This window comes from Paracoccus isoporae, assembly GCF_900101865.1.
GTDB classification, from domain to species: domain Bacteria; phylum Pseudomonadota; class Alphaproteobacteria; order Rhodobacterales; family Rhodobacteraceae; genus Paracoccus; species Paracoccus isoporae.
Genome location: NZ_FNAH01000002.1, coordinates 222,267 through 279,937, shown reverse-complemented (window position 1 = coordinate 279,937; position 57,671 = coordinate 222,267). Strand labels below are relative to the sequence as shown.

Here is a 57,671-nt window from a genome sequence, read left to right as displayed (position 1 = left end):
ACAGCCGCGCCTGGACAAGCGCGGTCAGCAGCGCCAGCACCGCCGTCATGGCCGACATGACCAGCAGGAGCGGCGCCGAAGACAGGATGATCTGGAGCGCCTCGGCGGTGAAGGACAGCCCGACGGTAGAGGCCACGACCGCCTGCCCGAAAGGCCGCGTGTGCACCGGCATCGGCGCCGAGAGCCGCCCGGAAAGCGCCATCCCCGCCGTTGCAAGGAGCGGCCCGATCATCCAGGGCAAGGGCAGGCCGAGCGCCGCGCAGCCCCAGCCCGCCGCCGCACAGACGAGATAGACCGGCGCGAATCTGCGGAGCGCGGCGAGAAGCTGGGCGGCATCCATCCGGGTCAGCCGCGCCTTGTCAATTCGGGATCATGTGGCATGGACCGCTTCTGCTGCAGCGCGCCGCCGAGGTAAAGCCCCCTGCGAGGCCACCCGCCCCGACCGGCCCGGCGCGGCGTCGCCGCGCCGGCCTTCACCTGCCGAACACGGAAGGGTCGAGGGCGCTCGCGGCGAACGCGGCGCTTGCCCGCGCCTCACCCCCGCGCCGTCGCGCCTTCGTCGATCAGCGATCGCAGACGCCCCACCTTGCGCGCCAGGAGCTTGCGGTCCCCGCGCGTTTCGACATTCAGCCGCAAGAGCGGCTCGGTGTTGGAGGCGCGCAGGTTGAACCGCCATTTGCCCATGTCCAGCGACAGCCCGTCGGTCTCGTCGCGCCCCTGCGCCTCGGCGGCAAATTCCGCCTCCACCCGCGCCCGCGCCGCATCGGGATCGATGACGACGAAATTGATCTCGCCCGATGACGGAAAGGCAGTGCGGCGTTCGGCCACCAGTTCGGACAGGCTCCGGCCGGAGCGTCCCATCAGCTCGGCCACCAGAAGCCAGGGGATCATGCCGCTGTCGCAATGGACGAAGTCGCGGAAATAGTGATGCGCCGACATCTCGCCGCCATAGACCGCCGCGTGGTCGCGCAGCGCCGCCTTCAGGAAGGCGTGGCCGGTGCGGGACTGGATCGCGGTGCCGCCCTGGGCTTCGACGATGTCGCGGGTGTTCCAGATCACCCGCGGATCATGGACAATGCGCGCGCCGGGTTCGCGGGTCAGGAACGCCGCCGCCAGCAGGCCGACCATATATTCGCCGTCGACGAAGCCGCCGGTCTCGTCGAAGAAGAAGCAGCGGTCGAAATCGCCGTCGAAGGCGATGCCCAGATCCGCCCCCGCACTGCGGACCGCATCGGCCGTGACCGGCTGGTTCTCGGGCAGAAGCGGGTTCGGAATGCCGTTGGGAAAACTGCCGTCCGGCGCGTGGTTGAGGCGGATGAACTCCAGCGGCGCGCCGGTCCCGCGCAGCACCTCCGCGATGGCGTCGAAGGTCGGACCCGCCGCACCGTTGCCGCAATTCACCACGATCTTCAGCGGGCGCAGCGCGGCAGGATCGACGAAGCTGACGATTTTGGCGACATAGGCCTGCCGCGCCTCGGCCGCCACGTCGCGCCGCAGCCCGGCCGATTGGGCGGGCGGGCCGAAATCATCCGCCTCTGCCAGTTCGCGGATCCCGGCCAGCCCGGTCTCGGCACCCAGCGGGGCAGAGCCGCGCCCGACCATCTTCATGCCGTTATAGGTGATCGGGTTGTGCGAGGCGGTCACCTCGATCCCGCCATCAGCGTCGAAATGGCTGGTGGCGAAATATATCTCCTCTGTGCCGCACAGCCCCAGATCCAGCACCTCTGCCCCTTCGGCGATCAGCGCCGCGGCAAGCGCATCGGCCAGTTCCGCGCTTGACGGGCGGTTGTCCCGGCCCAGCACGACGCGGCGCGCCCCCAGGGCGCGCGCAAATCCGCGCCCGATGCGATATGCGATCCCGGCATCCAGATCCTCGCCCAGCCTGCCGCGAATATCGTAGGCCTTGAAACAGCGCAGCGCCCCCATCAGCCCCGCGCCCCCTGCCCGCGCGCATAGATGTCGTCATGGCGCACGATGTCGTCCTCGCCCAGATATGACCCGGTCTGCACCTCGATCAGCACCATCGGCAGCTTGCCGGGATTTTCCAGCCGGTGCACCGCGCCGAGCGGGACATAGACGGACTGGTTTTCGGAGACCAAGCTGACATCGGAATTCACCGTAACCTTCGCCGTGCCCTCGACGACGATCCAGTGTTCTGCGCGGTGATGATGGCTTTGCAGGCTCAGCGCCGCGCCGGGATTGACGACGATGCGCTTGACCTGGAAGCGGGGGCCGAGCACGAGCGTTTCGTACCAGCCCCAGGGGCGGTAATCGCGGGGCAGCGTCTCGGCCTGCGGCTTCTCATGGGCCTTCAGCCGCGCCACCGCCAGCTTCACGTCCTGCGCCCGGTCCTTCGGCGCCACCAGCACCGCGTCGGGCATGGCCACGGCGATGATGTTGTCCAGCCCGATCCCGACCAGCACCTGCCCGTCGGTCTCGGCGCGAAGCAGGCTGTCGCGGCAATCAATCGCCTCGGCCGGGCCGGAGGTGGCGACCCCGTCCCCGTCCGGCCCCTGTTCGCGCCAGACCGCATCCCAGCCGCCCAGATCGGACCAGCCGGCGGAAAACGGCACCACGGCGAGGTTGCCGGCCTTTTCCATCACCGCGTAATCGACCGAGATCGAGGGCGCTTTGGCGTAATCACCGGGCGCGAGCCGCAGAAACCCCAGATCGGCGGTCGCATTCTTCAGCGCGGCCGAGACCGGCGCCATCACGTCGGGCGCGTGCTTGCGGAACGCCTCGACCATATCCGCCGCGCGGGCCAGGAAGATCCCCGCATTCCACAGGAACTTGCCCGATGCCAGCATGTCGCGCGCCGCCGCCGCGCCGGGCTTCTCGACAAAGCGCAAAAGGTCCGACGCCGCGCCGTCGGGCGAAGGCGCGGTCTCCAGTTCCAGATAGCCATAGCCGGTCTCGGGCCGGTCAGGGGTGATGCCGAAGGTCACGATGCGTCCGCGCGACACGGCCTCCATGCCGCGCGTGACGGCGTCGAGAAATGCGGCGCGATCCGGGATGGCATGATCGGACGGCGCGACCAGCATCACCGCATCGGGGTCGCGCGCCATCAGGTAGAAGGCGGCGACGAGCACCGCGGGCGCGGTGTTGCGCGGCTCGGGCTCGATCAGCACGGCGCCGGGATCGATCCCGACCGCCGCCAGTTGCTCGGTCACGACGAAGCGGAAATCCGCATTGGTCACGATGATCGGCGCGGCCATCCCGGCCTCCTCACCGGCAAAGCGCAGCGCGGCCTCCTGAAACAGGGTCCGGTCCCCGATCAGCGGCGCAAATTGCTTGGGATAGGATTTCCGCGACAGCGGCCAGAGCCGCGTGCCGGAGCCGCCGGAGAGGATGACGGGGAACAGTTTGGGCGTGTCGCGCGGCATGGGTCTTCCAGGTCATCCGGGTCTGTTGGCGGCCTGCCTGGCGCGCAACGGATCACGCGCCCGGCCACAGGCAGGAATACGCGGCAAGCGCGATGGTATCAATCGCGCAATCCGCCGCCTCAGGCGGGAACAGCGACCGGCGGGGCATCGTCGCGGGCGATCACCTGCATCTCGAGCCCATAGATCTGCTGCAACATGCCGGGCCGCATCAGATCGGCCGGGCCGCCCTGCATGATGAGACGGCCCTGCCGCAGCGCGACGATCTCGTCGCAGAACCGCGCCGCCATGTTCACGTCGTGCAGCACCACCACCGCGCTGCGCCCCTGGGCGTGGCACATCCGGCGCACCAGCGACAGCACCTCCACCGCATGGGCGATGTCCAGGGCCGAGATCGGCTCGTCCAGCAAAAGCGTCCCGGCCTGCTGCGCGACCATCATAGCCAGCCAGGCCCGCTGCCGCTCGCCGCCCGACAGCGTGTCCACCAGCCTGTCCGACAGCGCCTCGAGCCCGCATTCGGCAATCGCGTCGGCCACCGCCCTGTGATCGCGCGGCCCGAAGCGACCAAGCGCGCCATGCCACGGGTAACGGCCAAGCGCAGCGAGTTCGCGCACGCTCATCCCCTCTGCCGGTGGCGGTGACTGGGGCAGGAACGCCATGCGCCGCGCCAGGTCTCGCGCCGGCCATTGGGAAAGATGCCGCCCCTCGAACCGCACCTCGCCCCTCGACGGGATCTGGCGGGCCAGCGACCTGAGCAGGGTGGACTTGCCCGACCCGTTATGGCCGATCAGCCCGGTCACCCGCCCCGGCAAGAGCCGCAGCGTCACCCCGTGCAGCAGCCTGCGTCCCGGCACATCGACGCAAAGCGCATCTATCTCGAACAGGGGATCACTCATCTCACGCGCCTCATCATCAGCACCAGCAGCCGGGGCGCCCCGATCAGCGAGGCGAACAGCCCGAGCGGCAATTCATATGGAAACCCGGCCATGCGCGCCCCGAAATCTGCGGCCAGCATCAGCAGCGCCCCGATCAGCGCCGCGCCAACGATCTGGTCGGCGGGCCGCGCCAGCCCGGCCCGCCTTGCCAGATGCGGCGCCATCAGCCCGACGAAACTCAGCGGGCCGACCAGGACCGTCGCAGCCCCGGTGGCCAGCCCGGACAGCGCGATGAGCCCCAGCCGCGCGGGTCGCAGCGGCACGCCCAGGCTGCCCGCCACCCCATCGCCGAGCGGCAGCACCGCCAGCCAGCGCCGCAGCACCAGCGACATCGCCAGCAGCAGCGCGGCCGTCACGGCCAGGGCCCCCGCCCCCGCCATCCCCACCGCCGAGGAGGAGCCGCTGAGCCAGCCGAGGATCTGCCAGCTTCGCGCATCCCCCGCCGCCATGATCGCCGCCAGCACCGCCGATGCCAGCGCTGAGACCGCGATCCCCGCCAACAGCACCCGTTCCGGCGGCATGTCGCGCCGCCCGGTGAAGGCCGCGACGAGGGCGAGCGCCAGCGTCCCGCCCGCCATGCTGCCCGCGCCGAGCAGCAATGCGCCGGGGGCCGCCACCGCAAACACCACCGCAGCATAGCCAAGCGCCGCCCCGCCAGAGACGCCCAGCACCTCGGGCGAGGCCAGCGGGTTGGCGGTCAGCCGTTGCAGGATCGCCCCGGCCAGGGCCAGGGCCGCGCCCGCCGAGGCCGCCGCGATCAGCCGCGGCAGGCGCATGGGCAGGAACTGCGCCACGCTGTGCCGGTCCAGAACCGCCCACCCGCCGGGCACCCGCCCGATCCAGACCAGCACCAGCAGGGCCAGCATCAGCGCCACCGCCAGCCCAGCCAGCAGCCGCCCTGGCCGGGCGCGGCGCGGCGGCGGGCCCTCAGCCGCCTCGGTTCCCGGCGGGGTGGAGCCGCGCAGCCGCGGCAGCAGCCAGATCAGCAGCGGCCCGCCGATCAGCCCGGTCAGCGCGCCGGTCGGAAACATCTCGCCGCTCGCCCCGGCCACGGCCAGCACCACCCCGTCGCAAAGCGACAGGATCAGCGCCCCGATCAGCGGCGAGGCAATCAGCAGCGCCCCCACCCCGCGCAGGCCCAGCGTCCGGGCGAGCGCCGGTGCAGCCAGCCCGACAAAGCCGATCAGCCCCAGCTCGGCCGAAACCGCCGCCGCCAGCACCACCGCGACCGCCACCGCCGCGAGCCGGATCAGCGCCACGTTCATGCCCAGGGCGCGCGCCCCCTCCGCCCCCAGCGACAGCACGGTGAGCGGACGCGCCAGCAGCGAAGCCAGCGCCGCGCCGCAGATCAGCACCAGCGACAGCGCGCGCACGCCGGACCAGTCCTGCTGGACCAGGGCGCCACCATTCCAGATCACCAGCGACAGCAGATATTCGCCCTGCGCCAGCGTGACCGCGGTGGCTATGGCACTGGCCGTCATCCCCACCAGCATCCCCACGATCACCATCGTCACCGGCGCGAATCCGCGCCGCGCGCCGATCGCCAGCACCAGCCCCGCCGCCAGCATCGCGCCGGTCATCGCGACCGGCCAGCGGCCGATCTCCAGCAGCGACGGGGCCAGCACCGTGGCCAGCACAAGCGCCAATTGCGCCCCGGCCGAGATGCCCAGCGTGGTGGGATCGGCCACCGGGTTGCGCAGCACCGCCTGAAGGATCGCGCCCGACAGCCCGAGCGCCGCGCCCGCGACGAGCGCGATGACCCCGCGCGGCATCAGCCCGAAGCCCAGCCGGATCTGGTCGAGCCCCATCCGCGCCGGGTCCAGCGGAAAGCCGGGCCAGTTTCCCCATGGCAGCAATCGCAGCGCCGCATCCTGCCACAGCATCAGCGCTAGCAGCGCGGCGCACAGCCCCAGCAGCCAGACATGGACCGCCGGGCGCGGCTTTCGCGGCCCCGCCAGGCTCATGCGAGCGCCTCCACCGGCCCAGCCCGAAACGCGGCGGCCAGCTCGCGCGCAAAGCGCAGCGCGCTCGGCACCGCGCCAAAGGCGTTCATCCGCGGCAATTGCCAGACCCGGCCGCCCGAGACCTGCGGCAAGGCCCGCCACAACACGCTGCGCGACAGCGCCCGGCGGGCCTGCGGTGGCAGCGGACCGATGATGACCAGCCGTGCCTCAGGCATGTTGGCCAACTCCTCCAGCGGGACCGGGGCCAGAAAGCTGAACGCGGTGCGCTCTGCCCAGCCATTGCGCAGCCCCAGCCGCGCCGCGGTGCTGCCATAGAGGCTGTCATGGCCGAAGACCCGCATATGCCGCGCATCCCCGATCTCGATCAGGCAAAGCGGTTGATCCGCATGCGCCCGCAGCGACGCGGCCTGCGCGGACAGCGCGTCCTCCGCCCGGCGCTGCGCCGCCCTGCCGGCTGCGGGATCGCCCAACGCCTCGGCCAGATGTCCGAGCGCCGCCATCGCCAGCGTCAGCGGCGGTGCGTCGTCTGTGTAAATGGGCAGCGACAGGACCGGCGCGATCTGGCGCAGCCGGTCCTCGTAATGGCTGTAGAACGGCGAACTCAGGATCAGATCGGGGCGCGACAATTGCAGCAATTCGTAGTTCGGCGCGCCGCGCAGTCCCAGATCGACGATCCCCTCCGGCGTCAGCCCCGGCGGCGCGTCGTCCCGGAAGCGGATGAGCTCCGCCCCGGCCACCGGCACCGCGCCGAGTGCCAATGTCGTTTCCAGCATCGCCCAGTCGATCGCCGCCAGCCGCATCCCCGACCCGGCGGCCCCCGCCGCAGCCCGGCCGGACCCGGCAAGCGCCGCCGCCAGCACCGATCCGGCAACACGCAGGACATGGCGGCGGCCGGGCCGGGCGGGCGCTTCGCCGCCTGCTACCACGTGTAGGTCATCTTGGCCGACAGCGTCCGGCCCTCGCCGTAATAGCAGCCGAACCATCCGCAGGTGGACAGATAGACCTCATCGGTCAGGTTCGAGACATTCAGCGACCCTTCCAGATTTCCGCGCGTATAGCTCGCGCCCATGTCCAGCAGCGTGACCGAATCCAGCTCGCGCGTGTTGCTGATATCCATGCGGCTGCCGATGTGGCGGATGCCGCCGCCGCTGCGCAGCCCGTTGCCGAAATCATGGTCCAGCCAGATCCCGGCGCTGTGTTTCGGGGCATTCCACATCGGCTGGCCGGTATTCGTGCCGCCGCGCTGCTCGGTGTCGTTATAGGCATAGCTGGCGCGGATCTCCCAGGCGGCGCTGAGTGCCGCACTGGCTTCCAGTTCCAGCCCGCGCGAGCGGACCTCGCCGATCTGTCGATACAGGTTCACGCCGCTGGCGCTGCTACCTGCCCACTGGTTCACATTGGTCTGGGTGAGATCATAGATCGCCGCGGTGAACAGCCCGTCAAACGCGGTCGGCTGGTATTTCAGCCCCAGCTCCCACTGCTCGCCCTCGGTCGGCTTCAGCGGCTCCTCGTTCTCGTTGATGCCGGTCTGCGGATCGAAGGAGGTGGCGTAGCTGAGATAGGTCAGCACCCCGTTGCCGAACTGATAGCCGAGGCTCGCCTGCCCGGTCAGCTTGGTCTCGTCGAACTCGGCCGGGACGTTGTACTGCACGCCGCTCTGCTCGGCCCAGTCATAGCGCAGACCGCCGGTCATGCGCCAGTTGCCCAGCATCACCTCGTCCTGCGCATAGATTCCCACCTGCCGCAGCGTGACCGCGCCGCTGTTCGGCCCGCCCGCAAACACCGGCAGCGGGCCCTGATTGTCGGGATCGTTCCAGTCGAACCGGGTCCGGTCGCTTTCGATCAGGCTCGATTCCTCGGCCTCGTAGCGGCGCAGATCCATGCCGAACAGAAGCTGATGCGTGGCCTGCCCGGTCACCGCCTCGCCGGTCAGCCGGGTGTCGAGGCTGACGCTCTCGCTCTCCTCGCTCTGCCGGCTGGCGCCGCGGAAGAAACTGCCATCGGCGTCGATCACCGCGCCGGTCGAGACATAAGTGCCGGTATAGTCCCAATCGAGCTTCTCGTAGCGGAAGCCCTGGCTCAGCGTCCATCCGCTGTCGAGATCGTGGCTGACCTCGACGCCCAGATTCCACATCTTGCGGTCGCTGTCGTCCCAGTTGGTCTGGCCCACATAGAGCTCGCGCAGATCCTCGCCATCGGCCAGTTCGGTCAGCCCGAACGGGATCCCCACCGGAGAGATCGGGGCATCGGCGGTATAGGAGGCCAGCAGGTCGATGGTGGTCAGCGCATCCGGGCTCCACCTGACCGCCCCGGCCAGATAGCCGCGTTCATTGCCCAGCTCGTCGATCTGGGTCTGCATGTCCTTGCCGATGCCGGTCAGCCGCCAGGACAGGGCTTCGCTGGCCTCGCGGTTCACATCGAAGAACACCCGCTTGCCGTCATGGCTGTCGATGCCGACCCCGGCTTCGCCGAAATCGCCGGTCTGGGCGCGTTTCTGCACCTGGTTGATGATCCCCGCCGGCATGCCCGCGCCATAGAGCGACGAGGACGGGCCGCGCAGCACCTCGACCTGCTGCATGCCGTAAAGCTCGTAATCCACCGCGCCGAAGAACCGGCCCTGGCGCAGCCCGTTCACATATTGCGCCTTGTCGCTCTCGAAACCGCGCAGCGTGGGGGCGTTGAAGCGCGGATCGGCCCCGAAGGGCTGGCCATAGATCCCGGCCGTATAGCCGAGCGATTCGCCCAGATTGCTGGCACCCTGGTCGTCGATCTGCGCCTCGGTGACGACCGAGACGGATTTCTGCGACTCGGCCAGCGGGGTCAGCGATTTCGCCACCTGCGCGCCGCTGGCGACATAGCCGGCCACGTCCTCGGCATCGAGATAGATGGTGCCCAGCACGAAGACCGGGTTCTCCGCGCCTTGCCCGGCGGGGGTGACGGCAGGGTCCTGCGCCGCGGCGGCGGCGGCAAGTGCGGCGGTGCTGACACCGGCAAGCAGAAGGATCTGGCGGGGATGGGCGGGCATGAAACACTCTCTGACAAAGGAAATCAGCGCCCGCTTCCCATGCCTGCCGGATGATCGTCAATGAACGTCAAAGAAAAATAGTCGGGTATTTGCCACGGCTGTTGCACAGGCGCCATAGCGGTTGCCCCCGCCGCTTGCGCGATACCGCGGCACGCGGCACGAAAAGCCGTTACTTATTCGCGAGCTGCACCGGGTCGCTGCCGGTGGCGGCGCGATACCAGTCCACGATGGCCTGCCGCTCCTGCGGTTCCATGAAGCTGACATTGGCGGGAGGCATTGCATTCGTCAGCCCGGCCTGCAGATAGATCTGGCGCGCCGCGCGGGTGATGTCCTCGGGCGTTTCCAGCAGCAGATCCTTGGGCGCGCGGTGGATCCCCTCATAACCCGGATCGCGGGCATGGCACATGGCGCAGCGTCCCGGCACGACGGTCATCACCTCGTCGAACCCGTCGGCGGCGGCGAATTTCTGCTGCTGAGGCGTCAGCGCGCGGGCCTCGGACTCCTCGTAGCTCGACTGCCAGAGCGGCGCGGTGGACAGCCACATCACCCCGATGAACAGCACCGCCGTCGCCGCCCAGGTCCACCACTTCATGGAGCCGGTGGCATGCATGGTGTTGAAGAAATGCCGGATGGTCACGCCCATCAGGAAGATCAGCGCCGCGATCAGCCAGTTAAATTCCGTGGCAAAGGCCAGCGGGTAATGGTTCGACAGCATCAGGAACACGACCGGCAGGGTCAGGTAGTTGTTATGGGTCGACCGCAGCTTGGCGATCTTGCCGTATTTCGGATCGGGCTTGCGGCCTTCCTGCAGATCCTTCACCACGATGCGCTGATTGGGCATGATGATGAAGAACACATTCGCCGTCATGATGGTCGCGGTAAACGCGCCCAAATGCAGCATGGTCGCCCGCCCCGTGAAGATCTGGTTATAGCCGTAACCCATCGCCACCAGCAGCACGAACAGCAGCAGCATCAGCACTGTGGGGCGCTCGCCCAGGCCCGATTTGCACAGCCGGTCATAGACCAGCCAGCCGATGGTCAGCGAGGCGGCCGAGATCACGATCCCCTGCCACAGCGCCATGTCGGCCTTGGCCCGGTCGATCAGATACAGCTCGCCCCCGACCCAGTAGACAATCATCAAGAGCGCCGCGCCCGACAGCCAGGTCGAATAGCTCTCCCATTTGAACCAGATCAGGTGATCGGGCATGTTTTCCGGCGCGACGAGATATTTCTGGATATGGTAGAAGCCGCCGCCATGCACCTGCCATTCCTCGCCATGCGCGCCGACCGGCATGTTCGGCACCTTGCGCAGCCCCAGATCGAGCGCGACGAAATAGAAGCTCGACCCGATCCAGGCGATGGCGGTGATGACATGGGTCCACCGCACCGCGAATCCGATCCAGTCCCAGATGATGGCAAAATCCTGCATGGCGGTCTCCTCGCTGTCGTCTTTGCAGGCTATCCGATGGGCAGGTCGCCGGGTAAGCGCGAAAATCCCCGAACAGCTTCAAGAAATCCCGGAAAGTGGTGCTAAAGGCCGCGCGCAGTACAGGGCCAGCGGCCGACCGCGGGTGGCCGCTGCCTGCGGTCGTGCGATGCGCCTTTATGGCTCAGTCACATCGAACATCTGTCCGGCGCGGACCGGCGAAGAAGCGGCCGCCCATCCGGGCGGTCGGCCGCTGGCCCGGCGGGGCTGCGCCCCTTGTTCCGGGCCGGGTGTGCAGCAAAGCGCAAACCCGATCCGCCGGGCGCCTTTGGTATGGCGGGCAGCCCTAGCTGTAACTCGACACATTCGCCCCGGCGAGGGCAGCGATGTTGATGAGCCCACGCACGGTGATGCCCGGCGTGACGATATGGGCGCGGTTCTCCATCCCCATCAGGATCGGCCCGACCTCCAGCCCGCCCGCGACCGAGCGCAGCATGTTGCGCGCCGCATTGGCGATCTCGGCATTGGCATAGACCAGCCCGTTGGCCTTGCCGGTCAGCCGCCCATCCGGGTAGAGCCGCTCGCGCAGCTCGGGATCGAGCGCCACATCGGCCGGCATCTCACCCTCATACTCGAAATCCAGCTTCATCGAATCGAGGATCTCCATCGCCGCGCGCATCGACCGGCTGGTCGGGCTGTCGAGATTGCCGAATTGCGAGGCGGAGCACAGCGCGATGCGCGGCTCCACCCCGAAGCGGCGCATATGCCGGGCCGCGCCCACCACCGTCTCGGCGATCTGAGCCGGGTCAGGGTTCAGATGCACCTGGGTGTCGGCCAGGAACAGCGGCCCCTTCTCCATGATGATCAGCGACAGCGCACCGACCGGGCGCGCGGCCCCGCGGGCCAGGATCTCCGTCACATAGCGCAGATGCCAGCGATATTCGCCGAACGTGCCGCAGATCATGCTGTCGGCCTCGCCGCGATGGACCATCATCGCGGCGATCACCGTGGTGTTCGTGCGCAGGATCGCGCGGGCCAGATCCGGCGTCACCCCGCGCCGCCGCATGAGCTGGTGATAATCGGTCCAGTAGTCGCGGTAGCGCGCATCGCTTTCGGGGTTGATGACCTCGATCGCGTCGAGATCCAGCTTGATCCCGTCGCGCTCCAGCCGCTGGCTGATGACCTCGGGCCGGCCGATCAGGATCGGGGTGTCGTGGCCTTCCTCGATCAACTGCCGCGCGGCGTGCAGGATGCGCTCATCCTCGCCCTCGGCAAAGACGATGCGGCGTTGCGTGATCCGGTCCGCCTCGAAGACCGAGCGCATGATGTTGTAGCTGCGATAGACCCGGCCGCGCAGGCGGCGGTCATATTCCTCCAGGTCCAGCTCGCGGGTGGCCACGCCGGAGTCGATGGCCGCGCGGGCGACGGCGGTGGCGATGGTCGGCAGCAGCCGCGGATCGAAGGGCTTCGGGATCAGGTAATCCGGCCCGAAACTCAGCGTCTCGCCGCGATAAGCCTGCCCGACCTCGGCCGAGGTGGTCTCGCGGGCGAGCGCCGCGATGGCCTCGACACAGGCCACCTTCATCTCGTCATTGATCGAGGTCGCCCCGGCATCGAGTGCGCCGCGGAAGATGAACGGAAAGCACAGGACGTTATTGACCTGGTTGGGATAGTCGCTGCGCCCGGTGGCGATCAGCGCATCCGGCGCGGCGCGGCGCGCCTCTTCGGGCATGATCTCCGGTGTCGGGTTGGCGAGCGCGAAGATGATCGGCCGCTCCGCCATCTTCGCCACCATCTCGGCGGTCAGCAGGCCGGGGCCGGAGACGCCGAGGAACAGATCCGCCCCCTCCATCGCGTCCAGCGTCGAGCGCATCTCGGTGTCGCGGGCGAATTCCTGCTTTTCCGGGTTGAGATCGTCGCGCCCCGCATGAACCACGCCCTTGCTGTCCAGCATGGTGATGTTCTGCTTCTGCACCCCCATCACCATCAGCATCTTGAGACAGGCGATCCCGGCCGCCCCGGCCCCGAGCGCGACGACGCGCAGATCCTCGAAGCGCTTATCCGCGATCCGCAGCGCGTTCGTGGCCGCCGCCGCCGCCACGATGGCGGTGCCGTGCTGATCGTCGTGAAAGACCGGGATATTCATCCGCTCGCGGCAGATCCGCTCGACCAGGAAACAATCCGGCGCCTTGATGTCTTCCAGATTGACCGCGCCGAAGGTCGGCTCCAGCTTGCAAACGATTTCGGCGAGCTTCTCGGGGTCGGTCTCATCGACCTCGATATCGAAACAATCCACCCCGGCGAATTTCTTGAACAGAACCGCCTTGCCCTCCATCACCGGCTTGGACGCCTGCGCGCCGATATTGCCCAGACCCAGCACCGCCGTGCCGTTCGACATCACCGCGACGAGATTGCTCTTCGCCGTGTAGCGCATCGCGTCGAGCGGGTTTTTCTGGATATCCAGACAGGCCTCGGCCACGCCCGGCGAATAGGCGTTGGACAGGTCGCGCCCGGTATCCATCGGCTTCGTGGCCCGGATCTCCAGCTTGCCGGGCTTGGGAAACTCGTGATAATCCAGCGCCTCCTGGCGGCGGTCCCTGCTGATTTCTTCGTCCGACATGGCTCTCTCCCTTGGCAACCCGGTGACTTGACGCAGGGAGAAGTTGGGCATGGTCCGGCCGGGATTTGCAACACCGCTTTGCTTCCGGGCGGCCTGATGGTGTTTCAGCCGGGGACTGGAAATCCGCTCCCGCCCCGGCCCGTTTCGCATTCATTGGGAAAGCCCGCGCTATACCGTCCTCAAGCGATTGCGACTTGCCCTGCCGGGCGCACTCACCGACAGTGATCGCACCCCTCAGCCGCGTCCGAGCATGACCAGCACCGATTTCCGCCAGACCCGACACCGCCGCGCCGCGTTCGTCACGCTGCTGGTTCTGAGCATGGCGGCGTTCCGGCCGGACCCTGTCGCGGCACAGATGCCGGGCCGCGGCCCGCAGGGGCCGAGCGAGGTCGGCGTGATGGAGCTGAGCCGCGAAGACGTGCCGGTCACTGTGGAGCTGCCGGGACGCGCCGTGGCCTTTCAGCGCGCCACCATCCGCCCGAAAGTCGGCGGAGAGATCACCGCCATCCCCTATGAGGCGGGGGCCGAGGTCGAGGCGGGCACGGTGCTGTTCCAGCTCGAAGACGAAACCCTGGCCGCGGAACTGACCGCCGAGGAGGTGGGCGTGGCGTCGGCCGAGGCGGCGCTGTCAGGCGCGACCGCCACGGTCGAACGCTATCGCAAGCTGCGCGGATCGGGGGTCAGCCAGGCCGATCTGGAAGCCGCCGAGGTGGCGCTTGCCGCGGCCCAGGCCGCGCTTGGTGCCGCCGAGGCCCGGCGCGATCTGGCCCGGCTGGCGCTGCGGCGAACGGAAATCACCAGCCCGATCCGCGGCCTCGTCGCCGTCTCGCCCTTCAGCGTCGGCGATATCGTCAGCGCCGGGCAGTCCGACGCGCTGACCGAGGTGGCCCAGATCGACCCGATCTATGTCGATGTCTCTGAATCCCGCGCCCGCATCCTGCGCAATCAGCGCAATGTCGCCGCCGGGCTGTTGCAGCGGCCCGGCACGCCCAGCGATGCGCGGCTGACGCTGGAAACCGGAATGGATTACGACGCGCCCGGCCGCGTGCTCAGCCCCGGCGCGCAGGTCTCGGCCACCACCGGCACCATCCCGATCCGGGTGCAGTTTCCCAACCCCGACCGGCTGATCCTGCCCGGCCAGTTCGTGCGCGTGACGCTGACCATCGGCAGCATCAGCGCCGTGCTGGTGCCGCAGCGCGCCACCAGCCGCGCCGCCGGGGGCGAGCTGACCGCCTTTCTCGCCCGCGACGGGCGCGCGGTGGAGGTGGCGCTGATCGAACAGGGCGTGCATCGCAACGCCTGGATCGTGACCGAAGGGGTGGATGCGGGCGACGCGCTGATCCTCGACGGGCTCAACGATCTGCGCAACGGCGCCGAGGTGACGACCGTGCCCGTGACGATCGACGAAAACGGCGTGGTCCGCGATGCACCGCCCGCCGACGGCGGGGCGGATGCGGACAGCGCCGCATCGGCCACGGCGGATGATGCCACGGCGGACGCGGTGGCCGTCGGCACAACCCCGCAAGCCTCGCCGCCCCGGCGCGACGGCGGCTGAGAAATGGGTCAGTTCTTCATCCACCGTCCGGTCTTTGCCTGGGTGCTGGCCATCGTGACCATGCTGGCCGGGATCTACAGCCTGACGGGCCTGCCGGTCTCGCAATATCCCGACATCGCGCCGACCACGATCCGCATCTCGGCCAGCTACTCGGGTGCCACCGCCGAGGCGGTGCAGAACTCCGTCACCACGCCGATCGAGGACACGCTGACCGGCATTGACGGGATGATCTATTTCGAATCCAGCTCCTCTCAGGGCCGGTCCTCGCTGGAGCTGACCTTCGATGACAGCGTCGATCCGACCGATGCGCTCAATGACGTGCAATCCAAGGTCCGCAGCGTCGAGGGCCGCCTGCCCTCGCCCGTGCAGGCGGACGGGGTGAATGTCTCGCGCTCCACCTCCTCGATCCTGATGGTCGGCGCGCTCGTCTCGACCGACGGGCGCTATTCCACGGTCGAGCTGGGAAATATGCTCGAAGAAATCGTCGAAGGCCCGGTCAAGCGGGTCGAGGGCGTGGGCGGCGTCAATGTCTTCGGCTCGGGCTATGCGATGCGGATCTGGCTCGATCCGTTCCGGCTGGCGCAATACAGCCTGCTGCCGACCGACATCACCGCGGCGGTGGCGTCGCAGAACTCGACCGTCTCGGTCGGCTCGCTCGGCGATCAGCCGGTGACGCCGGGCCAGCAATTCACCTCCACCATCACCGCGCAGAGCCAGTTGACCGGGGAAGAGGATTTCCGCCGCATCCTGCTGAAAACCGGCGAGGACGGGGCGACGGTCTGGCTGGGCGATGTCGCCGATATCGAGATCGGCAAGGAACGCTACGGCTCCGACAGCCGGTTCAACGGGCTGAACGCGGCGGGCTTCGGCGTGAACCTGGAAACCGGCGCCAATGCGGTCGATACCGCCGAGGGCGTGCGCGCGGTGCTGGACGATCTGAACAATGCCCTGCCCGACGGGGTGGAGCTGCGCGTGGCCTATGACACCTCGCCCTTTGTCGAGCTGTCCATCGAGAAGGTCTATCACACGCTGATCGAGGCGATCTGCCTGGTCGTGGGGGTCATCCTGATCTTCCTGCAACGCTGGCGCGCGACCATCATTCCGGTCATCGTCGTGCCGGTGGTCCTGCTGGGGACGTTCACCGTGCTGGCGGCGCTTGGATATTCCATCAATACGCTGACCATGTTCGCCATGGTGCTGGCCATCGGTCTGCTGGTGGATGACGCCATCGTCGTGGTCGAGAATGTCGAGCGGGTCATGGCCGAGGACGGCGTTGGCCCGGTCGAGGCGACGGAGCGATCGATGCGCCAGATCTCGGGCGCGCTGATCGGGATCGCGGCGGTGCTGTCGGCGGTGTTTCTGCCAATGGCCTTCATGGCCGGATCGACGGGGGTGGTCTATCGCCAGTTCTCGGTCACGATCATCACCGCGATGGGGCTGTCTCTGCTGGCGGCCCTGATCCTGACGCCATCCCAGACGGCAAGCCTGCTGCGCCCCCATCAGGGCGAGATCGGTTTCGCGCCCGCCCGCTGGTTCAACCGCAATTTCGACCGGATGGCGGATCGCTATGCGTCGGCGATCAAGCGGATGCTGCGCCGGCCGTTCCTGGCGCTCGTGGTGCTGGCCATGATTGCGGCCGGGGCGGGCTATCTGTTCACGCGGATGAGTTCGACCTTCCTGCCGTCAGAAGATCAGGGCGTGCTGATGGCGCAGATCCGGCTGTCGGAGGGATCGACCTCTCAACAGACCCTGGCCGTGGTGGAAGAGATCGAGGAGTACCTGCTCAACGAGGAACCGGCCGTCGAGTCGCTGTTCGGCGCGCTCGGCTGGGGGTTTTCGGGCAGCAGCCAGAGCCGGGCGATGCTGTTCGTGAAGCTGAAAAGCTTCGACGAACGCGGCGATCCCGATCTTGCCGCGGCCGAGGTGGCGCGGCGCGCCAATGAACGCTTCGGCCGCCACCGCGCCGGGCGCATCACCTTCCTGCAGCCCCCTGCGATCCAGGGCCTCGGCAATCAGTCGGGTTTCGACATGTTCCTGATCGACCAGACCGGACAGGGCATCGACGGGCTGCGCGAGGCCTCGGCGGCGCTCGAAGCCGCGGGTGAGGCCGATCCGCGCCTAGCCAATGTCCGCGGCCGCGGGGATGAGGACGACGCGGCCTTGCGGCTCAGCATCGACGCGCAGCGGGCCGAGGCGCTCGGGCTGAACCTCAACGAGGTGAACGGGATGCTGTCGGTCATCTTCTCGGGCCGCGAGGTCAATGATTTCGCGCTCGGCGCGACGCTGCGCCCGGTGATCGTGCAGGGCGATGCCGAATACCGGATGCAGCCCGACGATCTGGAGGCGTGGTATGCGCGCAACAGCGCCGGAGAGATGGTGCCGTTCAGCGCCTTCAGCTCCTACCGCTGGGAGCCGGTGGCCCCCCGCCTGCAACGCTTCGAGGGCTCGAACGCGATTTCCATCGCCGGCGAACCCGCACCGGGCGTCAGCTCGGGCGAGGCGCTCGACGCGATGGAGGAGTTGGTGGCCGAGCTGCCCGGCGGGTTCGGCGTGGCCTGGACCGAGCTCAGCTATCAGGAACGGCAATCGGGCAACCAGGCGCCCTATCTCTACGCGCTCTCGGCGCTCGTGGTGTTTCTGGCGCTCGCGGCGATCTATGAAAGCTGGTCGGTGCCGATGGCGGTGATCCTGGCCGTGCCGGTGGGCGTGCTGGGCGCGGTGGCGGCGGCGCTGATCTTCGGGCAGTCGAACGATGTCTATTTCAAGGTCGGCATCCTGACCACCATCGGGCTGGCCGCCAAAAACGCCATCCTGATCGTCGAGTTTGCCCGCGTGCTGGAGCTGGAGGGCCGCAGCACCGTCGACGCCGCCATCGAGGCCGCGCGGCTGCGGCTGCGCCCGATCCTGATGACCTCGTTGGCCTTCATCCTGGGCGTGGTGCCGCTGGCCACCGCCAGCGGCGCGGGGGCGGCGGCGCAGAACTCCATCGGGATCGGGGTGATGGGCGGGATGATCGCGGCGACCTTCATTGGCATCTTCATGGTGCCCAGCTTCTATGTCGCGATCCGCAGCGTCTCCGGCCCGCTGCGCCCGGCGGGCCGGGCCGAGGGGGATGCCCCCGCCCCTATGCCGGGCGAATGAGGATGGCGCGGAAATCGTTGACATTGGTCAGGGTCGGCCCCGGCACGACCTGATCGCCAAGCGCCCCGAAAAAGCTGTGCGCGTCGTTGCGGTCGAGCGCCCGCGCCGGGTCCAGCCCCGCGTCCCGCGCCCGCGCCAGCGTGTCGGGCGTGATGATCGCGCCCGCCACCTCGGCCGCGCCGTCCACCCCGTCCGTGTCGCAGGCGATCGCCAAAATCCCCTCCGCACCATTCAGCGCCACGGCAAGCGCCAGCGCATATTCGGCGTTGGGTCCGCCCACCCCGTCGCCGCGCCGCGTCACGGTCAGCTCGCCGCCCGACAGGATCACCAGCACCTCATCGCCGGACAGGGCGGCCTGTTTTTCCAGCGCCAGCCTCGCGTGATCCTGCGCCACCTCGCGCGCCTCGCCATTCAGATCGTCGCCCAGGATCACGCTTTCGATCCCGCGCGCGGCCAGCAATTCCGCTGCCGCGTCGAGCGATTGCGCAGGTGCCGCCACCACGCGGTTCTCCACCCGCGCCAGCCGCGCGTCGCCGGGCGGGATCACCCCGCTGCCTGCATTCAGCACCGCCTGCGCGCTCTCCGGCAGCGCGATCTGCCAGCGGGATACGATCTCGCGCGCCTCCTTGTCAGTCGAGCCATCCCCCACCGTCGGCCCCGATCCGATCATCGCCGGATCGTCGCCCGGCACGTCCGAGATCATCAGCGCCACGACCCGCGCAGGCGCGGCTGCGGCGGCAAGCTGCCCGCCCTTCACCCGGCTCAGATGCTTGCGCAGCAGGTTCATCTGCCCGATCGGCGCGCCCGAGGCCAGCAGTGCCGCATTCACCGCCTGCTTCTCCGCCAGCGTCATCTCGCCCGCAGGCGCGCAGAGCAGCGCCGAGGCCCCGCCCGAGATCAGCATCACCACCAGATCATCCGCCCTCAGCCCGCCAAGCAGGTCCAGCATCCGCGCCGTCGCATCGACCCCGGCCTGATCGGGGACCGGATGGGCGGCCTCGACGATCTCGATGCCGCGCGTCGGGCGGCCGTAGCCATAGCGGGTGATGACCAGCCCGTCGCAGGGGCCCCATTCAGCCTCCACCGCCTCGGCCATCCGCGCCGACGCCTTGCCCGCGCCCACCACCAGCAGCCGGCCCTGAGGGCGCTCGGGCAGGTTCGGGCCGATGAAGCGCATCGGATCGGCCACGGCCACGGCGCGGTCGAACAACTCTCGCAGAAGCGCGCGGTCAGACATCGGATTCTCCTGTGTTGCGGCGGAGGCGCGGCCGCGCCTGCCAGATGCTCAACGCGATCAGCGCGGCGGTGGCGATCACGAAACCGCAGGCGATGGGGCGTTCCAGAAACACCAGCGGATCGCCGCGCGAGATCAGCAGGGCGCGGCGCAGATTGGTCTCGATCAGCGGTCCGAGCACGAAGCCCAGCAGCAGCAGCGCCGGGCTGAACCGGGCGAGCGCCATCAGATAGCCCGCCACGCCCACCACCGCGACGACGCCGATATCGAAGGCCGATCCGCGCACCGAGTAGACGCCGAGGCAGACGAAGATCAGGATCGCCGGGTAGAGATAGCGGAACGGGATGCGCAGCATCGACACCCAGATCCCGATCAGCGGCAGGTTCAGGATCAGCAGCAGCATATTGCCGATCCCGAAACTGACCACCAGCCCCCAGAACATCTCGGGCCGCGCCTCCAGCATCATCGGGCCGGGCTGGATGCCGTGAATGACAAGCGCCCCCAGCATCAGCGCCATGATCGGATCGCCGGGAATCCCCAGCGTCAGCGTCGGCACGAAGGCGGTAATCGAAGCCGAGTTGTTCGCGGCCTCCGGCGCGGCGACGCCTTCGACCGCGCCTTGGCCGAACCGCTCCGGCCGCCGCGCGACGCGGCGTTCCAGCGCATAGCTGAGAAAGGATGACAGCGTCGATCCGGTCCCCGGCAGCGCCCCGAAAAACGACCCCAGCCCCGTGCCGCGCAGGATCGGGCCGGGCATCCGCCGTAGATCGTCCCGGCCGGGCATCATCTGGCGGAAGCTGACCCTCTCCGGGCTGCCCTGCCGCTCGGCGTCGCGGATATTGCCGACCACCTCGGCCACGCCGAAGAGCCCCATCGCCAAGGCAACCAGGTTGATCCCGTCCAGAAGCTCGGTCTGGCCGAAGGTGAAGCGCTGCGCGCCGGAATTCACATCCGTGCCCACGCAGCCGAGGATCAGGCCCAGCACGACCATTGCAAAGGATTTCACCGGGCTGCCGCTGCCGATGGTCGCGGCGGCGACAAGACCCAGGATCATCATCGCCGCGTAATCCGCCGCCCCGAAGGCGGTGGCGGCGCGGCTCAGCCAGCCGGCCAGCAGGACCAGCACGACGATGCCCAGGATCGAGCCGACAAACGACGAGATCATCGACACGAACAGCGCCACCCCGGCGCGGCCTTGGCGCGCCAGCGGATAGCCGTCCAGCGTCGTGACCGCCGATTGCGGCGTGCCGGGCAGGCGCAGCAGGATCGAGGCCACCGCGCCGCCATATTGCGCCCCGTAATACACCCCGGCCAGCATGATCAGCGCCGCCTCCGGCGTGATGTAATAGGTAATCGGCAGTAGAAGCGAGATCGCCGCCATCGCCCCGATGCCGGGCAGCACGCCGATGAAGGTGCCCAGCGTCACGCCGAGCAGGCAATAGATCAGCACCCCCGGTTGCAGGGCGACGCCGAAGCCGTAGGCGATGCCTTCCAGCGCCGTCATGGATCAGGCCAGAGCGGCAGGCCCATCTTCAGGCCGAAGACGAAGACCGCGACGGTCAGGGCGGTGACAATGCCCGACAGCGCCAGCCGCCAGCCCCAGCCGGAACGCGGCGCGGGGATGGAGGCGACCAGCACCGCCAGGAAACAGGCCAGCATCACGCCCAGCCTGTCCATGCCGAAGCCGAAGATCAGGATGGCGGCGATGACCGCGGCCAGATCTCCCGGACGAACCGGCACGGGTGCCGCCCCGCGCCGCCAGGCCGGCAGCGCGATGGCCGTGCCCAGAAGCGCCAGCCCCGCGCCCAGCACGGACGGGAAGAAGCCCGGCCCCATCGCGCGCAGCGTGCCGAATTCCAGCCGCGTCCCGGCCCAGAACGCAACCGCCAGCCCGGTCAGGGCCAGCACCGCACCGCCCCAGATATCCGCCCAGTCCCGTTGCATTCTGCGGGCTTACTGCGGCGCTTCGACCGTGTCGATCACCGCACCCCACATCTCGGTGTCGTCGGCAATGCGCTGCGTCAGATCCCCGGCCGAGCCGCCGGCGGCCTGCCAGCCCATATCCAGCAGCTTCTGCTGCACCGTCTCATCCTGAAGGATCTCGTTGATCTCGGCATTCAGCCGTTCGATCACCGCCGGGTCGGTGTCCGCAGGCGCGATGAAGGCGTTCCACAGCTCGGCCTTGAAATCATCCGGCAGCCCGGCATTGCCCGCAATCACCGGCACGTCCGGGATCTGGCCGAACGGCTCGGCCGAGGTGACGCCCAGCATCTTCATGTTGCCCGCCTCGACATGGGGCAGCGCGGCCGAGGGAGCCATGAAGCCCGAATCGATCTCGCCACCCATGATCGAGGTGGTGACTTCGGCATAGGCCGTGAAGGGCACATGCAGCATCTCGATCCCGGCCTCGGAATTGAACAGCTCGGCCGTCAGATGCGCCCCCGAGCCCTGCCCGACCGAGCCGAAGGACATGGCACCCGGTTCGGCCTTCGCGGCTTCCACGAACCCGGCGAGATCCGCGATCTCGGACTCGCCCGATACCGCGAGGACCAGCGGCGAGGTGGCGATCAGCGCGATGGGCGAAATGTCGGCCTGCGGATCGAAGCCGGTCTCGCCCATCATCCGCGCCGCCGTGGTCAGCGGGCCGTTGATGGATGTGCCGATGGCGTGGCCGTCATCGGCATTGGCCAGCATCTGCTGGATGCCGATCACGCCGCCCGCGCCGGGCTTGTTCTCGATCACGATGGGCTGGCCCAGACGTTCGGCCAGCGGCTCGGTGATGATCCGGGCCAAGAGATCAGGCGAGGATCCGGCCGGAAAACCGACATAGACATGGACCGGCGCGCTCGGCCAGTCGGCCTCCTGCGCGAAGGCCGGGGCGGCGAGTGCGGCGGCGGTCAGGATCAGCGTTGCGCGGCGGGTCAGGATATGGGTCATGGTGATGTCCTCTCGGTTGGTAAGTTGCGGGCGGTTGCCCGAATTGGATTGCGGGGCGTCGGCCCTGCCCTGCGTGCAGCCTAACCTCCCAGCCACGCGACAAGGAACAGGGAGATTTGCGGAAACATCGCCACCACCACCAGCCCGACCAGGCTGGCCAGCAGGAACGGCAGCGCCCCGCGGGCGACCTGCTCGATCCGCAGCCTTGTCACATTGGCCGCGACATAGAGATTGATCCCCACCGGCGGGGTGATGAGCCCGATGGCCAGGTTCACCATGGTCAGCACCCCGAACCAGACCGGATCCCAACCCAACTCGCGCACCACCGGCATGAAGATCGGCAGCGAGATGAACATCACCGTCACCGCATCCATGAACATCCCCGCCACCAGCAGGATCAGCATGATGACGACCAGGATGACCGCGCCGTTCTCGGACAGGCCCAGCAGCGCCTCGGAATAGCTGCCCACCAGATCCTCGACCGTGACCACCCAGCCGAACAGGCTCGCATAAGCGACGACCATCATCACCACCGCTGACGATGACGCCGCATCGACCAGCGAGGCATAGAGCCCGCGCAGAGTCAGCGTGCGATAGACGATGCCACCCACGGCGAGCGCGTAGACCGTGGCGACAAGCGCCGCCTCGGTCGGCGTGAAGATGCCCGAATAGATCCCGCCCAGGATCACCACCGGGGTCAGCAGCCCCCAGAAACTGTCGCGAAAGCTGCGCCAGAGCCGCGTGGCGTAGGGCGCGCCCGCGTAAGGATCGGGGCTGAGCCGGTCGAGCGCGGCGCGCCCCTGCCCGGCCCCGCGCCGCGCCAGCGGCAGCACGGCCAGCATGGTCAGCCCCATGAAGGCACCGGGGATGATCGCAGCGATGAACAGGTCCGAGATCGAGGTCTCGGCGATGACCCCAAAGATCACCAGCCCGATCGAGGGCGGGATGACGATGGAAAACGCCGCCCCGGTGCTGACCAGACCGGCGGCGAAGGCGCGGCTGTAGCCGTCCTCCTCCATGGCGCGGATCAGCATCGGACCGATGGCCGCGACCGAGGCCGGGCCGGAGCCGGAGACCGCGCCCCAGAACAGACAGACCACCGTGCCGACGACGCCCATCCCGCCCGGCAGGCTGCCGATCAGCACGCGGAAGAACCGGATCATGCGTTCCGCAATGCCAAGCGAGCCCATCAGCGCCCCGGCGAGGATGAAGAACGGGATCGCCAGCAGCGCGTATTTGGCGATGCCGGTGGCGATCAGATCGCCGGCCAGATCGAAGCCGAAGCCGATCAGCCACATCGCGTAAAGCGCCGAGAGTCCCAGCGAAAATGCCACCGGGACGCCGATCGCCATCAGCAGGAAAAAGGCCAGCACCATCTGGGTGCCGGCCGGGATGGCGGCCAGGGCCTCAAACATCGGCCACCCCGTCCGGCGCGTCACCGGGGTCATGCCGCCCGCGCCACGCATATTGCAGATAGCGGATCAGGATCAGCGCGAAACCGAACGGCACCGCCGCCTGATAATACCAGGCCGGGATCTGCAGCGCGTAGGAGCGCATCCCGTTGCCGATCAGATTGGTCAGCGCCGCCCAGGAAAACCACGCCGACATCGCCAGCAACACCACGCTCAGCCCGGTTGCCAGGAAAAACAGCGCCCTGCGCGCCGGGCGCGGCAGCGCCTCGGTCAACAGCGTCACCGCCAGATGCTCGCCGCGCCGCGCGGCAATCGCCGCGCCGAACACGGTCAGCAGAAGAAAGCCGTTGGTCAACAACTCCTCGGAGGCGGCCAGCGAATAATTGGTCAGGTAGCGCACGCAGACATTGGCGAAACCCACCGCCGTCATGCCCAGAAAAATCACCGCGCAGATGATCTTTTCCGCCTCGTCCAGAAGGAACCTCATGCCGCCCCCGTCATGGCCGGGCGGACCGAACCGGCCCGCCCCGCAAAGATGCCGCGCCTTACTGGACCGAGGCCACCGCGTCCTGGAAGGATTGCACCAGGTCCGGCCCGACCTTCTCCGCCCAGCTGTCGAAGGCGGGCTGGGTCGCTTCGCGGAAGGCGGCGAGTTCGTCCGCCGACGGCTCGTAGACCTCCATCCCCTGCTCTTTCAGGAAATCGACGCCCTCCGCCGTGGCGGTCCGGCTGATCTCGCGCTGATAGGCCATGGCCTCGGTCGCGGCGTCCTGGAACTGGGCTTGCGTCTCGGCATCGAGGCTCTCCCATTTCTCGTTGGAGATGCCGAGGAAGAGCGGGTCGTAGGAGTAATGCCAGGTCGTGATGTATTTCTGCATCTCATAGACCTGCTGCGGGATGATGACCGCGCCGATCGGGTTTTCCTGCCCGTCCACCACGCCCTGCTGAAGCGCGGTCAGGGTCTCTGACCACTGCATCTGCTGCGGGTTTGCGCCGAGCGCATTCATCACATCGATATACATCGGCCCGGCCACGCGGACATTCATCCCGGCCATGTCCTCGGGGCTGGTGATCGGCTTGGTGTTGTTGGTCAGCTCGCGGAACCCGTTCTCGCCCCAGGCCAGCACCTTGATGCCCTTCTCCAGCAGGATCTCCTCCAGCGGGGCCACCGCCTCGCCCTGGGTGGTGGCATCGACCTGCTCGTAATTCTCATACATGTAAGGCAGCGAGAACACCGCCATTTCCGGCACCAGCGGGGTGACGTTGATGGCCGATGTCACCACCAGATCGAGCGCGCCGCGCCCGACCATCTCGGCCTGCCGCATCTGGTCGCCGCCCGAAAGCTGCGCGTTCGGGAACACCCGCACGTCATATGCGCCGTCGGTCTTTTCGCTCAAAAGCTCGCCGAACCGTTCGGCCCCCTGCTGCCATGTCGTCGTGTCCCCGACATTATGCGACAGGCGCAGCGTCTCGGCCTGCGCCGCCACCGACATGAGCGCCGAGGCGACGAGTGCGGCAAAGCTGAAACGGGTCATGGTCATGGTCGGTTCTCCCCCCAAGGATCTGTTGTTACGGCGGCGAGTCGCGGCCCGCCGCCGGATGCGCGGGCAAGTTCACCCGATCGGGGCGCTGCATACAAGGCGTATTTCGGCGCTGCGCGCGGCCTCAGACCGGATCCCACAGCCGTTCCGCGTGCCAGGCCACGTGATCGCCCATGAAGCTCTGCACGAAGAAATAGCTGTGATCATAGCCCGGCTGCATGCGGATCATCGCCGGCTGGCGGCGCGCCACGATCGCCTGCGCCAGTGCTTCGGGGCGCAGCAGGTCGAGGAACTGATCCTCCGTGCCCTGATCGATCAGGATCTCGCCCGGATAGCCGCGATCCGCCATCAGCAATGTCGCGTCATGGGCGGCCCAGGCGTCGCGATCTTCGCCCAGATAGGCGGCGAATTGCTTGCGGCCCCAGTCGGATTCACTCGGATTGGCGATGGGCGCGAAGGCCGAGACGCTGCGATATGTGTCGGGCAGGGTCATCGCCAGCGTCAGCGCGCCATGCCCGCCCATCGAATGGCCGGTGATCCCCTGCGCGGCGCGATCCAGCGGGAAGGCGTCAAAGACCAGATCGGGCAATTCCTGCGCGATATAGTCCCACATGCGGAAATGTTTCGCCCAAGGGTCCTGCGTCGCGTTGAGATAGAACCCCGCCCCCTGCCCCAGATCGAAGGCCTCGTCATCGGCCACGCCCTCGCCGCGCGGCGAGGTGTCGGGAAAGATCAGTGCAAGGCCTTCGCGCGCGGCATGATCCTGCGCCCCGGCCTTGGTCATGGCGTTTTCATGGGTGCAGGTCAGACCGGAGAGATACCACAGCACCGGCACCTCCGCCGTCTCGGCCTGCGGCGGCAGGTAGACGGCAAAGGTCATGTCGGTCCCGGTGGCCTTGGAGGCGTGGCGATAGACGCCCTGCCGCCCGCCAAAGCTGCGGTTTTCGCTGATCGTCTCAAGCGTCATCGGAATCTCCTGTCAGATCGTGATACATCACCAGCGCATCGACGTAGCCCTGCGCGGGATGGGCGAACGCGCCGGGCAGCCGGCCGACGATGCTGAACCCGGCCTTCTCCCATGAATGAACCGCGTCCGCATTGGTCGCCACCACGAAATTGAACTGCATCGCGCGGAATCCCTGCGCCCGCGCCCAGTCCTTCGCATGGGTGACCATCTCGCGCGCCACCCCCTGCCCGCGCGCGGCGGGTGCCGTGGCAAAGCTGGCATTGGCGACGTGACTGCCGCCGCCCGCCCGGTTGGCGCCGATATGGCTGGTGCCGAGAACCTCTCCGCCCCGCTCGGCCACGAAGGCGGTGAAGGGGGCGGCGAACCAGTCTTCCAGGGCGGCGTCCCGGGTGATGTCGCGCGGGATGCAATAGGTCTCACCGGCGCGATAGACCGGCTCCAGGATCGCCCAGATCGCATCGTGGTCCCGCACCCCCGCCGCCCGGATGGACAGCGGCGGGGCGGTGGCAGCGTCCTTCAATACAGCACCACCGAGCGGATCGATTCCCCGGCATGCATCAGATCGAACCCCTTGTTGATGTCATCCAGCGGCATGGTGTGGGTGATCATCGGGTCGATCTCGATCTTGCCGTCCATGTACCAGTCCACGATGCGCGGCACATCGGTCCGGCCGCGCGCGCCGCCGAAGGCCGTGCCCTTCCAGACCCGGCCGGTGACCAACTGGAAGGGCCGCGTGGCGATCTCCGCCCCGGCCGGAGCCACGCCGATGATGACCGAGACGCCCCAGCCGCGATGCGTGCATTCCAGCGCATCGCGCATCACCTTCACATTGCCGGTGGCGTCGAAGCTGTAATCCGCCCCGCCGATCTGGTCGAACGGGGTTTTGGTCATCTCGACAATCTCTTGCACGACATTTTCGCTGTTCTTCGGATTTACGAAATGGGTCATGCCGAACCGCTCGGCCATCGCCTTCTTGTCGTCATTCAGGTCCACGCCGATGATCATGTCGGCCCCGGCCAGGCGCAGTCCCTGGATCACGTTCAGCCCGATCCCGCCCAGACCGAAGACCACCGCCTTGGCCCCGATCTCAACCTTCGCGGTGTTGATGACCGCGCCGATCCCGGTGGTCACGCCGCAGCCGATATAGCAGATCTTGTCGAACGGCGCGTCCTCGCGCACCTTGGCCACGGCGATTTCCGGCAGCACGGTGAAATTCGAAAAGGTCGAGCAACCCATGTAATGATGGATCGGCGTGCCATCGGGCATCGAGAACCGGCTGGTCCCGTCCGGCATCATCCCCTGCCCCTGCGTGGCCCGGATCGCGGTGCACAGATTGGTCTTGCCCGACAGGCAGGACGCGCATTGCCGGCATTCGGGCGTATAAAGCGGGATCACATGATCGCCCGGCTTCACGCTGGTCACGCCCTCGCCTATCTCGACCACCACGCCCGCGCCCTCATGGCCCAGGATCGACGGAAACAGCCCCTCGGGATCGCCGCCCGACAGGGTGAATTCATCGGTGTGGCAGATGCCCGTCGCCTTGACCTCGACCAGCACCTCTCCGGGCTTGGGACCGTCGAGATTCACCTCCATGATCTCGAGCGGCTTTCCGGCTTCCACTGCGACGGCGGCACGGGTTTTCATGGCAATTCCCCCAATTATTTGGGCCCGAGTCTGGACGCCGGGCGGCAGGGGGTCAAGGCGGTTTCCCCCAAGAAATACTTGCCCGTCCGCCGCGGAAAACACGGGGATGAAACCTGCACTCCGACGCGGGATCTGCCGACCAAGCGGCAATTCCGACAAAAACAGTTTGACACGCGCCGGCGTAGATGATGAAAACGCTAGGGAATTAAAGCGCCGCCAATGCCACCGCGTCGCGATCCGGGAGATACCATGATCCGCACCACCATGACCGCCATCTCGCTGACCCTTCTGGCCCAGCCATTGCTCGCTGCGACGCCCGAGGAGGTGGTGGCGACCTATGCCGACATCGCCGAGGCCGCCTATGGCGACAGCCTCAGCACCGCGCAGACGCTGCGCGCGCGCATCGGCGAGCTGCTCGAGAACCCGTCCGAGGCCACGCTCACCTCCGCGCGCGAGGCCTATACCGCCGCCCGCGCCCCCTATCAGCAGACCGAGGCCTACCGTTTCGGCAATCCGATCGTCGATGACTGGGAGGGCCGGGTGAATGCCTGGCCGCTGGATGAGGGGCTGATCGACTACGTGGCCGAGGACACGCCCTCGGCCGAGGATAATGAGCTGGCGCAGCTCAACGTGATCGCAAACCCGTCGCTGGATCTCTCGGGCGAGACCATCGACGCGGCCGAGATCACGCCGGAACTGATTTCCGGCCAGTTGCACGAGGCGGGCGGGATCGAGGCGAATGTCGCCTCCGGCTATCACGCCATCGAATTCCTGCTCTGGGGGCAGGATCTCAACGGTACCGGGCCGGGTGCGGGCGAACGGCCCTGGACCGACTACGCGGACGGCGACGCCTGCTCCGGCGGGAATTGCGACCGGCGCGGCCAGTATCTGACCGCCGCCGCCGATCTGCTCATCTCCGATCTGGAGGAGATGGTGGCGAACTGGGCCGATGGCGGCGCGGCGCGGCAGGCCGTCACCCAGGATCCGCAGGCCGGGCTGAACGCGATGCTGACCGGCATGGGCAGCCTGTCTTACGGCGAGCAGGCCGGCGAGCGGATGAAGCTGGGGCTGATGCTGAACGACCCCGAGGAAGAACATGACTGCTTCTCGGACCAGACCCATCTGAGCCATTACTATGACGGGCTCGGCATTCAGAATGTCTATCTGGGCCGATATGTCCGCCCCGATGGCAGCGAAGTGACCGGCCCGTCCCTGTCCGGGCTGGTGGCCGCAGCCGATGCGGATGTCGACGCGGCGCTGACCGAAGGGCTGGAGGCCAGCATGGCGGCGCTGACCACGCTGCGCGACACGGCCGAGGGCGGGATGGCCTATGACCAGATGCTCGCGCCGGGCAATGCCGAGGGCGAGGCGATCATCATGGACGCGGTCGATGCGCTCGTCGCCCAGACCCAGGACATCGAGCGCGCCGTGGCCGCGCTCGGCCTCAACCAGATCGCCTTCGAGGGCTCCGACAGCCTCGACGACCCCAACGCAGTGTTTCAGTAAGGTATTAAATTCAAAGGTTTTTGTCATGATTGTCTGTCACTGTCAGCAGATCACCGACCGCGATATTCGTGCCGCTGTCGGCTGGATGCGCGCCGCCGATCCTGATACGATCGTGACTCCGGGCAAGATCTATCACGCGCTCGGCAAGCGCGCCGATTGCGGCGGCTGCATGAAGTTGTTCGTCGCCGAAATGCGCGCGGCGGACGGGTTCGCCGTCGGGCAGGATCACCCGGTGCCGGCGGTGCTGACGGGTCTGCGCCTGAAGGTGGCGGGCTGACAGGAAAGGAACGTGAATGAAGGGCGACGCAAAGGTCATCGAATACCTGAACGCAGCGCTGAGATCGGAACTGACGGCGGTCAGCCAGTACTGGCTGCATTACCGCCTTCAGGAAGACTGGGGTTACGGCAAGATCGCCGACAAGTCCCGCGCCGAGTCGATCGAGGAAATGCACCATGCCGACCGGCTGATCCAGCGGATCATCTTTCTGGAAGGTCATCCGAATCTGCAGAAACTCGACCCGCTGCGCATCGGTCAGTCCATCAAGGAAACGATGGAATGCGACCTCGCCGGGGAACATGATGCCCGCAATCTCTATATCGAGGCGCGCGACCATTGCGAGACGGTCGGGGATTACGTCAGCAAGAACCTGTTCGAGGATCTGATCCAGGACGAGGAAGGCCATATCGACTTCCTCGAGACCCAGATCGAGCTGCATGACCGGATCGGCCAGCAGAATTTCGGCCTGCTGAACGCCAAATCGGCCGACGACGCCGAATGATCAGACGGGCCGGGCGGCCGGACCGCCCGCGCCCCCACCGACCAGACAGAATTCCGGCTTTTGCCATGATGACCCGCCACGCCTGCGCCTCGCTGTCATCCGCCAGCGGTGTTGCGCGGCGGATCGGTTTGATCCTTCTGTTGACGGCCCTGCCCCTGCCGCTGCACGCCGATGATCCCGCCGATCCGGTGCGCGCCGTGCCCGCCGACCCGCCCCCCGGCACCGCGCCCGCCGCGTGGATGGGTGAACCACATCTGTCGGTCATCCCCCGCAGCGCGGCAGAGGCGGATCGCGTCGCCGCGGTCACCGCCCCTGCAACCGATTTCACCGCGCCGGAACCTTTCGAGCAACATCCGGGCGGCGCCGCGACCACGCGCTATGTCCCGACGGCAGATGCGTTCTCCCAGTTCTCGGAAAACCTGGCCTTCGAGGATGAGCTGGATTTCAAGGTCGGCAACGGCATCTTCCGCAAACTGTGGATCGGCGCGCCCTCCTCGACCAAGGGCAGCGACGGGCTGGGGCCGCTTTACAACGCGCGCTCCTGCCAGAACTGCCATATCAAGGACGGGCGCGGCCACATGCCCGACGGCCCGGATGACAGCCGCGTCTCGGCCTTCCTGCGGCTGTCCGTGCCGGGCGGCGCGGATGTGCCGGGCATCCCCGATTACATCCCCACCAGCCCCGAGCCGGTCTATGGCGGGCAATTGCAGGATCTGTCGCTGGCGGGCTATCTGGCCGAGGCGCGCATGGGGGTCAGCTGGCGCGAGATCCCGGTGACGCTTTCCGGCGGCGAGGAGGTCACGCTGCGCGCCCCTGATTACAGCATCGATGATCCCGCCTATGGCGCGCCGCGCGATGACGTGATGATCTCGCCCCGCGTCGCCCCGCAGATGATCGGGCTGGGTCTGCTGGAGGCGGTGCCCGCCGCCGACATCCTGGCCGCCGCCGACCCGGATGACGCCGATGGCGACGGGATTTCCGGCCGCGCCCAGATCGTCTGGTCGAGCGAGTTCGATCAGCCCATGCTGGGCCGGTTCGGCCACAAGGCCGGCAATGCCACCATCTTCGAGCAATCGGCGTCGGCATTTTCCGGCGATATGGGGCTGTCCACGCCGCTGTTCCCGGACCCGTCCGGCGAGTGCAGCGCCGCGCAGACCGCCTGCCGGTCCGCGCCCGCCGGGCAGGAGGACGGCATCCGCGACGGGCTGGAGGTCGATCGCGAGAGCATGGATCTGGTCAGCTTCTATTCCCGCAATCTCGCCGTGCCGGAACGCCGCAATCTGGACGATCCGCAGGTGCTGCGCGGCAAGCAGATCGCCTATGAAACCGGTTGCACGTCCTGCCACCGCCCGAAATTCGTCACCCACCGGCTGGCGGATCGCGACCCGCAGAGCTTCCAGCTCATCTGGCCCTATACCGATCTGCTGCTGCATGACATGGGCGAGGGGCTGGCCGATCACCGCCCGGAATCCCGCGCCACCGGCCGGGAATGGCGCACCGCGCCGCTCTGGGGGATCTCGCTGAATGGTCAGGTGACGGGGGTGGAGAACTATCTCCATGACGGCCGCGCGCGCTCGCTGACCGAGGCGATTCTGTGGCATGGCGGCGAGGCGCAGGCGGCGCGCGACGCGGTGGTCGCCATGCCGCCCGAGGATCGCGCCGCGCTGATCGCCTGGCTGGAATCGTTGTGAGGCGGGCGGGGGCACGCAAACTTGGGCGACCCCGCTGAGCAATGCATTGGGCTAAAGGCGGATACCCGGTCCCCTGCCGAACAACCGCTGAAAACACGCTCACAGCAACCGACCCGGAAAACTGGCAGAAGGCCAGCGGACGACCGCGGGTGGCCGCTGTCGGCGCTTGGAATAAGCGCCTTTATGGTGCAGCAAAATCGAACGACTGTTCGGCACGGACCGGCGAAGAAGCGGCCGCCCATGGGGCGGTCGGCCGCTGGCCCGGCGGGGCTGCGCCCCTTGTTCCGGACCGGAGCGGCCGGAGGCGCGGCGGACGGGCAGGCGCGGCGCATCAGCGACGCGGACCGTTGCTCGGCTCGCCGGGACGCGCTCGCGCTCCGCCCATTCTTCCAGCACGCTCAGCAGATCCTTCCGTCGATCTGCTGGCCCGGCGGGGCTGCGCCCCTTGTTCCGGGCCGGGGCTGCCGGAGGCGCGGCGGACGCGCAGGCGCGGCCCAGAGTGGGTAGCGGATCGTCGTCCGGCTCTGCCGGGACGCCCCGCCCTGCCCCTAATCCTCCAGTTCGATCAGCAGATCCTTGGCGTCTATCTGCTGGCCCGGCGCGACATGGACGGTCTTCACCACGCCTTCGCGGTCGGCATGGATCGCGGTCTCCATCTTCATCGCCTCGATGGTCAGCAGCAGATCGCCCGCCTTCACGCCCTGCCCGCCCTGCGCGGCGACCGTGGCCACCACGCCCGGCATCGGCGCGCCGATATGGGCGGTATTGCCCGCATCCGCCTTGGGCCGCGCTGTGGCCGTGGCCCCTTCGGCGCGGTTCGGGACGCGGATATTGCGGGGCTGGCCGTTGAGCTCGAAGAACACCTTCACCTCGCCCTTCTCATCGGTTTCGCCGATGGCCTGAAGGCGGATCTCCAGCGTCTTGCCGGGGTCGATCTCGCAGGAGATCTGCTCGCCGGGCTGCATGCCGAAGAAGAAATTCTTCGTCGGCAGGGTCCGCACCGGGCCGTATGTGCGGTGCCGGCCCATGTAGTCGAGGAACACCTTGGGATACATCAGATAGCCGTTCAGATCCTCGTCATCGACCGCCTGACCGTCCAGCTTTTCGACCAGTTCGGCCCGCGTCGCCTCCAGATCCACCGGCGCCATCTGCGCGCCTGCCCGCGCGGTCAGCGGCGCCTCGCCCTTCAGCACCTTCTTCTGCAACGCCTCCGGCCACCCGCCCGGAGGCTGGCCCAGATTGCCGCGCATCATGTCCACCACCGAATCCGGGAAGGCCACATCGACCGACGGATCCTCGACCTGGGCTCGGGTCAGCCCCTGGCTGACCATCATCAGCGCCATGTCTCCCACCACCTTGGAGGACGGCGTCACCTTCACGATATCGCCGAACATCTGGTTGACCTCGGCATAGGTCTTGGCGACCTCGTGCCAGCGATCTTCCAGTCCGAGCGAACGCGCCTGCGCCTTGAGATTGGTGAACTGGCCGCCCGGCATCTCGTGCAGATAGACTTCTGAGGCCGGGGCTTGCAGGCCGGATTCGAAGACCTCGTAATCTTCGCGCACCCGTTCCCAGTAATTCGATATCTCGCGGATCGCGCCGATATCCAGCCCGGTGTCGCGTTCGGTCCGCGCCATCGCCTCGACCACCGACCCCAGCGTCGGCTGGCTGGTATTGCCCGACAGCGCATCCATCGCGCCATCGACGATATCGACCCCAGCCGCGGCCGCCGCCAGATAGGACGCGCCGCCCATGCCGGAGGTGTCATGCGTGTGGAAATGGATCGGCAGCCCGACCTCATCTTTCAGCGCGCGGATCAGCTTGCCGGCGGCGGCGGGTTTCAGAAGCCCCGCCATATCCTTCAGCCCGAGGATATGGGCCCCCGCGTCACGCAGCTCTTTCCCCATGGAAACGTAGTATTGCAGGTCATATTTCGCGCGATCCGGGTCGTTGATATCGCCGGTATAACAGATCGCCGCCTCGCAGATCTTGCCGGTGCCGATCACCGCGTCCATGGCGACGCGCATATTCTCGACCCAGTTCAAACTGTCGAAGACGCGGAACACATCCACCCCGGTCTCCGCCGCCTGCTTGACGAAGGACTGCACGACATTATCGGGGTAATTCGTATAGCCGACCCCGTTCGAGGCGCGCAGCAGCATCTGCGTCATCAGGTTCGGCATGGCCGCGCGAATGTCGCGCAGGCGCTGCCAGGGGCATTCCTGCAGGAAGCGGTAAGCCACGTCAAAGGTCGCGCCCCCCCAGCACTCGACGCTGAACAGCTGCGGCAGGTTCGCCGCATAGGCGGGCGCGACCCGGATCATGTCGATCGAGCGCATCCGGGTTGCCAGCAGCGATTGATGCCCGTCGCGCATCGCGGTGTCGGTCAGCAGCAGGCGTTTCTGCGAGGCCACCCAGTCGGCCACGGCCTGCGCGCCCTGCTCTTCCAGCATCTGCCTGGTGCCGGCGGGCGGGGGCGAGACGCGGGGCTGCGGGGCGGCGGGCGGGCGCGCCTCGGCGGGCGGTGCCGCATGGCCTGCGGTTTCGGGATGGCCGTTCACGGTGATGTCGGCCAGATAGGTGAGGATCTTGGTCGCCCGGTCCTGCCGCTCGCGGAAATCGAACAGCTCGGGCGTCGTGTCGATGAATTTCGTGGTGTATTCGTCCGACAGAAAGGTCGGGTGTTTCAGCAGGTTGATGACGAAATCGATATTCGTGCTGACACCGCGCACCCGGAATTCGCGCAGCGCCCGGTCCATGCGGCGGATCGCCTGTTCGGGTGTCTGCGCCCAGGCCGTGACCTTCACCAGCAGCGAATCGTAATAGCGCGTGATGACCCCGCCCGAATAGGCCGTGCCGCCATCCAGCCGGATGCCCATGCCGGTGGCCGAGCGATAGGCGGTGATGCGGCCGTAATCGGGGATGAAGTTGTTCTGCGGATCCTCGGTCGTCACCCGGCATTGCACGGCATGGCCCGACAGCGTGACCTGGTCCTGCGCGGCCACCCCCGTGGCCTCGGCCAGCGTCGCGCCCTCGGCGATCCTGATCTGCGCCTGTACGATGTCGATGCCGGTGACTTCCTCGGTCACGGTGTGTTCGACCTGCACGCGCGGATTGACCTCGATGAAATAGAAGGCGTCGGTCTCCATATCCATCAGGAACTCGACCGTGCCCGCCGCCTGATAACCGACCGCCCGCCCGATCTTCAGCGCGAGCGCACAGACCTCTTCGCGCTGCGCTTCGGTCAGGTAAGGCGCAGGGGCGCGTTCGACGACCTTCTGATTGCGGCGCTGCACGGTGCAGTCGCGTTCATAGAGATGATACAGCCCGCCATGGGTATCACCCAGCAACTGCACCTCGACATGGCGGGCGCGGGTGATCATCTTTTCCAGATAGCCTTCGCCATTGCCGAAGGCGGCCTCGGCCTCTCGCCGGCCCTCTCGGACCTTCTCGACCAGCTCGCCCTCGCCGTTGATAGGGCGCATCCCGCGCCCGCCGCCGCCCCAGGACGCCTTGAGCATCAGGGGATAGCCGATCTCGGCAGCCTCTGCCTTGATGGCATCGAAATCATCGCCCAGAACCTCTGTCGCGGGGATGACCGGCACGCCCGCCTCGATCGCCACGCGGCGGGCGGAGGCCTTGTCGCCGAGCGCGCGCATGGTTTCCGCCTTGGGACCGATGAAGATGATCCCGGCCTCGCGGCAGGCATCGACCAGCTCGGGGTTTTCCGACAGCAGCCCATAGCCCGGATGGATCGCGTCGGCGCCGGATTGCTTTGCAACCCGGATGATCTCGGGGATGGAGAGATAGGCCGCGACCGGGCCCAGACCCTCACCGATGCGATACGCCTCATCCGCCTTGAATCGGTGCAGCCCGAGCTTGTCCTCCTCGGCATAGACCGCCACGGTCTTCTTGCCCAGTTCGTTGGCTGCCCGCATGATGCGGATCGCGATTTCGCCCCGATTGGCCACGAGTATCTTGCTGATGCTGCGCATGACGCCCCCAAGTTTCTGCGACTGCAAAGACCATAGCACCGCGTTTCCATATGTAAATCTTCCTTGTCAGAAGAAAGACGGAAATGCGAATTCAGGCGGCGAGATCGACCCAGACCGGCACGTGATCCGACGGTTTCTCGCCCGCGCGGACCTCTCGGTCCACGCCGGATGATGTTACCAGATCAGCGGCTTGCGGCGACAACATCAGGTGATCGATGCGGATGCCGTTGTCGCGCCGCCAGGCGCCGCCCTGGAAATCCCAGAAGGTGAACGGGCCGCGCCGCCCGAACGGATCGGCATCGCGCAGCGCGTCGGTCCAGCCCTGCGCTGCGATGCGGCGAAAGGCGGCGCGGCTGTCGGGCAGAAACAGCGCGTCCTTGACCCATTCCGCCGGTTCCGCGGCATCGCGGGGCTGCGGGATGATGTTGAAATCGCCCAGCATCACCACCGGCATTTCAAGTGCCAGCAAGTCCGCCGCGCGGAGCCGCAGCCGCTCCATCCAGGCCAGCTTGTAGTCGTATTTCGGCCCCGGCGCCGGGTTGCCGTTGGGAAGATACAGCCCCGCGATCCGCACCGCGTGGTCGCCCACCACCGTCGCCTCGATATAGCGGGCCTGTTCGTCAGCGTCGTCACCTGGCAGACCGCGGGTCACATCCTCCAGCGGCAGTTTCGACAGGATCGCCACCCCGTTGAAGCTTTTCTGCCCGTGCACGGCGAGGTTATAACCCATATCCTCGAAATGCGCGGCGGGGAAATTCTCGTCCACCGTCTTGATTTCCTGCAACACCACCAGGTCCGGCGCGGCGGCTTGCAGCCAGTCGCCGAGCGCCCCGATCCGCGCCTTGATTCCGTTGATGTTGAAGCTCGCGATTTTCATGGCGGCATCATGTGCCGGGGCATCGCGATTGGCAAGATCACCGATTGCCGCTAGCCTGACGGGGAAAGGAAGCTGCCCGTGAAGATGTTTTTCGCAAGCGTGTTCTGCGCCGTGCTGACCGTTCTCTCCCTGCTGTCGCAACCAGCATTTGCCCAGGACGTGGATCGCCCGCCGGCCGGGTTGATGTGGAACCGCAGCGGCCTGCCCGCCACGCTGCCCTTGCAGATCCGCAGCCAGGGCGGCGCGGACCACGTCGTCACGCTGATCGACCCCGAAATCGGCGAGCAGGTGTTGGCCGGCTATGTCCGCGGCGGATCCTTCTTCCGGATCCTCGTCCCGCCAGGAGAATGGCGGATCCGCATCGCCTCCGGCCAGCTCTGGCGCGGCGAGGCGGCGCTGTTCGGCCCCGACACGACGGTGCTCGAACTGCCGGAGCCCCTGCAGTTCATGGCCGGTCACAGCCGCCTGAACGGCCATGTGCTGACCATCGAGAACAGCGACGCAGGGCAGCGTGTCACCGGCATCGCAGCACGTGTGATCTGCCACTATGCGCAATGGCAGGACGGGCTGTTCGACGAACATGACGACGACCCCAGCGAGGCGGAGCGGCGCGCCCTATACTCCGGCGCTGTGCCGCAAGACCGGATCGGGCCCGATCCGCTTGATCCGACGGATCTGAAATTTTCAGTCAGGTCAAGGATCTGCGCGTAAAACCTCAGATAGAAAACGACGTCCCGCACCCGCAGGAGGACGCCGCATTCGGGTTCTCGATCACGAAGCGCGCCCCGATCAGCTCATCGGCGAAATCGATCACCGCACCGGCCAGAAACGGCAGCGAGACGGGATCGACCAGCACACGTTGACCATTGCCTTCCAGCACCAGATCATCCTCGGCCGGGGCGTCCAGCCGGATGTCATATTGAAACCCCGAACAGCCGCCGCCTTCCACCGCCACGCGCAGGGCCTGCGGTGGCGCCGCGCCGTCATTGATCTCGGCCAGCCGTGCAAAGGCGCGTTCGGTGACTTGAGGGGGCAGGTTCATGGGGCGTTCCCGTTTCACTTATCCTGCCGGGAATATAGGGTCCGCCCCGCAACGCTGCAAGGAAACCCGCCGCGAGGAGCGATGATGACCGCGCCCTATGCCTGCCAGCCCGATGACAGCCGCGGCAGGCTGCTCCCTGAAAACCTGTCCAGCTTCCGCTCGCCCTGGCAGCGCGACCGCGACCGGATCATCCATTCCTCGGCCTTCCGGCGGCTGAAGCACAAGACCCAGGTCTTCGTGGAACAGGAGGGCGACGCCTATCGCGGCGATTACTTCCGCACCCGGCTGACCCATACGATCGAGGTGGCGCAGGTTGCCCGCACCATCGCCGGCGCCCTGTCGCTGAACACCGATCTGGCCGAGGCGGTGGCGCTTGCCCATGATCTGGGCCACCCGCCCTTCGGCCATACCGGCGAGGACGCGCTCTCTGCCCTGATGGCGCCCTATGGCGGCTTTGATCACAACGCGCAGGCCCTGCGCATCGTCACCCGGCTGGAGCGGCACTATGCGGGGTTCGACGGGCTGAACCTGACCTGGGAGACGCTGGAGGGGATCGCCAAGCATAACGGGCCGGTGGCCGCGCCCCTGCCCTATGCGCTGGCAGAGGTGAACGGGCAATGGGATCTGGAGCTGTCCAGCAACGCGAGCGCCGAGGCGCAGGTCGCGGCGGTGGCCGACGACATCGCCTATAACCATCACGATCTGCATGACGGGCTGCGCGCCGCGCTGTTCACCGAAGCCGATCTGGCCGATTTGCCGGTGGTCGGCCCCGCCTTCGCCGAGGTCGATGCGCTCCATCCCGGCCTGGACCGGGGCCGTCGCCGCCACGAGGCGCTGCGGCGGGTCTTCGGCGTGATGGTGGAGGATGTGATCGCCGTGGCGCAGAACCGTCTGGCCGCGCTGCAGCCCCGTTCGGTCGAGGAGATCCGGGCGATGGACGGGCCGATCATCCGGTTCTCCAAGCCGCTTTATCAGAACCTCAAGGCGATCAAGTCCTTCCTGTTCACCCGCATGTATCGCGCGCCTTCGGTCGTGGACGAACGCAAGCTGGTGACGGCGATGCTGAACGATCTGTTCCCGCTCTACATGACCAACCCCGAAATGCTGCCCGAGCATTGGCGGCCGGAGGCGTTCGCCGCATCCCAGACCGAGCGGGCGCGGATCGTGCTGGATTATGTAGCGGGCATGACCGACCGCTATGCGATGGCGGAATGGGAACGGATCTGCGGCTGATCAGCGCAGGAAGATTAGCGCCATACCCGCCACCGCGATGAGAGAGCCGATCCAGCTTGTCGGGCTGGGTCGGTCCCCGGTCACCAGCCACAGCGCCGGCAGGATGACCACCGGCGACAGCGCCGACAGCGTCGAGACGATGCCCACCTTGCCGCCTTGCAACGCAAACAGCAGCAGCGACATGCCGATCACCATCGCCATGATTCCCGACCCGGCGATGCGCAGGAACACCGGCCCCGTGACCGGGCCGCGCTGCCGCACCGCCTTGAGCGGCGACGCCATCACCGCCGCCAGCACCAGAACGGCGCAGGAGATGCGGATCAGCGTGCCCGCGACCGGATCGAAGCCCTGCGCCATGACCGGGCGCGCAATCAGCGAGCCGAGCGCCTGACCCAGCCCGGAGGCCAGTCCGAACCCCATGCCGATCCAGATATTGCCGTGCACCGCCTCGTAGGCATGGCTGCCGCCGCGCCCGGCGCGTCCCAGCACCGCGATGGTGACGCCCGCCGCGCACAGGATCACCCCGGCCCAGCCGGCCAGACTCAGCGTCTCGCCCAGAAACCCCCAGCCCAGCACCGCCGCCATCGGCGCGTTCAGCGCAAACAGCGCCCCGGCCCGGCGCGGCCCCAGCCGGTTCATCGCCAGATACAGCGTGGTGTCACCGACAAAGATGCCGATCACCCCCGACACCGCCAGGGCCGCAAGCTGCGCTGCGGTGACGCCCTGCCACAGCCCGGCCGACCAGACGATCACGCCAAGGATCAGCGCCACAAGGCTCTGGCGATAGAAATTGAAGGCGAACGGCCCCAGATGCGCCGAGGCGGGGGCCGCGATCAGCCCGGTCAGCGCCCAACATATCGCGGCACCTAGCGCCGCAAGCTCATAAACCGGCAATTCCGACCTTCCGCCGCTTTTCTTTCGTCGATCCGTTGAACCTGCGCCCCGGCTTCGCGTTGGGTGGCAGTGTCACGATTCCGATTACAGGAGGACGAGATGGTTACCAAGACCGGTTCAGCGAAATGGCAAGGCGGGCTGAAAGATGGCAAGGGCGAGGTCTCGACCGAGTCCGGCGCGCTGTCGGCCCAGCCCTACGGGTTCGGCATGCGGTTCGAGGACCAGAACGGCACCAATCCCGAGGAGCTGCTCGGCGCCGCGCATGCTGCCTGCTTCTCGATGGCGCTGTCCAAGGAGCTGGCCGAGGCCGGGATCACCGATGTCAGCATCGAGACCAGCTCGGCCATCTCGCTCGACAAGGATGGCGACGGGTTCAGCATCAAGACCGCCGCGCTCACCTCGCGCGTCTCGGGCAGCGGCGACCGCGCGGCCATCGAGAAGGCGGCCGAGGGGGCCAAGACCGGCTGCCCGCTGTCGAAACTGATGAATGCCGATGTCACCCTCGACCTGACGGTTGCGTGATGCTCATCCGCTATGGCTATGACATCACGATAGAAAGTGACGGGCCGCTCTCCATGCTGCTGCAAATGTCGGTGCGGCCTGAGCGGCAGTTGGACCTGCGCGGGATCGAGGCATTCTCCACCGATCCCGCCGTGCCCTATTCGACCTTCATCGATGATTTCGGCAATTTCACCCGACGGCTGAACGCCGACCCCGGCAAGTTCCGCATGCAGCAGACCGCCATCATCACCGATAGCGGCCTGCCCGAGCCGGAATTTCCCGAGGCTCAGGAAATGCCCATCGAGGCGCTGCCGGATGATGTGCTGCAATTCCTGATGCCGTCGCGCTACTGCGACTCGGATCTGTTATTGGCCCAGGCCTGGGATCTGTTCGGTCAGGTGCCGCAGGGCTGGAACCGGGTGCAGGCGATCATGGACTGGGTCCATAACCACATCACCTTCAACTATCAGGATGCCGACGCGACGCGCACCGCCAAGGACGCATTCGATCAGGGCAAGGGGGTATGCCGCGACTTCGCGCATCTGGCCATCGCGATGTGCCGGGCGCTGAACATCCCGGCGCGCTATGTCAACGCGCATCTGGGTGATTTCGGCGTGCCGGTGCCGCCCGACCCGATGGACTACGCGGCCTCGGTGCAGGTCTATCTGTCCGGGCGGTGGTGGAATTTCGATCCGCGCAACAACTCGCGCCGGATCGGCCGGATCCCGGTCGGATACGGGCGGGACGCGACGGATGTGGCGCTGATTTCCAGCTTCGGCGCGCATCGCCTGCTGAATTTCACCGTCATCACCGAAGAGGTGGACGAGGCCGGCAACCGGATCGAGCAGCGCCGGAAATCGGCCTGACGACGCCTCCCGGAGGTCGCCCGGCCCCGCTCAGTATGCGACGCTTCCGGTTCCGGCCGGGAGCGCGCCATAGGGCAGCCACACGGTTTTCCACTGCACCGCATGATCCAGGAAGCGGCGTCCCTGCGCCGCATCGGCGGACCAGTCGAGATTGGGGAATGACCAGACCGGCTTGAGATTGCCGGTCGAGGCGCGTTCCACCGCCTCGGCCCCCTTGCTGCCGCAGAACCACAGCGCCGCGACATCGTCATGCGCGGCCAGCACCGCCGCCAGATCATCCTTCGGGCCGGAGACGATGTTGACCACCCCGCCGGGCAGATCGGAAGTGTCGAAGATCTGCGCCAGATCGAAGGCGGCGACCGGATCATCCTGCGCCGGGATCGCCACCACGCTGTTGCCCATCGCAATCGCCGGCGCAACGAGGCTGACGAAGCCCAGCAACGGCGCATCGTTCGGGCAGACCACACCGATGACGCCAAAAGGCTGGGGGATCACGTTGACCAGGTAATCCGGCTTGGTCTGCACGTTCAGACCGTCGAACTTGTCCGCCCATGCCGCATAGTAGAACAGCCGCGATACGGCACGATCGACCGCCTCGCCCCCGTGTTTCGCCGCCAGCTCCTCGCGGCGCAGCGACAGGTTCTCGGCGATGAAATACAGCACCTGCGCGCGGCCATGCCCGCCCATTGCCGCCGATTTCCCGGCTTTCTTTGCCGCCTCGACCGCGTTGCGGATATCCTTGCGATTGCCGAGCGGCACCAGATCGCCCGACGCCGCGCGATAACTGGCCCCGCCATCGGGCCGCTTCTGCGCCCCGCCAATATACAGCTTCTCGGTCCGGTTGATCCCGGCCACCGCCGCCTTGCCATCGGGCAGCGCCTTGGGCGGCTTGGGCGTTTTTTCCTTTATATCCTTGATGGTTGGGGCTGACATGTAATCCAGCATCCCCACGCGCCCGCCCTCGCGTCCGAAGCCGGATTCGCGCATCCCGCCGAAGGGCGCGGCAGCATCGAACATATTCGCGCCATTGATCCAGACCACGCCGGATTTCACCTGCGCGGCCAGGTCGGTGGCGACCGTGGCGCTTTCGGAAAAGATCATCGCCGCCAGCCCGTAGCGGGTGTTGTTGGCCAGGCTGATCGCCTCATCGGCGGTGCGGAAGGTCGTCAGCGTGGCGATGGGACCGAAGATTTCCTCGCTCCACGCCGGGTTTGCGGGCGAAACCTCGCGCAGATAGCCCGGCGCGACATAGCACGTCTCGCCCGGCTGACCGCCCACCAGATCCGCCCCCGCGGTCACTGCCTGACGGCAGAGATTGACGATCCGGTCCTTCTGCAACGGATGCACGATCGCGCCGACATCGGTGGATTTGTCGAGCGGTGGGCCCACCCGCAACCGCTCCAGCCGCCGTGCCAGCCGCGTCTCGAACCGCTCGGCCACCGCCTCGGCCACGAGGATCCGCGAGCCAGCGCAACAGACCTGCCCCTGGTTGAACCAGATGGAATCGACGACCCCTTCCACCGCCGCGTCCAGATCGGCGTCATCCATCACGATGAAGGGGGATTTGCCGCCCAGCTCCAGCGTCAGACGCTTGCCGGTCCCGGCCGTCGCGGCGCGGATGGCGCGGCCCACCTCGGTCGAGCCGGTGAAGGCGATCTTGTCCACATCCGCCTCGACAAGCGCCGCGCCGGTCTCGCCATCCCCGGTGACGATATTGACCACGCCGCGCGGCAGCCCGATTTCCTGGCAGATCTCGGCAAAGGCGAGCGCGGTCAGCGGGGTGTATTCAGCCGGTTTCAGCACCACCGTATTGCCCGCCGCAATCGCAGGTGCGATTTTCCAGGCCAGCATCAGCAGCGGGAAATTCCACGGGATGATCTGGCCCGCCACGCCGATGGCGCTGTGGTCGGGAAACTCCTCCGCCATCAGCGCCGCCCAACCGGCATGATGATAGAAATGGCGCACCACCAGCGGAATATCGGCATCGCGGCTTTCGCGGATCGGCTTGCCATTGTCGAGGCTTTCCAGCACCGACAGGAAGCGTTCGCGTTTCTGGATGGTCCGCGCGATGGCATAGAGATATTGCGCCCGCTCCTGCCCGCTCAGCCCGGCCCATTTCGGTTGCGCCTTGCGCGCCGCCTTGACCGCCGCCGCAATGTCCTCCGCAGTGCCCTGACTGATCTGGGCCAGCGTGTCGCCCGTCGCCGGATCGGTGGTGACGAACCCGCGCCCTGCGGCGGTAAAGCTGCCATCGATGAAATGGCCGAACCGCTCGCGATCCTTCAGCCAGTCGCGCACCGCGCCCGAATCCTCGACCGAGGGGCCGTAGTCCATCGTTTCCATGATCTCGCTCACAGTCGGCATATGATCCCTCAGGCCATGGTCAGGCGATGGGCCGCGGCATAGCGGCCGGTGACGTAATGGCTGATCTGGCGTTCCAGATCGCCCAGCAGGGACGAGGCCCCAATGCGGAACAGATCGGGCCGGACCCAGTCGCGGCCCAGCTCCTCGACCATCAGTACCTGCCAAGCGAGCGCGTCCTTCGATGTTTTCAGCCCGCCCGCCGGTTTGAACCCGACCTTGTATCCGGTCTGCGCGTGATAATCCCGGATGGCGCGGCACATCACCAGCGACACCGGCAGCGTGGCGTTCACACCCTCCTTGCCGGTCGAGGTCTTGATCCAGTCCGACCCGGCCTGCATGGCGACATGGCTGGCGCGGGCCACGTTTTCCAGCGATTTCAGGTCGCCCGTCGCCAGGATCGCCTTCATCTTCGCCGCCCCGCAGGCCTCGCGCATGGCCCGGATCTCGTCATAGAGCGCCGTCCAGTCCCCCTGCAGCACATGAGCGCGGGTAATCACGATGTCGATCTCATCCGCGCCCTGATCGACCGCATAGCGGATCTCGGCCAGCCGCAGATCCAGCGGCATCAGCCCGGCGGGAAACCCGGTCGCGACGCTGGCCACGGGCACGCCCGAATTGCCGAGCGCGCGCTTCGCCGCCGCCACCATCGTCGGATAGACGCAGACCGCGCCGGTGGTCAGCCCCTCGACCCCCATTGCGGCCAGCATCTCGGGGGCGATCGGCTGGCGCGCCTTGGCGCAGAGCCGGGCCACCCGGTCCTCGGTATCGTCGCCCGCCAGCGTGGTCAGGTCGATGCAGCTTATGGCCTTGAGCAGCCAGGCCGCCTGGAATTCCTTCTTGATCGAGCGCCGCACGGGCAGTGTCGCCGCGCGGCGTTCCACCGCCGGGGTGTTGATGCGCAGATCCGCGAACCAGTCCGCTGTCAGCTCGGTTCCGGGATTTCGGTGTTCGGCCATGATGTTCCCGCGTCGTGTCAGGCGGTCAGCCTAGCCCCGGATCGTCAGCGCCACAAGCGCAAGCGGCGGCTCAATTCCGCAGCGGCCGGTCCCCCGCCAGCAGCCCGGCATGGGCGGCATAGACCGCCGAGAGGCGCGAGATCACGCTGCGGAGATGGGGCTGATGGCGGTCATCGTCATGCATGACCAGATATTGCGTCTCGGTCAGCGCCTCGATCAGATCTCCCGCCCGCGCAAGGGACGGATCGCGATCCCCGATCATGCAGGGCATGACGCCGATCCCGGCCCCGGCCCGGACCAGCTCCTGCACCGTCGCCACCGTGTTGGCCCAGACCGAGACCGGAACATCCTCGTCCAGCAACCATCTGGCCGCGGGGTGGCGGGCATGGGCCTCATCCATCGACACCCATTCCAGCAGATCCGGGCGCGGCACGCTGCGGCTGCGATAGGGGGCGAAGCGCAGCGTGCCGAGCTTGAGCGAGGCGAGGTTTCCCGCCTCGGCCGGGCGATTGCGGATGCCCAGATCGACCTCGCGATGGGCGATGTCCAGCACCGCCTCGGTGGTGACGAAATTCAGCACGAACGGATCGCCCGGCCGGGTCAGTTCGCGGAACTCACCGGCCAGGAAATGCGCCGTGGCGGTGCCGGCCGACAGGCGCACCACCGGGCGGTTGGCCTCTGGCGACAGAAGCTGCTCGACCGGGCGGGCGGCGGCCTGCATGGCGCGGACCCGGTGCAGCAGCGCCGTGCCCTCCGGCGTCAGCGCATAGCCCGATTGCGACCGCGCAAACAGCGTCATCCCGGTCTTCTGCTCGAGCGCCAGCATCCTGCGCCCGATCGTCGCCGCGCTGAGCCCCAGCTCCCGCGCAGCGCCGGACAGGCCGCCCGTTTGCGCGACATGGAAGAAGACCTGCAAATCCTCCCAGCCGATGTTTTTCATTTTTGAAACACACCTTGCGAATTCCCGCGGTTATCCGGGGATGGACCGCAGGTTATATCTCCATCCGTGAAAAAGAAAGGCACATCCCATGACCCCGCTGCTGATCCAGACGACACCGCAGACGATCCCCGAGGAGGCGTTCTACCAGCTCACCGGCCCGGCGATCCTGCACTGGCTGAAACCGATGCGGATCACCCTGCCCCGACGCCGCGCGCGGCTCACTTCCGCGGCTTGCCCTTCCAGGTGTTGAGCCAGCCGGTGAACCCCTCGCGCGCCTCGGTGAACTCGCCGCTGACCCGGTCCATGGCCGCATCGGCGCGCGCATCGGCCCGGTCCACCGCCGCGCCCATGCGCTTCGCGGCCGGATCGATGGTGCGTTCGCGGAACTGGTTCCACATCCGCCACAGCAGGAACAGCAGCACGCCCAGCAGGATCAGGATCAGCATGGCCGGCCAGTTCAGCGGCGCGTCCGACGGCCCGGCCACCTGCTTGACGGAGATCGCGTTGGGATAGATCGAGAACAGCGGGATCCGCCAGCCATAGGAGGTGATGCTGACCCAGATCGGGTCGCGCGAATCCGAACGCAGATTGGTCGCCTCGGCATGCAGGTTGGAGCTGTCATACTTGAAATAGGGCGGCCAGATCAGCCCGGTATCCTCGTTGCGGTAGACGAAGACCTTCTCGCTCGGCCGCACCGTTTCGATGAAGCGGATATCGCGCTGACCGGAGGCGTTCTGCACCGTGCCGGTGTCGTCGGAGGCGTAGAAGATCGCGTTGCGCCCGATCTCGGTCAGGCGGTTATAGGTGTTGGTGATCCGCACCGTGTCCTTGCTGGGCAGGGCATAATCCAGGAAAAGGAAGACAAAGACGCCCAGCACGACGCCCAGAGTGACCTTGACATAATACATCGGGCGCGCCTCCTTACTGCACGTTCACGAACCAGGCGATCACCAGCACGGCGAGCGTCGGCACGACGAAAACAAGCGCGACCAGCCGCGCCTTCAGGGTCTTGCGGAACCCCGCCATCGAACGTCGCACGAACAGCCTTCGTTCCGGGCTGTCCCCGGCGCGCTCCGGATGGCGGCGATCCCATTCCTCTTCCAGCGCCTCGGTCTTGGTCGAGCGCAGATAGACCGAGATCAGCACATAGAAGATCGCCTCGATGATGAACAGGGTCAGCGCAAGCCGCAGAACCGCCATGTCTCACCCTCCCCAGGGGCCGCGGATCGGCTGATCGCGCGGCGTCCGGCCGGTGCCGAGGGCCGCAGACGCCCCGCTCAGCGTCCCGCCCCGGCGCGCCTTGCCCCAGGGGCCGGCGATGGGGGGCGGCTCCTTCATCGACGGCTCGGCCCCGAACAGCGCGTCGCGCGTGCCCTGCTTGTCGATCTGGTATTCGCGCGCCAGGTGATTGGCGACATAGTCCTTCTTCGCCTCGTCCCAGCCCTGATACGCGGCGTAGAACAGCGGCTTGTTCAGGATGAACAGGGCGCGCACATCATGCGGGGCCAGCTCGGTCAGCATCTGGTTCACCAGCTCCCGTGCCGGCGTCGCCGCCGCCCTGATAGCATAGAAATAGGCCGGATCGGCGCTGTCGATCACCGGCCAGGCCCCGCCCTCCTCGGCATAGCGCAACAGCGCCGACAGGCCGCGGATCTCCGGCGGCAGCCCCTCGCCCATCCGCGCCGCCGCCCGGCGCAGCGCAGAGCGGGTGGCGTCTCCCGTATCGATCCCCAGCCTCGTGGCCGCGTCCACGAGGATGAAATCGATCTTCTGGCGCAGGATCGCCGCGCCATCCGCGCCTTTCGCCGTCACGATCGGCTCGGCCAGGGCGTTGCGCGCCAGCCACATCGCGATGGCGTTGGTGTCACCGAGCGCGATCAGTTTCACACCGGACAGGTCGGGGCGGTCATGCGCCGAGGCCATCAACTCGGCATCGCGGAAAATCATCGCCGGCTCGCGCGGGCTGCGGAACACATAGACCCCGCCGAATTGCGAGGTCCAGAAATCCGGCACCTCGTAATCCCCCGCCTCCAGCCGGATCGGGTTGCGGATCACATCGCCGGTTTCCTTGGCCTGCGCGATCATCCGCGCGATCAGCACATCGTCATACCAGCCATCCGGCTCGCTGCGGAACCGCTCGATCAGCGCGGTCAGCTTGTCGGCGCCCGCGACATGGTTGCCGGTCGTATCGGCGCTGATCCGGATCCGCCCGATCTGGAGGAGATCGGCGGGCGCGCTCACCTGCCAGACCCGGTCGTCCATCTCGCCCAGCACCGCATCGCGGGCAGTCAGGCTGAAAAGCTGGCTTTCATTCTCGCGAATGAACAGCTGCAACAGATCGCGCAGCACCGACAGATCGGCATTGAGCAGCGGCGCGGTCTTCTGTTCCGTCGTCAGCAGGATGAACTGGCGATGCGCGCCCGCCGGGTTGAGATAATCCATATCCCCGATCTCATCCCCGATCTCGGGCGAGTATCCCGCGAGGTCGATATGGAACTCGCTCAGAGCGGTCTCCCGCCCCGCCACCAGCTTCAGCGCCCGGTTATACCGCGCCACCCAGGCCGGGCTGTCCACCCGGATCAGATTGCCGAACATCAGGCCTTTTTCGATCAGACGTTTCATGCGGTCACCTTAGCATCGCGATGGATCGGAGTGCAGTGCCGAGTGAACCGCAGCAGAGCCGGGCAGCGTCCGGCCGCGGGCGGACGCATCGGCGGTGTTGGTCCACGCTTTATCGCGCATCCCCGCTGAACGACCGTCCGGCGCGGACCGGCTGCGAAGCGTCCGCCCGAGCGGGCGGCCGGACGCTGCCCGGCGGCGCTGACGCGCCTTGATTCCGGGCGGCATGCGGTGGGCAAAACCTTGCATCAGATTCCTTCAAACCAACCCGAATCGACCGTGACCTTCTCAATCAGCTCCGTCTTTACACCCAGTCCAAGATCCTTCAGCAACTCACACAACCTGTCACCGTCGATGAGGTCAATCGCCGGTGCACCGTCCCGCGTCGCCTCTTCGGACGCCTGGCTGGTAAAGCTGCCGGTGGTGATGAACAGCCCCTTATCCGCGCGCCCCTGCAACGCGCCGCGAAAATCGCGGATCTCGGACGCGCCGACGCTGCTTTTCCACCGCTTGCACTGAAACAGCACCTGAAACGAAATCAGGTTGACGCGCAAAACGCCGACGCCATCTATCCCGCCATCGCCGGATTTGCCTCTGACCTCGACTTTGATAAACCCAGATTCCCTGAGCAATCGCTGTGCGAGGCGTTCGAAGGCGTCAGGGGTCATTTTCTTGACGACCTCCAGCAGCTCATTTTCCCAGTCCGTCGCGTGCAGATCGTCATCATCCGATGGGTCGGGCTCCGGCAGTTCGGCATCCGGAGCCGGCTGAGCCTTTTCCGCCATCCTTTTCTGCCGCGCCTTCTCCCGCTCTTCCTCAGCGACCTGCGCACGAATTTCCTGCGTCTGCTGATAGGTCGTGATGCCCTGACCGCGCTCGGTCAAAGCCCAGACCCCACGGGCCGAGTTTTCCACCGCTCCGCCACGGCGCAGATAGGTTCTGGCCCATGACAGGAAATAATTCAGCCTCGGGCGATGACCGTCGCCGGTCATCATGAACGCCTGCTCTTCCTCGCTCACGCCCTCGATTTCAGCTACGCGCTCATCGAGTTCGTGGATCGTCGCCGAACCGCCGATGGAGCGGAGGGCCTCCACCGTCACCAGCATCATTCCGGCAAGATCGGGCAGTCCCTCGGCTTCGATAACGAATCTGCGGCTCATTTCATTCCTTCCCGATACCGCCTCTGCGCCTCGTCCATCCGCTCCATATTCCGCACCGCCTCCTCGATCGCCGTCTCGTCGCTGCTCTCCGCATAGCGCCATTCGCTGTCCGCATAGCGGTTGATCTCCTGCGCGATCATCTCAGCCGTGATCGGCTGGCGCAGCGCCGCGATCATCTCCAGCTTGCTTGCATAGGGCTGGTGCAGGAACGGCTCGGGGCTCTCGAACCACGCATCGGGCATGTCGAAATCCATCGCGCGGGCCTTGATCGCGTCGGTGATATTCTTGATCGCGCGGCCGGTGAAGCGCGGATCGGCCTGCGAGATGGCGTGCAGATAGGTGCCGAATTCTGCCAGCGTGTCGAGCGGCCCGGTCTCGGCCGTCACCTCGCCCCAGACCTGCGCCAGCCCCGCCTCCTGCGGTTGGTTATGGCGCTCGAGGCTTTCGGCCACCGCCGACCGGATCGCCTGCGCCTGCATCAGATCGTGATCGCCGACCGGGATCTCGTGCCGCTTGCCCAGAAGCAGGGCGAGAATGTCGATGTAATCCGCCCGGCTTTGCGGCCCGTCGATCAGGAAGCGCGCGCCTGCCCGCTGGCGCAGCGCGTCATCGATGGATTCGGCGTAGTTGGAGAACATGCCGAAAGTCGCATTGCCGCGCACGATGGTGCTCGCGCCGGCAAATGCCTCCATCAGCACCGCCGTGATCTCCTGCTGGCCGCTGGAGGATTGCTTGTCGCCGCGCTTGCCGGCGATCTGGTCGATATCGTCGATGGTGCCGAAGCCGATCACGGCGGGGTCGATCACACTGTCGATAAAGGCCCGCGCATTCTGCCCCGACTTGCCCTGATAGCTGTCCACATTGTCGATGGAGAGATTGGCATAGCGGAACGGATAGCCCGCGACGGTGCAGTAATCATTGATCAGCCCCGCCATCATCTGGATCAGCGTGGTCTTGCCGGTGCCGGGCTTGCCGTCGCCCAGAAACGTATGGATGAACCCGCCCAGCTCCACGAAGGGATTCATGCGCCGGTCGAAATCATAGGCGACCAGCATCCGCGACAGCCGCATCATCTGATGCTTGGCGATGGCGTTGCCGACCACCTCCTCGGGCGTCTTGAAGGCCAGTTGCACCTTCTGGCCCCGCGCCCGTGTGGCCGGCGCAAACCCGGCAATCGGGAATTCATCCGCCGCCACACGCCAGCTTGCGCCGGTAAAGGCGGCGCTGCGCGGCGCGGTCTCGGCGCGGGCGCGCACGGCGGCCGAGACCGCCTCGGCAAAGGCGATCACGGCGGCGATCAGCGTCTTGTCGTCCTGCGCCGCGCGGGCGAGGTTCTGATCCAGCTCCCACAGCGCCCCCTGCAAGGCGGTGGTCGGGTTGTCGGTCAGGATCTCATCCGCCGTGATCCCCTCCACCGTCTCCGGCCCGGCATGTTCGGCCAGAAGAAACGCGGTGGCACTGGCAAAGACCGACAGCGCGGCCAGCGATTCCACCGCCAGCAATTCCGCGAACTCCCCCCGCCGGTCCGGGGCCAACCGCCCCTCCAGATTGGCGCGTTTCAGCTCGGCGGCACCGGAGCGCGCCGCGACCTCGTCCACCACGGCGAGCGCAATCGCCAGCGCCCGGCGCAGCGCGCGGACCACGGTGGCGGCGGCGGGCGAGGGCAGATCGTCGCCCCCCACCCCCTCGATCCGGTCAATGAGCTGGATCCCCTCGGCCCGCGCGGTCGACCGCCCCGCCAGCCCCGGCGTGGTCGATCGGAACCGCGTCGTCCGCCTGATGCCGGGCGAGCGTTCCGCCGCGGGCGCCGCCGCGGGCTTGCCCAGTCGCGGCGCATGGTCGAACGCGGTCAGCAGCGACAGGGCCTGGCCGTAATGGGCGCGGATCTCGGCCTCGGGCAGCTCCATCTCGTTACGGCTTTCCATCGGCCCCCTCTTCGATCCACAGCCCCGGATAATCGGTCACGAACCCATCCGTATTGACCGACAGATCGGCGGCAAAATCATGGCGGGGCGAGGCGTAATGCCAGATATCGCCCGCAAGGCGGTAGGTCTGCGGCAGCAATTTCAGCCGCCAGTCAGCGGCATCCAGCCACGCCGCGGCCAGATCGCCCCCATCGCTGCCGCTGGCGCGCATCCGGCGGATGGGCAGCGTGTTGGTGGCCGGGGTAAAGCCCAGATCAATATCCTGCAAACCATGCAGGTCAGGGATTTCCTCGCCGCCGATCCGCCAGTCGCCCTCGGGGCTGCGCTGGATCGACAGGGTGATCTCGCGCTGACCCACACGGCCCTGCACCCGCGCCGACCGCGTCCGCCAGACGTCGTCGCAAACCACCAGATAGGACAGATGCGCCGGCCCCGCCGCATCCAGCCAGACCGCCACGCCGTCCAGCCCCTGCCCGCTCGAATCCTGCCAGATCCGGCAGGCATCATGGCCGGGCAGGTCCAGCCGGCGCCAGAGGATCTGCGGATCGCCCGCCATCAGCGATAGCCCGCCACGCGGCCATCGGGCAGCGGCACGTATTTCCGCATCCGCCGGAACCCCTCGGGGTCCAGCTCGGCCAGCGACTGATAGGGGCGCGCCGGCAGGATCAGGGCCCGTTCCACCGCGCTCGCCCCCTGCCCGGCCCCGCCAAGCCCCAGCGGGTCGAGCCGGAAGATCTGCCGCTCCGTCACCCCGAAGAAGCCCGAGCTTTCCATCTCTGCCCGCTCGGCCTGCAAATCCTCCACCGTCAGCGCCACCGCCCAATCCTCGCCCGCGGGCGCGCGGGCATTGTCCAGCACCTCCTTGATCGGGCCTTCCTGGGTGGTGAATTGCTGCGAATAGATCGGGCCGAGCAGCACCCGGCGCAGCCGATGCGGATGCAGCCGGTCGAAATCGCGGTCGAATCCCTGGGCAATGGTCACCAGTTGCAGCGTCGTGACCGATTGCGCCATCAGATGCGCCTGCACCTCGGGCCAGCGGCGCGAATCCTCGACCAAGGGCCGCCGCCCGCTATCGTCGCATTCCATCAGATACAGCACCGGCATGTTCAGCTGGCTGTCATACACCGCCCAGTGGATCAGCCAGCGCCGCCGGTTGCGCGCATCCGACAGCCAGTAGCCCTGCGGATGCATTTGCGGCCAGAACAGCCCGCCCGTCGCCAGCGCCTCATAGTAAAGCCGCTGCGACATGGCATATTGCAGCCGCTTCGGGATGGTCAGATCACCGACGATCTGGCGGATCATGTCATCCTTGATCGCCTCGGTATCGGGGCTGCGCGCCAGATGGTTCTCCGCCTGCGCCGCATCCGCCGCCATCTGGCCGATCTCCAACCAGACCGGATAGCCGGATTCATGAACATCAATGGTCAGGAACCGGCGCAGCGGCCCCTCGACCCGGCCCGAGACGAGATATTTCATCGACAGCGCCTCGACCGAGTTCAGCATGGCGCGCAGATAGGATTCGATGATCTCGGTCTCGGAGCGGCTGAACAACCCGTCGCGCACGGATTCGGCCAGCACCGCGGGCAGCGTGCGCGCGATCAGCCGCAGCTTCTCGAAATAGCGCCGCGCGAGCAGATCATCCTCGATCTGGCGGTGATCGGCGTCGAGCGTGCCGGTGCGATCCGTGCTCATGCCTCGACCTTTACGCCTGCATCAGCCCGCACGCGCCGCTTTCCGGAACTGGCCGCATCAGCCGCCATAGAGATTCTTGTCATGCTTCTCGACGATTTCCGAGAAACGCCGCGCAAAGCGTTCATCCGCCTTGGCTTTTTCCTCCAGCACCTTGCGGGCAAAGACCATGTGGTCGCCATGGGCTTCCAGCATGTCGGCCATGCGGTCATTCGTCGCCGTGCCGATCGCCGCCATCTGGGCCTGTGCCTCCTGGTCGGTCTTGACCCCGATCTCGTTGATGCGATGGGCCACATCCTGCTGCTGCGCGGTTTTCAGCGATTTGGTCAGCGCGTCATACAGCACCACGCGCTGTTTCGTATCCGTCTGCAGCTTGTTGATCAGCACCATCTGCGTCGCCGCCTGGTTCTGCAAACTGTCCACCCAGGTCTTGCCGGCCTCGATATAGCGTTCCAGCGTCTGCGATTTCGCCAGCGCCACCTGCTCGTCCTGCACGAGCGCGTTATGCTCCTTGTTGGCATTGGCGAGTTCCGTTTCCAGCCTTGTGCGGTCGGACGGATCGGTGGTGGAACCGACCTTGTTTTCCAACTCGATCAGCTTCGGATCCATCGCCTTGATCTGCTCGCGCAGCGATTCAAGCTGATCGACCGTCGCCTCGCGCTCATCCAGCGTGCCGGTCAGGTTGGCCTCGACCTTGGCCTTCTGGTCGTTCAACTGCGCAAGCTGGTCCTCCAACAGCCGCGTGATGACATCGGATTTGGAAATCAGATCCTGCAGCTTGTCGTCGATCGAGGCCGTGCGCAGCCGTTCCTGCCGCATCGATTCGGCCTTGCCGCGCGCAAAGATGCCGACGAAGCTCTCCCACCCGGTCTTCGACCGCATCTCCTCGAAATCCTTCGAGAAACCCGCCGTTACATCGTCCAGCCCCATGATGAGTTCGGCGATATTGGCGTTCATCGTCTCGGTATGGGCGTTCACATCGGCCAGCGTGGCATTGGCGATGTCGATGGACGGCGCCTCGGCCCCGGTTTCGGCGGCGGCGCGGTCGAGCCGGCTTGTCACCTCGGCCATTTTTTCCTGCGTCAGCACGATCTGCTTCTGCGTTTCGGTCATTTGCTGGTCGAGCGATGCCATCGGTAATCCCCTGAAGACGCTGTTGAGAAAAACTTTAGGGCGAAACGCCCGGCTTACAAGGGTGGCCTGCCCAAATACGCGGTTTCTTTACCTGAGCGTCAGATCGCGCGCGGGTCCCCCATCCGCCCGCGCCGTCATGCATCGCCCGCCGCAGACCCGGCCCGGAACAAGGGGCGCAGCCCCGCCGGGCCAGCGTCCGACCGCCCCCCGGGCGGACGCTTTTTCGCCGGTCCGCGTCGAAGGGCAGTTCAGCGGGGATGCGCCATAAAGTGCACCGCGCAGATCGTGGAGGCGTCCCCCCGCGGTCGGCCGCTGGACCTCTGCCGCGCGGTCGCATCGATGCCCCACGCCGAACCATCTGGACAGCCCCCCACAACCCCGCCACTCTCAGCCCCATGGACGACCTCTGCCAAGCCATCGCTGCCCGCCGCGACGACCTGATCCGCCTGACGCAGGATCTCATCCGCATCCCGACGCTGAACCCGCCGGGGCGGCACTATCGCGACATCTGCGAATATCTGGAGGCGCGGCTGGCGGCAAAGGGCTTCACCTGCGAACTCATCCGCGCCACCGGCACGCCCGGCGACAGCCTGGAGTATCCGCGCTGGAACCTGATCGCCCGCCACACCGGCCCCCGCCCCGGCGATTGCGTGCATTTCAACTCTCATCACGACGTGGTCGAGGTCGGTCAGGGCTGGACCCGAGACCCGTTCGGCGCCGAATTCGTGGCCGCTGAAGACCGCATCTACGGCCGCGGCGCCTGCGACATGAAGGGCGGGCTCGCCGCCTCCATCATCGCGGCGGAGGCCTTTATCGACAGCCACCCCGACCACGCCGGCACAATCGAAATCTCCGCCACCGCGGATGAGGAAACCGGCGGGTTCGGCGGGGTCGCCTTCCTCGCCCAGCAGGGGCGCTTCGCCGCCGTTGATCACGTCCTCATCCCCGAACCGCTGCACAAGGACCGGATCTGTCTGGGCCATCGCGGCGTCTGGTGGGCCGAGATCGAAACCCAAGGCCGCATCGCCCACGGCTCCATGCCCTTCCTCGGCGACAGCGCCATCCGCCATATGGGCGCGGTGCTGGCCGAGATGGAGGAAACGCTCTGGCCGCTTCTCGCGGGCAAGCGCACAGAGATGCCGGTGATCCCCGAAGGGGCGCGGTCCTCGACCCTCAACATCAACGCCATTCATGGCGGCGAGGCCGATCAGGGCCCCGACTATACCGGCCTGCCCGCGCCGGTCGTCCCGGATCGCTGCCGCATCACCATCGACCGGCGTTTCCTGATCGAGGAGGATCTGGCCGAGGTGAAGGCCGAGATCACCGCGCTGATGGAGCGCATCCGCGCCCGCCGCCCGAATTTCCGCTACGAGATCCGCGACCTGTTCGAGGTCGTCCCGTCAATGACCGACCGCGACGCCCCGGTCGTCCGCACCACCGCCGCCGCCATCGAGCGCGTCCTGGGGCGCGAGGCGGGCTATGTCGTCAGCCCCGGCACTTATGACCAGAAACATATCGACCGCATCGGCAAGCTGAAGAACTGCATCGCCTACGGGCCGGGCGTGCTGGAACTGGCCCATCAGCCCGATGAATGGATCGGCGTCTCCGACATGCTGGATTCGGCGCGGGTGATGGGGCTGGTGCTGGCGGATCTGCTGGGGCCGGGCGATACCGCCTGACCGGCACGCACGGACGGCCGAGGCGCGGCCCGCTCAGACCGCGCGGGCCATGTTCCAGATCGCCGGCAGCACGATGTCGCGGGTCAGCGGGGCCAGCTCCAGCGAGCCGCGCTCCGGCGGCATCAGCCAGCGGATCTCCTCGATCTCGGCATGGGCGGCCAGGTCATCGGCGGTTTCGACCCGGTAGAGCTCGGCGATGACGCGGTTGCCGTCCTCAAGGGCTGCGGGCGCGTCGAACCGGCCCAGATAGACCGCGCCGTCATCGGTGGGCGACAGGCCCAGCTCCTCGCCCAGTTCGCGGAACAGCGCCACCAGCGGCGCCTCGCCGGGTTCGATCTTGCCGCCGGGCTGCATGAAGATGGTGGAGCCGCGCTTGCGCACCAACAGCGTCGCGCCATCGGGCCGCATCAGCGCCGCGGCCGCGATATAGATATCCGGTGCCCTGTCCTCTCGGCTGGTTGCCCCCCGCATGCGCCATCCCCGTCTCACCGCATGGAATAATGAAACCAGCGGCGGCGCGATCCGGCAAGTTTCTTGCTGCGATTGCAGGCATTGCGCGCGGCGATCGGCGGCAATCCGCCCATGACAGGGCGTATGGCCCGGCTTTCCCCGGCCGGATAATCATGGCAAGATGGATGCCAAGGGCCCATAGAAGGCCGAAACTCCGGGGCAGCCCATGTCACAGCGCCTGTCGCTCTCGGCGATCATCATCGTTCTGCTGGCCGTGCTCGCCAGCCTCTACTTCGCCTTCGCCGCGGTGCAGGGCCCGTCCGGGCTGATGCGCCGCATTCAACTGGAGGCGGAGACCGAGGCGCTCAGGGCCGAACGCGACGAATTGCAGGCCGAGGTGGACCGGATCAAGAACCTGACCCACCGCCTGTCGGATGATTATCTCGATCTCGACCTGCTGGACGAACGCGCCCGCGAGGTGCTGGGGCTGATGCGCCCCGACGAGGTCATCATCCGCTGATCCGGCCGGGTTAACTTCCCCGATTGCAGCCCCCGCAGCGATGCGCTACGGATAGTTTAACGCTGAACTATCCCGCCAGCTTGCAGGAGGTACCCGCATGGCCAGGAAACCCGCAGCCACCAAGTCCGACACCAGCCAGAGCAGCAGCAGAACGTCGTCGGGTTCGCGCACGGCGGCCAAGCGCGCCGCGCCGAACGTCTCGAAGGACGAGTTGCTGCAATATTACCGCGACATGCTGCTGATCCGCCGATTCGAGGAAAAGGCCGGCCAGCTTTACGGCATGGGGCTGATCGGGGGCTTCTGTCACCTCTATATCGGTCAGGAAGCGGTGGTGGTCGGGCTGGAAGCCGCGGCCGAGGAAGGCGACAAGCGCATCACCTCCTACCGCGATCACGGCCATATGCTGGCCTGCGGCATGGACCCCAACGGCGTCATGGCCGAGCTGACCGGGCGCGAGGGCGGCTATTCCAAGGGCAAGGGCGGCTCGATGCACATGTTCTCGAAGGAGAAGCATTTCTACGGCGGCCACGGCATCGTGGCGGCCCAGGTGCCGCTGGGGGCCGGTCTGGCCTTCGCCGACAAATACCTGGACAACAAGCGCGTGACCTTCACCTATTTCGGGGACGGCGCGGCGAACCAGGGCCAGGTCTACGAGACCTACAACATGGCCGAGCTCTGGGATCTGCCGGTGGTTTTCGTCATCGAGAACAACCAGTATGCGATGGGCACCTCGGTCAAGCGTTCGACCAAGTCGACCACGCTGTTCGGCCGCGGCGAGGCCTTCGGCATCCCCGGCGAACAGGTGGACGGCATGGACGTGCTGGCGGTCAAGGAGGCGGGCGAGAAGGCCGTGGCCCACTGCCGCGCCGGCAAGGGGCCCTATATCCTCGAAATCATGACCTATCGCTATCGCGGCCATTCCATGTCCGACCCGGCCAAATACCGCACCCGCGAAGAGGTCCAGAAGATGCGCGAGGAGCGCGACCCGATCGAGGGGATCCGCGCCATGCTGCTTCAGGGCAAGCACGCCTCGGAAGAGGATCTCAAGGCCATCGACAAGGAGATCAAGG

At 67.1% G+C, this 57,671-nt stretch carries 49 protein-coding genes (2 of these 49 cut by a window edge); 14 read left to right on the top strand and 35 right to left on the bottom strand.

Going from position 1 to position 57,671, the window contains the following annotated elements; translation table 11 throughout:
• The 9 genes from BLT73_RS04935 to BLT73_RS04895 form a co-directional block, all read right to left on the bottom strand.
• On the bottom strand, nt 1-340 hold the 5' portion of the coding sequence (locus tag BLT73_RS04935) for an AbrB family transcriptional regulator (RefSeq protein ID WP_090521430.1). The gene continues 713 nt to the left of window position 1, outside the view; only the first 340 of its 1,053 coding nucleotides appear in the window; its start codon is at nt 338-340; its stop codon lies beyond the left edge, outside the window.
• Nucleotides 341-534: 194 nt separating this feature from the next.
• The gene (locus BLT73_RS04930) at nt 535-1,926 is read right to left on the bottom strand and encodes a phosphohexomutase domain-containing protein (protein ID WP_090521429.1); all 1,392 of its coding nucleotides are present in this window, start codon (nt 1,924-1,926) and stop codon (nt 535-537) included.
• A complete protein-coding gene (locus BLT73_RS04925) occupies nt 1,926-3,383 on the bottom strand; it encodes a mannose-1-phosphate guanylyltransferase/mannose-6-phosphate isomerase (protein ID WP_090521427.1) in 1,458 nt (485 codons plus the stop codon). Before BLT73_RS04925 ends, BLT73_RS04930 begins: the two co-directional genes overlap by 1 nt.
• Before the next feature lie 119 nt (nt 3,384-3,502).
• Nucleotides 3,503-4,276 (bottom strand): ABC transporter ATP-binding protein, encoded by a 774-nt coding sequence (locus BLT73_RS04920; protein WP_090521425.1) that lies wholly within the window; start codon nt 4,274-4,276, stop codon nt 3,503-3,505.
• Nucleotides 4,273-6,279 (bottom strand): Fe(3+)-hydroxamate ABC transporter permease FhuB, encoded by a 2,007-nt coding sequence (fhuB, locus tag BLT73_RS04915; protein ID WP_090521423.1) that lies wholly within the window; start codon nt 6,277-6,279, stop codon nt 4,273-4,275. Before fhuB ends, BLT73_RS04920 begins: the two co-directional genes overlap by 4 nt.
• Entirely contained in the window at nt 6,276-7,205 is a 930-nt protein-coding gene (locus BLT73_RS04910; protein WP_245727075.1) for an ABC transporter substrate-binding protein, read from the bottom strand. Before BLT73_RS04910 ends, fhuB begins: the two co-directional genes overlap by 4 nt.
• Nucleotides 7,199-9,304 (bottom strand): TonB-dependent siderophore receptor, encoded by a 2,106-nt coding sequence (locus BLT73_RS04905; protein WP_090521421.1) that lies wholly within the window; start codon nt 9,302-9,304, stop codon nt 7,199-7,201. Before BLT73_RS04905 ends, BLT73_RS04910 begins: the two co-directional genes overlap by 7 nt.
• Nucleotides 9,305-9,473: 169 nt before the next feature.
• A complete protein-coding gene (locus BLT73_RS04900; protein WP_090521419.1) occupies nt 9,474-10,733 on the bottom strand; it encodes a urate hydroxylase PuuD in 1,260 nt (419 codons plus the stop codon).
• A gap of 343 nt (nt 10,734-11,076) precedes the next feature.
• Nucleotides 11,077-13,350 (bottom strand): NADP-dependent malic enzyme, encoded by a 2,274-nt coding sequence (locus tag BLT73_RS04895; protein ID WP_090521417.1) that lies wholly within the window; start codon nt 13,348-13,350, stop codon nt 11,077-11,079.
• Between the two features lie 250 nt (nt 13,351-13,600).
• Here BLT73_RS04895 and BLT73_RS04890 point away from each other — a divergent pair, with 250 nt between their 5' ends.
• Nucleotides 13,601-14,905, top strand: a complete 1,305-nt coding sequence (locus BLT73_RS04890) for an efflux RND transporter periplasmic adaptor subunit (RefSeq protein ID WP_245727073.1) — start codon at nt 13,601-13,603, stop codon at nt 14,903-14,905.
• Nucleotides 14,906-14,908: 3 nt separating this feature from the next.
• On the top strand, nt 14,909-18,046 hold the full coding sequence (locus tag BLT73_RS04885) for a multidrug efflux RND transporter permease subunit (RefSeq protein WP_090521415.1): 3,138 nt from the start codon (nt 14,909-14,911) through the stop codon (nt 18,044-18,046).
• Here BLT73_RS04885 and BLT73_RS04880 read toward each other — a convergent pair.
• The 10 genes from BLT73_RS04880 to BLT73_RS04835 form a co-directional block, all read right to left on the bottom strand.
• Nucleotides 18,030-19,283, bottom strand: a complete 1,254-nt coding sequence (locus tag BLT73_RS04880) for a glycerate kinase type-2 family protein (protein ID WP_090521413.1) — start codon at nt 19,281-19,283, stop codon at nt 18,030-18,032. The genes BLT73_RS04885 and BLT73_RS04880 overlap by 17 nt on opposite strands.
• A complete protein-coding gene (locus BLT73_RS04875) occupies nt 19,276-20,784 on the bottom strand; it encodes a tripartite tricarboxylate transporter permease (RefSeq protein ID WP_090521412.1) in 1,509 nt (502 codons plus the stop codon). The genes BLT73_RS04880 and BLT73_RS04875 overlap by 8 nt, the downstream gene beginning before the upstream one ends.
• Nucleotides 20,781-21,224, bottom strand: coding sequence for a tripartite tricarboxylate transporter TctB family protein (locus tag BLT73_RS04870; RefSeq protein WP_090521410.1), 444 nt, complete (start codon nt 21,222-21,224; stop codon nt 20,781-20,783). Before BLT73_RS04870 ends, BLT73_RS04875 begins: the two co-directional genes overlap by 4 nt.
• A gap of 9 nt (nt 21,225-21,233) precedes the next feature.
• On the bottom strand, nt 21,234-22,217 hold the full coding sequence (locus tag BLT73_RS04865; RefSeq protein ID WP_090521408.1) for a Bug family tripartite tricarboxylate transporter substrate binding protein: 984 nt from the start codon (nt 22,215-22,217) through the stop codon (nt 21,234-21,236).
• 80 nt (nt 22,218-22,297) lie between these two features.
• Complete coding sequence (locus BLT73_RS04860) at nt 22,298-23,632, bottom strand: TRAP transporter large permease (RefSeq protein WP_090521884.1); 1,335 nt, start codon at nt 23,630-23,632, stop codon at nt 22,298-22,300.
• Nucleotides 23,625-24,116: a TRAP transporter small permease gene (locus BLT73_RS04855; protein WP_090521406.1), complete on the bottom strand. Its 492-nt coding sequence runs from the start codon at nt 24,114-24,116 to the stop codon at nt 23,625-23,627. The genes BLT73_RS04860 and BLT73_RS04855 overlap by 8 nt, the downstream gene beginning before the upstream one ends.
• Nucleotides 24,117-24,174: 58 nt before the next feature.
• Nucleotides 24,175-25,170, bottom strand: coding sequence for a DctP family TRAP transporter solute-binding subunit (locus BLT73_RS04850; RefSeq protein ID WP_090521404.1), 996 nt, complete (start codon nt 25,168-25,170; stop codon nt 24,175-24,177).
• Nucleotides 25,171-25,294: 124 nt separating this feature from the next.
• On the bottom strand, nt 25,295-26,137 hold the full coding sequence (gene fghA / locus BLT73_RS04845) for an S-formylglutathione hydrolase (RefSeq protein WP_090521403.1): 843 nt from the start codon (nt 26,135-26,137) through the stop codon (nt 25,295-25,297).
• Nucleotides 26,127-26,657 (bottom strand): GNAT family N-acetyltransferase, encoded by a 531-nt coding sequence (locus tag BLT73_RS04840; protein WP_245727071.1) that lies wholly within the window; start codon nt 26,655-26,657, stop codon nt 26,127-26,129. Before BLT73_RS04840 ends, fghA begins: the two co-directional genes overlap by 11 nt.
• Nucleotides 26,654-27,781 carry an S-(hydroxymethyl)glutathione dehydrogenase/class III alcohol dehydrogenase gene (locus tag BLT73_RS04835; protein ID WP_090521401.1) on the bottom strand — a complete coding sequence of 376 codons (1,128 nt, stop codon included), beginning with the start codon at nt 27,779-27,781 and terminating at the stop codon, nt 26,654-26,656. The genes BLT73_RS04840 and BLT73_RS04835 overlap by 4 nt, the downstream gene beginning before the upstream one ends.
• 249 nt (nt 27,782-28,030) lie before the next feature.
• On the opposite strand from BLT73_RS04835, the gene BLT73_RS04830 reads away from it, so the two are divergent.
• From BLT73_RS04830 to BLT73_RS04815, 4 genes are all read left to right on the top strand, one after another.
• A complete protein-coding gene (locus tag BLT73_RS04830) occupies nt 28,031-29,287 on the top strand; it encodes an imelysin family protein (protein WP_090521400.1) in 1,257 nt (418 codons plus the stop codon).
• A 25-nt stretch (nt 29,288-29,312) separates the two neighbouring features.
• The gene (locus BLT73_RS04825) at nt 29,313-29,564 is read left to right on the top strand and encodes a (2Fe-2S)-binding protein (RefSeq protein WP_090521399.1); all 252 of its coding nucleotides are present in this window, start codon (nt 29,313-29,315) and stop codon (nt 29,562-29,564) included.
• 16 nt (nt 29,565-29,580) lie between these two features.
• Entirely contained in the window at nt 29,581-30,066 is a 486-nt protein-coding gene (bfr, locus tag BLT73_RS04820) for a bacterioferritin (RefSeq protein ID WP_090521397.1), read from the top strand.
• A 239-nt stretch (nt 30,067-30,305) separates the two neighbouring features.
• Entirely contained in the window at nt 30,306-31,757 is a 1,452-nt protein-coding gene (locus BLT73_RS04815) for a di-heme oxidoreductase family protein (RefSeq protein WP_090521880.1), read from the top strand.
• Between the two features lie 548 nt (nt 31,758-32,305).
• On the opposite strand, the gene BLT73_RS04810 is transcribed toward BLT73_RS04815, so the two are convergent.
• Complete coding sequence (locus tag BLT73_RS04810; RefSeq protein ID WP_090521395.1) at nt 32,306-35,752, bottom strand: pyruvate carboxylase; 3,447 nt, start codon at nt 35,750-35,752, stop codon at nt 32,306-32,308.
• Between the two features lie 91 nt (nt 35,753-35,843).
• Nucleotides 35,844-36,629: an exodeoxyribonuclease III gene (gene xth, locus BLT73_RS04805; RefSeq protein ID WP_090521393.1), complete on the bottom strand. Its 786-nt coding sequence runs from the start codon at nt 36,627-36,629 to the stop codon at nt 35,844-35,846.
• Nucleotides 36,630-36,707: 78 nt separating this feature from the next.
• Between xth and BLT73_RS04800 the strand changes: the two genes are divergently transcribed.
• Nucleotides 36,708-37,340, top strand: coding sequence for a hypothetical protein (locus tag BLT73_RS04800; RefSeq protein ID WP_090521391.1), 633 nt, complete (start codon nt 36,708-36,710; stop codon nt 37,338-37,340).
• 4 nt (nt 37,341-37,344) lie between these two features.
• Here the strand turns inward: BLT73_RS04800 and BLT73_RS04795 are convergent, their stop codons facing one another.
• Entirely contained in the window at nt 37,345-37,671 is a 327-nt protein-coding gene (locus tag BLT73_RS04795; protein WP_090521389.1) for a HesB/IscA family protein, read from the bottom strand.
• An 84-nt stretch (nt 37,672-37,755) separates the two neighbouring features.
• Between BLT73_RS04795 and BLT73_RS04790 the strand changes: the two genes are divergently transcribed.
• Nucleotides 37,756-38,904 carry a deoxyguanosinetriphosphate triphosphohydrolase gene (locus tag BLT73_RS04790; RefSeq protein ID WP_090521879.1) on the top strand — a complete coding sequence of 383 codons (1,149 nt, stop codon included), beginning with the start codon at nt 37,756-37,758 and terminating at the stop codon, nt 38,902-38,904.
• Here BLT73_RS04790 and BLT73_RS04785 read toward each other — a convergent pair whose 3' ends face one another.
• Nucleotides 38,905-39,798: a DMT family transporter gene (locus BLT73_RS04785; RefSeq protein WP_090521388.1), complete on the bottom strand. Its 894-nt coding sequence runs from the start codon at nt 39,796-39,798 to the stop codon at nt 38,905-38,907. It lies immediately after the preceding gene.
• Nucleotides 39,799-39,897: 99 nt separating this feature from the next.
• Here BLT73_RS04785 and BLT73_RS04780 point away from each other — a divergent pair, with 99 nt between their 5' ends.
• Both BLT73_RS04780 and BLT73_RS04775 read left to right on the top strand, forming a co-directional pair.
• A complete protein-coding gene (locus BLT73_RS04780) occupies nt 39,898-40,320 on the top strand; it encodes an OsmC family peroxiredoxin (protein ID WP_090521386.1) in 423 nt (140 codons plus the stop codon).
• Nucleotides 40,320-41,165, top strand: a complete 846-nt coding sequence (locus BLT73_RS04775) for a transglutaminase-like domain-containing protein (RefSeq protein ID WP_090521385.1) — start codon at nt 40,320-40,322, stop codon at nt 41,163-41,165. The genes BLT73_RS04780 and BLT73_RS04775 overlap by 1 nt, the downstream gene beginning before the upstream one ends.
• A 30-nt stretch (nt 41,166-41,195) precedes the next feature.
• Here the strand turns inward: BLT73_RS04775 and BLT73_RS04770 are convergent, their stop codons facing one another.
• From BLT73_RS04770 to BLT73_RS04760, 3 genes are all read right to left on the bottom strand, one after another.
• Nucleotides 41,196-43,529 (bottom strand): aldehyde dehydrogenase family protein, encoded by a 2,334-nt coding sequence (locus tag BLT73_RS04770; RefSeq protein WP_090521383.1) that lies wholly within the window; start codon nt 43,527-43,529, stop codon nt 41,196-41,198.
• Between the two features lie 8 nt (nt 43,530-43,537).
• The gene (deoC, locus tag BLT73_RS04765; protein WP_090521382.1) at nt 43,538-44,485 is read right to left on the bottom strand and encodes a deoxyribose-phosphate aldolase; all 948 of its coding nucleotides are present in this window, start codon (nt 44,483-44,485) and stop codon (nt 43,538-43,540) included.
• Between the two features lie 70 nt (nt 44,486-44,555).
• Complete coding sequence (locus tag BLT73_RS04760) at nt 44,556-45,425, bottom strand: LysR family transcriptional regulator (protein ID WP_090521381.1); 870 nt, start codon at nt 45,423-45,425, stop codon at nt 44,556-44,558.
• Nucleotides 45,426-45,513: 88 nt separating this feature from the next.
• Between BLT73_RS04760 and BLT73_RS17230 the strand changes: the two genes are divergently transcribed.
• Nucleotides 45,514-45,675 carry a hypothetical protein gene (locus BLT73_RS17230; RefSeq protein ID WP_176804915.1) on the top strand — a complete coding sequence of 54 codons (162 nt, stop codon included), beginning with the start codon at nt 45,514-45,516 and terminating at the stop codon, nt 45,673-45,675.
• Here the strand turns inward: BLT73_RS17230 and BLT73_RS04755 are convergent.
• The 8 genes from BLT73_RS04755 to BLT73_RS04720 form a co-directional block, all read right to left on the bottom strand.
• On the bottom strand, nt 45,644-46,333 hold the full coding sequence (locus tag BLT73_RS04755; protein WP_090521379.1) for a DUF1523 family protein: 690 nt from the start codon (nt 46,331-46,333) through the stop codon (nt 45,644-45,646). The genes BLT73_RS17230 and BLT73_RS04755 overlap by 32 nt on opposite strands.
• A 13-nt stretch (nt 46,334-46,346) precedes the next feature.
• Complete coding sequence (locus BLT73_RS04750; RefSeq protein ID WP_090521378.1) at nt 46,347-46,625, bottom strand: hypothetical protein; 279 nt, start codon at nt 46,623-46,625, stop codon at nt 46,347-46,349.
• Between the two features lie 3 nt (nt 46,626-46,628).
• Nucleotides 46,629-48,047 (bottom strand): DUF6638 family protein, encoded by a 1,419-nt coding sequence (locus BLT73_RS04745; RefSeq protein WP_176804913.1) that lies wholly within the window; start codon nt 48,045-48,047, stop codon nt 46,629-46,631.
• 245 nt (nt 48,048-48,292) lie between these two features.
• A complete protein-coding gene (locus BLT73_RS04740) occupies nt 48,293-49,204 on the bottom strand; it encodes a restriction endonuclease (RefSeq protein ID WP_090521377.1) in 912 nt (303 codons plus the stop codon).
• A complete protein-coding gene (locus BLT73_RS04735; protein WP_090521375.1) occupies nt 49,201-51,129 on the bottom strand; it encodes an AAA family ATPase in 1,929 nt (642 codons plus the stop codon). The genes BLT73_RS04740 and BLT73_RS04735 overlap by 4 nt, the downstream gene beginning before the upstream one ends.
• On the bottom strand, nt 51,116-51,685 hold the full coding sequence (locus BLT73_RS04730; RefSeq protein WP_090521374.1) for a putative glycolipid-binding domain-containing protein: 570 nt from the start codon (nt 51,683-51,685) through the stop codon (nt 51,116-51,118). Before BLT73_RS04730 ends, BLT73_RS04735 begins: the two co-directional genes overlap by 14 nt.
• Nucleotides 51,685-52,821, bottom strand: a complete 1,137-nt coding sequence (locus BLT73_RS04725; protein ID WP_176804911.1) for a hypothetical protein — start codon at nt 52,819-52,821, stop codon at nt 51,685-51,687. Before BLT73_RS04725 ends, BLT73_RS04730 begins: the two co-directional genes overlap by 1 nt.
• 57 nt (nt 52,822-52,878) lie before the next feature.
• A complete protein-coding gene (locus tag BLT73_RS04720; protein WP_425438804.1) occupies nt 52,879-53,931 on the bottom strand; it encodes a hypothetical protein in 1,053 nt (350 codons plus the stop codon).
• 416 nt (nt 53,932-54,347) lie between these two features.
• Between BLT73_RS04720 and BLT73_RS04715 the strand changes: the two genes are divergently transcribed.
• On the top strand, nt 54,348-55,631 hold the full coding sequence (locus BLT73_RS04715) for an acetylornithine deacetylase/succinyl-diaminopimelate desuccinylase family protein (protein WP_090521371.1): 1,284 nt from the start codon (nt 54,348-54,350) through the stop codon (nt 55,629-55,631).
• A 33-nt stretch (nt 55,632-55,664) separates the two neighbouring features.
• Here the strand turns inward: BLT73_RS04715 and BLT73_RS04710 are convergent, their stop codons facing one another.
• Entirely contained in the window at nt 55,665-56,102 is a 438-nt protein-coding gene (locus tag BLT73_RS04710) for an NUDIX hydrolase (protein ID WP_090521370.1), read from the bottom strand.
• 205 nt (nt 56,103-56,307) lie between these two features.
• Here BLT73_RS04710 and BLT73_RS04705 point away from each other — a divergent pair, with 205 nt between their 5' ends.
• The gene (locus BLT73_RS04705; protein WP_090521369.1) at nt 56,308-56,601 is read left to right on the top strand and encodes an FtsB family cell division protein; all 294 of its coding nucleotides are present in this window, start codon (nt 56,308-56,310) and stop codon (nt 56,599-56,601) included.
• Between the two features lie 97 nt (nt 56,602-56,698).
• A protein-coding gene (pdhA, locus tag BLT73_RS04700) for a pyruvate dehydrogenase (acetyl-transferring) E1 component subunit alpha (protein WP_090521367.1) crosses the window boundary here: on the top strand, nt 56,699-57,671 show its 5' portion. Its footprint extends 107 nt past the window's final position; the window shows 973 of its 1,080 coding nt (coding positions 1-973); it begins with the start codon at nt 56,699-56,701; its stop codon lies beyond the right edge, outside the window.

Coding starts and splice junctions, on each gene's coding strand:
- BLT73_RS04930 (WP_090521429.1), bottom strand. CDS start 1,926: ATGGGGGCGCTGCGCTGTTTCAAGGCCTACGATATTCGCGGCAGGCTG.
- BLT73_RS04925 (WP_090521427.1), bottom strand. CDS start 3,383: ATGCCGCGCGACACGCCCAAACTGTTCCCCGTCATCCTCTCCGGCGGC.
- BLT73_RS04920 (WP_090521425.1), bottom strand. CDS start 4,276: ATGAGTGATCCCCTGTTCGAGATAGATGCGCTTTGCGTCGATGTGCCG.
- fhuB (WP_090521423.1), bottom strand. CDS start 6,279: ATGAGCCTGGCGGGGCCGCGAAAGCCGCGCCCGGCGGTCCATGTCTGG.
- BLT73_RS04905 (WP_090521421.1), bottom strand. CDS start 9,304: ATGCCCGCCCATCCCCGCCAGATCCTTCTGCTTGCCGGTGTCAGCACC.
- BLT73_RS04900 (WP_090521419.1), bottom strand. CDS start 10,733: ATGCAGGATTTTGCCATCATCTGGGACTGGATCGGATTCGCGGTGCGG.
- BLT73_RS04895 (WP_090521417.1), bottom strand. CDS start 13,350: ATGTCGGACGAAGAAATCAGCAGGGACCGCCGCCAGGAGGCGCTGGAT.
- BLT73_RS04890 (WP_245727073.1), top strand. CDS start 13,601: ATGACCAGCACCGATTTCCGCCAGACCCGACACCGCCGCGCCGCGTTC.
- BLT73_RS04885 (WP_090521415.1), top strand. CDS start 14,909: ATGGGTCAGTTCTTCATCCACCGTCCGGTCTTTGCCTGGGTGCTGGCC.
- BLT73_RS04880 (WP_090521413.1), bottom strand. CDS start 19,283: ATGTCTGACCGCGCGCTTCTGCGAGAGTTGTTCGACCGCGCCGTGGCC.
- BLT73_RS04875 (WP_090521412.1), bottom strand. CDS start 20,784: ATGACGGCGCTGGAAGGCATCGCCTACGGCTTCGGCGTCGCCCTGCAA.
- BLT73_RS04870 (WP_090521410.1), bottom strand. CDS start 21,224: ATGCAACGGGACTGGGCGGATATCTGGGGCGGTGCGGTGCTGGCCCTG.
- BLT73_RS04865 (WP_090521408.1), bottom strand. CDS start 22,217: ATGACCCATATCCTGACCCGCCGCGCAACGCTGATCCTGACCGCCGCC.
- BLT73_RS04860 (WP_090521884.1), bottom strand. CDS start 23,632: ATGTTTGAGGCCCTGGCCGCCATCCCGGCCGGCACCCAGATGGTGCTG.
- BLT73_RS04855 (WP_090521406.1), bottom strand. CDS start 24,116: ATGAGGTTCCTTCTGGACGAGGCGGAAAAGATCATCTGCGCGGTGATT.
- BLT73_RS04850 (WP_090521404.1), bottom strand. CDS start 25,170: ATGACCATGACCCGTTTCAGCTTTGCCGCACTCGTCGCCTCGGCGCTC.
- fghA (WP_090521403.1), bottom strand. CDS start 26,137: ATGACGCTTGAGACGATCAGCGAAAACCGCAGCTTTGGCGGGCGGCAG.
- BLT73_RS04835 (WP_090521401.1), bottom strand. CDS start 27,781: ATGAAAACCCGTGCCGCCGTCGCAGTGGAAGCCGGAAAGCCGCTCGAG.
- BLT73_RS04830 (WP_090521400.1), top strand. CDS start 28,031: ATGATCCGCACCACCATGACCGCCATCTCGCTGACCCTTCTGGCCCAG.
- BLT73_RS04825 (WP_090521399.1), top strand. CDS start 29,313: ATGATTGTCTGTCACTGTCAGCAGATCACCGACCGCGATATTCGTGCC.
- bfr (WP_090521397.1), top strand. CDS start 29,581: ATGAAGGGCGACGCAAAGGTCATCGAATACCTGAACGCAGCGCTGAGA.
- BLT73_RS04815 (WP_090521880.1), top strand. CDS start 30,306: ATGGGTGAACCACATCTGTCGGTCATCCCCCGCAGCGCGGCAGAGGCG.
- BLT73_RS04810 (WP_090521395.1), bottom strand. CDS start 35,752: ATGCGCAGCATCAGCAAGATACTCGTGGCCAATCGGGGCGAAATCGCG.
- xth (WP_090521393.1), bottom strand. CDS start 36,629: ATGAAAATCGCGAGCTTCAACATCAACGGAATCAAGGCGCGGATCGGG.
- BLT73_RS04795 (WP_090521389.1), bottom strand. CDS start 37,671: ATGAACCTGCCCCCTCAAGTCACCGAACGCGCCTTTGCACGGCTGGCC.
- BLT73_RS04790 (WP_090521879.1), top strand. CDS start 37,756: ATGACCGCGCCCTATGCCTGCCAGCCCGATGACAGCCGCGGCAGGCTG.
- BLT73_RS04780 (WP_090521386.1), top strand. CDS start 39,898: ATGGTTACCAAGACCGGTTCAGCGAAATGGCAAGGCGGGCTGAAAGAT.
- BLT73_RS04775 (WP_090521385.1), top strand. CDS start 40,320: ATGCTCATCCGCTATGGCTATGACATCACGATAGAAAGTGACGGGCCG.
- BLT73_RS04770 (WP_090521383.1), bottom strand. CDS start 43,529: ATGCCGACTGTGAGCGAGATCATGGAAACGATGGACTACGGCCCCTCG.
- deoC (WP_090521382.1), bottom strand. CDS start 44,485: ATGGCCGAACACCGAAATCCCGGAACCGAGCTGACAGCGGACTGGTTC.
- BLT73_RS04760 (WP_090521381.1), bottom strand. CDS start 45,425: ATGAAAAACATCGGCTGGGAGGATTTGCAGGTCTTCTTCCATGTCGCG.
- BLT73_RS17230 (WP_176804915.1), top strand. CDS start 45,514: ATGACCCCGCTGCTGATCCAGACGACACCGCAGACGATCCCCGAGGAG.
- BLT73_RS04755 (WP_090521379.1), bottom strand. CDS start 46,333: ATGTATTATGTCAAGGTCACTCTGGGCGTCGTGCTGGGCGTCTTTGTC.
- BLT73_RS04750 (WP_090521378.1), bottom strand. CDS start 46,625: ATGGCGGTTCTGCGGCTTGCGCTGACCCTGTTCATCATCGAGGCGATC.
- BLT73_RS04745 (WP_176804913.1), bottom strand. CDS start 48,047: ATGAAACGTCTGATCGAAAAAGGCCTGATGTTCGGCAATCTGATCCGG.
- BLT73_RS04740 (WP_090521377.1), bottom strand. CDS start 49,204: ATGAGCCGCAGATTCGTTATCGAAGCCGAGGGACTGCCCGATCTTGCC.
- BLT73_RS04735 (WP_090521375.1), bottom strand. CDS start 51,129: ATGGAAAGCCGTAACGAGATGGAGCTGCCCGAGGCCGAGATCCGCGCC.
- BLT73_RS04730 (WP_090521374.1), bottom strand. CDS start 51,685: ATGGCGGGCGATCCGCAGATCCTCTGGCGCCGGCTGGACCTGCCCGGC.
- BLT73_RS04725 (WP_176804911.1), bottom strand. CDS start 52,821: ATGAGCACGGATCGCACCGGCACGCTCGACGCCGATCACCGCCAGATC.
- BLT73_RS04720 (WP_425438804.1), bottom strand. CDS start 53,931: ATGACCGAAACGCAGAAGCAGATCGTGCTGACGCAGGAAAAAATGGCC.
- BLT73_RS04715 (WP_090521371.1), top strand. CDS start 54,348: ATGGACGACCTCTGCCAAGCCATCGCTGCCCGCCGCGACGACCTGATC.
- BLT73_RS04710 (WP_090521370.1), bottom strand. CDS start 56,102: ATGCGGGGGGCAACCAGCCGAGAGGACAGGGCACCGGATATCTATATC.
- BLT73_RS04705 (WP_090521369.1), top strand. CDS start 56,308: ATGTCACAGCGCCTGTCGCTCTCGGCGATCATCATCGTTCTGCTGGCC.